The organism is Nocardia sp. NPDC047648 (assembly GCF_040642815.1).
In the GTDB taxonomy this organism is placed as follows: Bacteria; Actinomycetota; Actinomycetes; order Mycobacteriales; family Mycobacteriaceae; genus Nocardia; species Nocardia gamkensis.
Genome location: NZ_JBEYSX010000002.1, coordinates 169,317 through 225,442 on the forward strand (window position 1 = coordinate 169,317; position 56,126 = coordinate 225,442).

Consider the following 56,126-nt stretch of genomic DNA (forward strand, 5'->3'; position numbering starts at 1 on the left):
GCGGCCAGCGCGAAGATCACCCCCACCCAGTCCACGTCCCCGTCCGCCCGGGTCAGCAGCAGCACTCCGGCCCCGGCCAGCACCGCCCACAGCGGGTCGATCCAGCGCCGCGATCCGGCCAGCGCGACGGTGAGCGGTCCGAGGAACTCGATGGTCACCGCCATGCCGAGGGGGATCCGGTCGATCGCCTCGTAGAACGAGAGGTTCATCAGCGCGAGCACCGCCCCGTACCCGAGCACGACCGGCAGCGCACCACGCCCCACCCGTAGCGACGAACGCCAGATCACCAGCAGGACGACCCCGGCGAAGACCAGCCGCAGCATGACCGCTCCGGCCGCGCCGGTCGCCGCGAACAGCTGCGTGGCCACAGCCGCGCCCACCTGCACGCTGACGATGCCCGCCAGCACCAGCGCCGTCGGCGGCACACCACCGAGACCCTGCGCGGCGACCCTGCGTCGCACCGACACCGGCCTCGCGCCGCGCACCATCCGCTCGAAGTCGATCGCTACCACACCAGCACCTCCGTCGCTCCACGGGAAGACCCTCGGACACCCAACCACGAGGGGACGACACGATCGTCAGGCGGCACGGGGGGCCCGGCCGCACTCCGCCGGTGAGGTGAGTGGCGGTGGTGCGGTCGTTGTCGCGCCGCGTCGCACACGACGGAACAGACCCGTCCGGGCGAGCGACCGAGGAGCACACGCGCCGACGGATCTCGGTGCGCCGGTGCGAGCCGAATTCCGCGGTTCGCACCCCGTCGAAGCCCTACGGGAGTGAGGATCTAGTAATCGCGTCGGTGCGCGCGGCCGGCGTCCGTTCGACGAGGAGCGACTCACGACCGATAGGACCACCCGAATGCGAAGACGAATCGGTGCGACAGCGGCGGCGCTCGGAGCCGTCGCGGCGGTCACGATGGCCGACCCGCCCTCGGCCGGGGCCACGGTGACCCAGGTCGGGATGTATCCCGGCCTCAATTTCGGGTTGGTGACCAATTACGGGACGGGCTGCACCTATACCGCGCGAGCCACCGTGACCGACGTCGTCGCACCGGTGGTGTTCTACGACAACGGCATTCCGTTCGGGGTGGTCCGGCCTTCCGGCGGCGTCGCGCTGATCGACTGGGTGCCCGCCACGCCGGGACCGCACACCGTCAGCGCCGTGCAGGAGCCGGACGCGCCGTATGTGGCGAGTATCGACCTCCCGGTCGGCGAAGGCATCCACCTGGGCTACGCGTGCGTCGTCGGCGGCGGTTGACGGCGACGTCCGCCGCGCCGGTGATCGGCGGTCCGAGCTCGATCCCTTCGGCGGGAAGGAAATGAGCATGCGAAGCAACGGGCCGATCGTCGTGGGTGTGGACGGGTCCGCCGGGTCGGCGGTGGCGGTCGCGTGGGGAGCGCAGGCCGCCGCGCAGCATCGGGCGCCGTTGCGTCTGGCGCACGTGGTGGATCCGGTCGCCGACTACGGGCCCGGTGTCACCGAACCGCTCACCAGCACCGACTATGCCCGATTGGAGGGGCACGGTCGCTGGGTGCTGGATACCGCGGCCGAGGAGGCGCGCATCGCGGTCCGGGCGCTGCACGACATCGAGATCAGCACCGAGCTGGTGCACGAGCCGGTCGGTCCGGCGCTGCTCGACCGCACCGGCGGAGCGCGGATGATGGTGGTCGGCACCCGCGGTCGCGGGACCGTACAGCGTGCTCTGCTGGGATCGGTCAGTGCGGCGCTGGCGCGGCGGGCGCGCTGCCCGGTGGTGGTTGTCCGGGAGGGCGCCCCGCTCACCGCGGAAGCCAGGAAGAAGCTGATCGTCGTCGGCGTAGACGGCACCGAGATCAGCGAACCCGCTATCGAAGCGGCGCTGCACGAGGCCTCGGCGCGGGGTGTGCCCCTGCTGGCCCTGCATGTGTGGACGGGCGTCGAACTGCCGTCGGTGAGCGCTGAACTCGCGGTGGATACCGAGAAGCAGATCGTGCTGGCGGAAAGCCTCGCGGGGTGGCAGGAGCATTTTCCCGATGTCGAGATCCGGCGCGAGATCGTGACCGACCGGCCCGAGCGCTGCCTGCTGGAACGTTCGGGGCAGGCCCAGTTGCTGGTGGTGGGCAGCCGCGGGCGAGGCGGGTTCGCCGGCATGCTGTTCGGTTCGACCAGTCAGGCACTGCTGCTGTCGGTGGCGTGCCCCATCATGATCGTTCGCGACGTCTCGATGGCGGTCCGCTACCTGCCCGACTGAGCGTCACACTCCGGTCGTCGAGCCCGGCCGCACGATCATCAGAACGGTGACCGCCGCCCACAGCAGGTTGAACACTCCGGTGTCCATGGCGAGACGGCGGATCAGCGCCGGAGTGGTGCCGGTGAGGTCGGCGAGGACCTTCTGCTGCCCGGGCAGCACGAGCAGGGCGAGCACGCCCGCCGCGGCCGCGGTCAATCCGATCGACACCACCAGCCAGGTGTCGCCGAGCACGCCGAGAGCGAGCGCGGTGAGCACGCCGAAGGCCGGGACCGCCACGCCGAGCAGGGCATAGACGCGGCAGATGCGATGCAGCGTGCCGAGGACGGCCGGGTCGTGCCCGGTCGCGGTTGCGGCGAGGGCGCGGCGGGTGGTGGCGGGAAACATGCTGGCCGCCACCGTCACCGGGCCGACGGCGATGATCACGGCGAGCACGTGGACCGAGAGCAGGAACTTCGTCACGGCGGTCGACACTAGCCAGGATCCGGCGCGGGCGAAATTGGCGAAAGTGCCATATACCGCTCGATTCTCGCCAAGGGCGGTGAAATGCGGATATCCAGCAGAAGCCAGTTCGGCGCATTGGCTGAAATCAATCGGCCGCATAAACTATCGCCATGCACACCGTGGCCGTCCTCGCCCTGGACCAGGTGATCGCGTTCGATCTGGCCACGCCGGTGGAAGTGTTCGGGCGTACCTGTCTCCCCGATGGCAGGCCCGCCTATCGCGTGCTGGTCTGCGCGGGCACCCCGACGGTCGACGCGGGGCTGTTCACGATGCGAGCACCGCGCGGCCTCGACGCGCTGGGCGAAGCCGACACGATCGTGCTGCCCGGCTGCGCCGACCCGGCCCTTACGGTGCCGGACGAGGTGCTCGAGGCGCTGCGCCGCGCCGCGGCCGCGGGCACCCGTCTCGCGTCGATCTGTTCCGGCGCCTTCATCCTGGCGGCGACCGGATTGCTGAACGGGCACCGCGCGACCACGCACTGGCTCGCCGCCGCGGACCTCGCGGCCCGTTACCCGGACATCGATGTGGACCCCGACGTGCTGTACGTGGACAACGGCTCGCTGCTCACCTCGGCGGGCGCCGCGGCCGGAATCGACCTGTGCCTGCACATGATCCGCCGCGACTACGGATCGGCGGTCGCGGCCGACGCGGCCAGGAAGTCGGTCGTCCCGCTGGAGCGGGAAGGGGGGCAGGCGCAGTTCATCGTGCACGACCAGCCGCCGACGCCGCGCGGCTCGGCGCTGGAGCCGGTGCTGCGGTGGATTCAGGACAACTCCGCGCGGGATCTCACCCTCGACGACATCGCCGCCCAGGCCGGGATGAGCACCCGCACGCTCAACCGGCGGTTCCGCGAGCACACGGGTACCACGCCCCTGCAGTGGCTGCTGCGCGCGCGAATCCGGCAGGCCCAGCATCTGCTCGAAGCCACCAGCCACCCGGTCGACCGGATCGCGGGCCAGGTCGGTTTCGGCTCGCCCACCGCGTTCCGCGACCGCTTCAAGCGGGTGGTCGGGACGAGTCCGCACAACTATCGCGCGGCATTTCACGGCTCCGATGCGAATCTGTCCGGCTAGCGCGGGGGCGTGCCGGATGGGGCGCGGCGACGGCGGCCGCGCCGACCGATGAGTTCTCGCGCGTCGTCCCGTCGGATCAAGCGACATCGCAACACCGATCCAGGAGCAACGCACATGAGGAAAATCACCGCCGGCCTGTTCATCGCCCTCGACGGCGTCGTCGAGGACCCGCAGGACTGGCACTTCCCCTACTTCGACGACGCCATGGGCGCGGCGGTCGACGCCCAGCTCGGCGCCGCCGACACCCTGTTGCTCGGCCGCAAGACCTACGACAGCTTCGCGGGCGCGTGGCCGGAGCGCGAAGCGGCGGGCGGCCCGGACGCGGCGTTCGCGAAGAAATTGGGCGACGCGCGCAAGATCGTGGTTACCCGGCAGGATCTCGACTTCACCTGGCGCAACTCCGAAGTGATCGACGGCGATCTGATCGACGCGGTGACGGCGCTGAAGAACGAGCCCGGCGGCGACATCGGCATGAGCGGCTCGGTCTCGGTGGTCCGTCAGCTCCTGGCCGCCGGTCTGCTCGACGAGTTGCACCTGCTGGTGCACCCGATCGCGGTCGGGAAGGGCGATCGCCTGTTCCAGGACGGCGTGGCCACGGTCCCGCTGCGACTGCTGTCCTCGGAGACCTTCCCCACCGGCGTGCTGCATCTGGTCTACACCCGCGACGAGACCGCGTCCAACGCGTCCTACGACGACGCGAAAGCCCATCTGTCGCAGAGCGTTCAGTAGGCGTCGTCGCCGTCCGGGCGGCCCGTCGTGGTGAAGCCGCTAGTGCCCCAGCGCTTTCGCGACGATGCTCCCCGTGACGGCTTTGATGAGATAGCTGGTCGAGTCGTGTGGCGACGCGCCGTTGTCGAAATGCTGTTCGGTGACCGGGATGACGGCGCTGCCGGGGTACGGCGGAAAGAACGAAGTGAGGTCGAGGTGTGCCGCCACGAGGTCGTCCTCGTCGACCAAGTTGTGCCATTCCGTCACCGATTTCGGCACGGTGCTCGGCTGGGGGCGCAGCCGGTCGTACACGACCGAGCGCAACCCGAGTGGCGAGCCCATGGTCAGCAGGGTCACCGGATGGTCGGTGCGGTGCAGCGCCTCGTAGGCCACCACGCTGCCCAGCGAGTGCGCGACGACCAGGCGGGTGTCGGGACCGACCTGGTCGAGCACCTGCTGCTGGGCATATTCCCGCACGTCGTCGTCGGTGAAGTACCGGGCGACCTGGGACAGGGCGCGGATGACGAACTTCTGCGCCAATCCGAAACCGAACGGCGCGAACCAGCGCAACCGCATCAGCGCGTTGAGCGCGGGCCGCAGTCTCGCCTGCGCTCCCTGCGCCACCGCGTCCGGCGGCGGGGGTGTGCCGAGGCGACGGGCCGTCGCCCGGTCACGCTCGTCGCCCGCGTGCGCGGCGGCCGTCGCCAGCCATTCGGCGGCGAGCTGTTCCATCAGGTCGAGCTGGGCGTCGTCGGGTTCGATTCCCGCGCCCTGCGCGCCCTCGACCAGGAAACGATTGCCGTAGAAGGCCATCCTGGTCGACAAGTCACCGGGAGAACCGTTGCGCCACAATCGGTCCGCGAGCTCCGGGGCGCCGTGGTTGCGGACGCCGCCCGCGAGTCCGGGTAACCAGCGCGCCTCCAAGGTGTCGGCCGATTCCTGTTCCTGCGCGATGCCGTGTACAAGGACGATCGTCGCCAATGTCCCCACCCCTTCCGATCCCCGGTGTCGCCGAACAGTGTCCCTCATTCCGGCCTGCTCGTCAGCACGGGTCTTCCTTCGGGGCGGCGCCGCGCGTGAATCGCTTGTCGAGTGGCGCAATCGAATTGGCGAGACCGAACGGCACACGTTCGGCGATCGAGTGTTGTGGGGGATCGGACCCCGGACTGCGGGCGAGTGGGAAGCAGGGAGCAGTTCCACTGCGCACATCGTGGCGCTCCCGGCGACGATTGACACATCGAGTACGACCCGCGACCGCCGTACGACGCGGGTCACGTCGGCAAAGCATCGCGCGCCGTGCGGCTGGCCGCCACCGCCCAGCAGTCCCGGACCGTGGTGCAACCGGGGAACTTCGGGGAATTCGCCAGATTGTCGGCCGCCGTGCCGCAGCTGGCGTGGCGCAGTGCGATCCGTCGGGCGCGCGTACGCGGGAAGGTGCTCAGGCGTCCCGCCACTTGATCGAGCAACCCATGCTCGGCCGGTGCGGTTCGGGGACGGGTCCGCCGGCCAGCACGGCTTCGACGGCCGTGCGCAGGTCGTCCCCGGTCAGCGGCTTCCCGTTTCCGGGCGTCGATTCGTCGAAGGCGCCACGGTAGGCGAGCCGGAGGTTCGCGTCGTAGAGGAAGAAGTCGGGAGTGCACGCGGCGCGAAAGGCCCGGCCCACGTGCTGCTGCTCGTCGACGAGATAGGGGAAGGTCCAGCCCGCGCGGATCGCTTGGTCGCGCAGCCGCAGCGGTGCGTCGTCCGGGTAGGCGGACGCGTCGTTGGTGCAGATCGCCACGGTGGGCATGGACGGCAGGGAATCGACCAATTCGCCGAGCGCCGCCTCGATGTGCTTGACGTAAGGGCAGTGGTTACACGCGAAGACGACCAGCAGTCCGGGGCCGTCCGCGAAATCGTCCCGGGAGTAGATCCGCTGGTCGAGGTCGGGAAGCGAGAAGTCGGGTAGCGCTGTGCCGATGGGGACCATGTGTGAGGTATGCGCCATGGTGTGCCTTCCGTCGGGATCGCAGAGGACAGCGGGAGCCTAACCCCGTGTCGTCCGATTCGTCGGAAATACGCCGCTGAGCCGTCAGTCGGCGTGGCGGCCGTACGAACCGGCCAGATCGGACGGATCGGTGTTCGCTCCGCACAGCACCACGCATACGCGTTGGCCCGGGCGAGGCCGGAACGCGGGCTCGTCGCCGAGGATCGCCGCCACGGCGGTCGCCGCACCGTGCTCGACGGCGATGCGGCGCTGCTCCCACAGCTCACGGCGCGCTGCGACGATGGCGGCGTCCTCCACGAGCACCGACGCCACGTCGTAGTGCCGCGCGGCCGCCAGCGCCAGTTCCGAGGCCCGCCGGGCACCGAGCGAGTCGGCGGCCACCGAGTCGACCTCCACGTCGACGACCTTCCCGGCTGCGATCGCGGCATGCAGCGCGCGGCAACGGGCGGGCTCCACGGCGACGGTCCGGACGCCGTAGTGATCGGCGGCGGTGGCCACACCCGAGAACAGCCCGCCGCCGCCGACGGCGACCACGACGGCCCCGAGGTCCGGGATCCGCTCGTGGATATCCGTCATCAACGTGCCCGCGCCTGCGGCGATGAGCGGGTGGTCGTAGGCATGGGAGAGCAGGGCGCCGGTGGCATCGGCGAATTCGCGACTGGCCGCGAGCGCGTCGGCGTATTGCGTCCCCACCAGACGGACGTCGGCGCCATAGGAGTGGAGCCGGTCCACCTTGACCCGCGGGGCGGTGGTCGGCAGGAACACCGTGGCCGGAATTCCCTGACTGCGGGCCGCCCACGCACAGGCGAGTCCGGCGTTGCCGCCCGAGGCGATCGTCACGCCCACCCGCGGGAGCGTGCCGTTCTCGCGATGCGCGAGCAAGAAGTTGAGCGCGCCGCGGGCCTTGAAGCTCCCGGTGTGCTGGAGGAACTCCAGTGCGAACCACAGTTCGCCCGCCTGGTCGGCCTGCGCTACCGCCACCGGCCTGACCAGTCCGGTCACCCGTTGGGCGGCGGCCTTCACATCGCTATGGGTCAGTTCCACGCGGCTCCTCGGGACACGGTCGGGCGCCGCCGCTCAGTACTCGCGGCGATGCGGGACGAACTCCAGGGTGAGCAGGGCGGCGGCCGCGATCACCACCTCCCGCCAGCGGACCAGGACGTAGCGCTGATGCGACAGCGCATGGAATTTCCGCAGGAAGCGGTAGAGCGATTCCAGCCGGATCAGCGGATCGGCCAGGTGTGCCAGGACATAGAACAGGGTGGCCGTGCGCGATTTGTCCTTTTCGGCGAACAGTTCCGGGAACGGCGCGAAGGCCAGCGAGATCCGCTGGATGTCATGCGCCGCGGCGTAGTCGACCAAGTCGACGATCATGCGTTCATCCAGGCCGTTGGGCGCGTCCTTGCGCCGCCACGGGACGTCCAGGCTCAGTTCCCGCCCGCGCCCGGAAATGCCGTAGCGCTGGAAGCCGACGGGACTGCCGTCCGCGTCGTTGGCGATGACCACCAGCATGTTCGGATTCCGCCCGTCGAGCAGATGATCCAGGATCATCGAGAACCCACGGGTCTGCCTGCCGCGGCGCCATTCGTCGACGATGGCCAGCAATTCCTCGCGCCGGGCGGGGGTGAGGGCGGACTCGTAGACCACCTCGGTGGTGACGCCGAAATTCCTGGTGCGGCTCACGGCTTGGCGCAGGTTGCGGTATTTGCGTCCGACGAGGTTGAACTCCTCCACGTCGATCGCCACGTCGCGGCCGATCGGCACCGCGCGCAGCCCGCGATGCTCCAGTGCCCACACCTGCCACAGCTCGGCCAGTTCCGGGCTCGCGCCGAGCACGGCGACGCGCCAGCCATGGTTGACCGCGAAGTCGGAGAACGCCGCGACCAGTTCGGGGAATGCCGCGCGATCGCCGATCGGGTCGCCCGCGACGACGGCGATGCCGAAGCGGGTGCGGTAGCCGATGGCGGCGGTCGAGGAGGTGTTGAAGAAATAGGCTTTGGACGAGTGCAGGGCGAAGGGAGCCAGCGGGTCGCCCTCGGTGCGGCCGACCAGTTCGGCCACCCGATACACCTCGCCGGGCTGCGGTCTACCGGCGCGCGGCAGCACCACGACGAATCCGGTGGCGGCCAGCAGGACGAAACCGGCGTCGGCGTGCTCGGCGCGGTAGGCGAGATGCGCGACGGCGAGCACCAGCACCGCGACGGTGACATGCGGAAGCGTGATCGGCCTGCGCAGGTGCAGTCCGCGCGCGACGAACACCCCGGACAGCGCGAGCCCGACGAACCAGCCGTGGTCGGCGCCCTCCTGCGAGGTCACGTTCGACTCGTAGGCCAGGATCACCGCGATCAGCAGCGCCATCGTGATCAGTGCGGCGCGCATGCCGGGAGTGGTGGTGAAGGCGGCTGCCCGGTAGCCGCCGAGTGTGGTGGCGCGCAGCGTGCGCGAGCTGGAGGTTCCCTGAGCGTCAGGCACGATCGAACTCCGCCCTACCCTCGCGCTCCGTTACCCACGACAGCTTCGCCATGGTGGTCCTCCACATGATCGCCTACCGAACACACTATGCGGCCCCCCTGGTCCAGGGGAAACACCTTTTCGAAACCAGCCGGTAGGCGGCACGAACCAAGGCATCACAGACCAACGGCGCCCCACGGCAAACATCGGACGAATCTTGTCTATTCCTTCGTCGCCGAAGTGATCGGGTCGAGAGCGCGAACGGGCGTGGAGGAGTCGCGGGTCGGCGTCGTTGGGCGAGACGGTCGATTCGCAAAGGGTGCACCGTGCTGCGTGCCGGGTGGCCCGCGGACATGGAGTGAACCCCCGGCGGTGTCGCCGGCGGCTGCGGGCGGTGCCATCCGCTGCCGCGGCACGGACGCGTCCTGATCGGCGGCGTGGAACGGTTCCGATCGCGGCCAGTGGTGCGAGAGGCGAACTTCGAGCGCGTCCCTCGTATGCGCGACGATTGCCCGAATGGCAGCAGAGGTCCATTGCGCAGAATCGAAAATTCAACCCTATTTCCTTCTCTGGCGGGCGATTTCGGACATTTGCGGTCGAATTGCCGATTTACCGGCGTGTATCCGAGCTTTTCCTCTTTCCCGTTGTCATGCTCAGTGCCTGGCTGCTCCGAACCAACCGCCTGATGAGTGGGCGCGACGAGAGGTCCGACTGTGAAACTGAGCTGGATGGTGATTCCCGCGCTGGTCGCCGCCGCTGTGTCCGGATGTTCCGACGACACTTCGGCGAGTGAGGCGGCGACCGCGACGAGTACCGTCGCCGCCCCGAGCGTTCCGGCGACGACGACCGGGGCGCGCGACGAGGAAGTGGCGGACACCGGTATCCGAATATTGCTGGGCGAATCGAAGAAAGTTCCGGTGCCCCCCGATGTGGTGCTCGATATTCGAGCGCCGGTCGCATGGGGGCAGGCTGCCAACGGGATTCGCTGCACGGTGACCGACAGTTCCGGGCGGAATGAAGATCTGCGCTCGTCGGACGCGAAGAAGTCCGAGACGTTCGGCGGGAAGGAGTGGGTGACGGTGTGGACGTTCTCCTCCGTGCCGAACAGCGACGTCACCGTGGGCTGCCGGGACCCGGAATCGAAGATCGCCGCGGACCATCGTGAGCCGTACCTGCGGGTCGTGCCGCGCGTGATCGTCCCGATCGCTGCGCCGCAGCGCTGATCCCGCGGGCCGTCCGCTCAGGCGGCGCGCACGGCGACCGGCCGGTAGACCCGGGACGCCAGGGTCTGGAGCACCATCAGGCGGGTCAGCTGGTTGCGCAACCAGATGTGGCCGCCCGTGGCCGGAATCAGCATGGAACTGCTCGTCCGTACCGAGCGCTGTGCCCGCAGTACCGTGGGCCGCAGGGCTTGTTCATAGCGGTGGAAGGCGATCCGATGGTCGCCGCCCGCTGCGGCGAGTTCCGTCGCGAGCAGGTGCGCGCCTTCGATGGCCAGTGCCGCGCCCGCGCCGGACAGCAGGGTCGCGCAGTACCCGGCGTCACCGACCAGGGCGACCCGTCCGCTCGACCAGGCAGGCAGGCGGACCTGGCTCACCGCGTCGAAGTAGAAGCCGTCGTCGGCGGTGGCCTGCTCGAGCAACGCGGGCACCTGCCAGGCCCGGTCATCGAAATACGTGCTGAGCAGGGCTTTCTGGGCGTTCTCGTCGCGGTGGTCGACGTCGAGCACGCGAGCCTCGCGGAAGGCGAAGAACGCCGTGGCGCCGTCGTGCGCCCCCGATCGGTAGACGCCCGCCACCTTCCCCGGCGTGTTGTAGAGCGTCACCGCGTGCGGGCGTCCGAGACCGGCGTCGACGCGGGCGGTGGCGAAGTACACGCCGAGGTGATGCAGCGCGTCGGCCTCCGGCGTGACGGCCAGGTTCCTGGTCCGCGAATGCAATCCGTCGGCGCCGATGACCAGGTCGAACTCGGCCTGCTCGCCGCTGTCGAAGGTCACCTCCACGGCGTCCGGGCGCTGGGTGATCGCGGCGATCGAATCGCCGAAGGTGAACTCGACGTCGTCGGCGGTCGCCTCGTACAGCACCTGGGCCAGGTCGCCGCGCATGATCTCGATGTCACCGTCGGCGTTGAAGATGCGCGTGCTCATCCCGGCGACGCGGCGATCGGCCGCGTCGACGAACGTCAGCTCGCGAATGTCGGTGGCCCGTTCGCGCAACGCCGGCAGTACGCCCATCCGCTCCGCGATCCGTACCGAGGACCCCCGGATGTCGACGCCGTTGCCGCCAGGGCGCAGTGCCGGGCTGCGCTCGACCACGGTGGGCCGGAAGCCGTTGCGCACCAGCCAGTACGCGAGCGTCGGTCCGGCGATGCTCGCGCCGGAGATGAGAATGCGGGGATCGTGCGCCATGGGTGCCTCCGTGGTATCGACTGACCGTTGGTCAGTCACGAATGTAAGACACTGACCACCGGTCAGTCAACGGGTAGGATCCGAGGCGTGAGCGACGAGACGACGACCCGCGCCCGCATCCTCGAGGTGGCCATGGACCTGTTCGGGACGCATGGTTATCACCGCACCTCGGTGCGCGCGATCGCCGAGCAACTGGGCATTTCCAAGGCGGGTGTGCTCTATCACTATCCGAGCAAATACGACATCCTCGCGGGCTTGGCGGAGCCGTTCCTCGCGGCGATGGAGCGCACGGTCGCCGAGGCGGGCGATCCCGATCCGTGCGAGGCGCGCCGCCGGGTGGTCGAAGGGTTGCTCGATGTCTTCCTCGCCCATCGCTACCTGCTGCGGCTCAACGTCCGCGATCTGGCGCTGGCCGCGCCCGGTAGCATCTTCGAGCGGTTCAGCAAGGTCATGATGCAGGCGAACATCCTGGTCGCGGGCCCGGACGCCAGCTTCGCCGAGCGCGTTCGCGCCACCCAGGCGGTGGCGGGGCTCAGCGACCCGGTGGTGCTGTACGCCGAGGCTCCCGTCGACCAGTTGCGTTCGGAGGTGCTGGAAGGGGTGCGTCTGTTGTTGGCGCCCGCGGCCCGGACGCCGCCCGCGGCCGCGTCCAGGGGGCGGCCGGTGGCACTGACCCCGCAGCAGGTCGAACTCGCGCGGCGGCGGCACGACGTGGAGGGGCGCGGCGTCGCCGAAATCGCCAGGGAGCTGGGTGTCTCGCGGGCGACGCTCTACCGCTATCTCAAATAGCGGTTTATTTTGAGACGATATTTTTGAGACGCCGCGAGTGTGGTCGGTGGTCCGGAGGGTAGCGTCGGTGTCATGAACGATGCCGCCTACCGCGAGCGGCCGGCGCGGTACGAGGGCGCCGTGCTGTGGATCAAGACCGTCGATGGCGGTGGCGCGGCGCTGCCGGTGCTACCCGACGGTTGCATGGATCTGATCTGGATGGACGGCCGGTTGGTCGTCGCGGGGCCGGACACCCGCGCCCACCACCCCGGTGGGATCCCGGGTGATCGGTACGTCGGCATCCGGTTCTATCCGGGTACCGCACCCGCGTGGCTGGGCGTTCCCGCCCGCGAGTTGCGCAACCGGCGGGTCGAATTGGCTCAGCTGTGGCCATCGGCTGTGGTCCGGCCGCTGGTCGATCGGATCGCGGCCGCCGACGACCAGGCGGCAGAGCTGGAACGCGTCGTGCAGTGGCGCGCGGCCGAGACCGCGCCGGCCGATCCGCTCATCCGGAAGGTGGTCGGCGCGCTCGACGCCGGGTGGCCGGTGGCGGCGGTCGCCGACGCGGCCGGGCTGGGGGAACGGACCTTGCACCGCCGTTGCCTGGACGCCTTCGGCTACGGCCCGAAAACCCTCGCGAGGGTACTGCGTCTGCAACGTGCGCTGGCAGCGGCGCGCAGCGGCGTGCCGCTCGCCGACACCGCGATGCGGGCCGGATTCGCCGACCAAGCGCACCTCTCCCGCGAGGTGCGCGCGCTGGCGGGAATTCCGTTGGGTGGCCTGCTCGTCAAGTCGTGATCACGTCGACGCGCGCGCAGGCTGGTGGCTGTCCCGGGATCGCATCGGACCGGTCGAGACGGTGTATGCGGCGAATTTCGTCGGGAAGCGTGTCCGGCTCCGTCTCGCGCCGTGCGGATGGATGTGGTTCAGCTGCTCGCGGACGGAAGAGCGGCGTACAGGTCGACGCCGTTGCCGTCCGGATCCTGCACCGCCGCGTAGCGCTGCCCCCAGAACGCGTCCCACGGTTTCAGCTCGCCGTGGTATCCGGCATCGACGAGTTCGGCGTACACGGCGTCGACTTCCGTGGGATCGGCGCAGCGAAAAGCGACTGCGAGACGGCCCGCGCCGGTCGGGGGCCGCCAGCCGGTGTGGAACGACTCGATGACGGCTTCGGTGTCCAGTGTGAGCCGCATGCCGTTGGGCAGCGCCGCCTCGGCATGCCCTTCCTGCTCGGAGCCCTCCGGGAAGGCGAGCCCGAGGCGGCGGTAGAAGGCCACCGAGGCGGCCATATCGCTGACGACGATGCCGATGACGTCGAGTTGTGGTGTCATACCGGCAGCGTAGGCAGCGGCGTGCGGGCGCGTCTTGAACGAATCGGACAGCGCCTAGCGTGCGGGGGCGGGGACCAATTCGGCGATCAGGTTCTCCACCAGGATGCGGATGTGGTCGCGGATGGTGCGCACCACGTCGAGGGACTGGTCCGCGGGGTCCGGCAGCATCCAGTCGCGGTAGCTGATACCGGGAAAGAACGGGCAGGCGTCGCCCGCGCCCATGGTGACCACCACGTCGGAGATGCCGATCGCGTCCATCGTGAGCGGCTTGGGGGCGCGGCCGGAGATGTCGATGCCGATCTCGGCCATGGCGTCCACCACCGTGGCGTTCAGGGCCTCGGCCGGCGCGCTGCCCGCCGATCGCACGTCGAACCGGTCACCCGCCAGGGCGGTGAGGAACCCGGCAGCCATCTGCGAGCGGCCCGCGTTGTGCTCGCAGACGAACAGCACACTGGGCTTGTGGGACATGGGAACGCCTTTCGAGGTGCAAGGTGGAGCATAAGTGTGCTGGCCGTCCGGCCGCGGTGAACCGAAACGCTTTCCTAGCGTACGAGATACGTATACCAGCGCGCCGCGAAGCGTTACGGCGCGACGTGCTCTCGCTGGTGCGCGCGTACTTCGACCGCAGGTCACAGGCCCGAATCCGTTATCACGCAGCTTTCGCGGCGCCCCGGGCTGCCGGAGCACGGGAGTGGACCGGACGGTAGGGCGACAAGGACGTACGACAAGGCGATCGGCAAGCGCGCCGCCACGATCCGCATGCCGCAGCGACTGTCGAACGCGGAATTCGCCACGCGCAGGGTCACGCGTCGCATTGATGCGCCGCGCTGGCGCTGTTGAGGAAAAGTGGCGCTGTTGAGGGAAAGTTGCGCTTTTGAGCAAAAGTGGCGCGGTCGGTGCGGCGCGGTTCGACCACTGTGTCGCGTCGCGAACGACCGGCTCCGAGCTCGCGCCGCCGACACGCGTACCCCGGTCGACGAGGGTCGACCGGGGTACGGGCAGTGTCGGCGAATGGGATCGGGTTGCCCCGGCCCACCGACCGTGGTCACCCGGAAGCTTCCGGGAACGGGTCAGATCGGACGCAGGTCGATCATCTTGCGCAGCCGCTGCCGGTCGCGTTCCAGGCGGCGTGCTTCGTAGGCGATCGGGAAGTAGCGCAGGCGCTCCGGCAGCAGCGGGACCAGCCGCGCGATCAGCCAGCCGAGCACGCGCAGCTTGCGTTCGTCGGCCGCGGTCCAGGTCAGCCCGAGCTTGCGCCGCGCGACCTCCGGCGTGGTGCCGACCGTCACGAAGTACTGGAGCCAGCCGATCGGCGCCACCGCCGCCTTCCAGGCGGGACGCAGCGCGCGCGGCAGCTGCTTCGGCGGAGCGACGGAGCGGATCACCCGCAGGTAGTCGCGCGCGGTGTCGGTGGCGACCAGGTGGTTGGCGACGGTGTCTTCGAAGAACTTCTCGAACTCGGTGTAGTTCGCGGGGATCTCCTTGGGCGCCACCGAGAAATTGCGCAGCAGCTGCAACGTCTCCTGGAAGTACGCCTCTTTGTCCGCCGCGGTGAGCGGTCGCTTGGCGAAGTACTTGGCGCTCTCGGTGAAGGCGAAGGTTCCGGTGTGCAGTACCCAGGCCCACGGGGCGCTCGACAGCGCGGTGTGCCGGACGCCGTTGGCGTCGGTCGTGTTCAGCGACGCGTGCAGTTCGCGCAGGCGGTCGGCCTCGGCCAGCGCTTCCTCGCCGCCGTAGACCCACATCATCACCGACGCCAGGCTGCGCATCGCGCGGCCCATGGGATCGGTGCGGAAGGTGGAGTACTCGTCCACCACCGCGGAGATGGTCGGCTCCATGGTTTGCAGCAGGAAGGCCGAGCCCGCCGTGAGGGAGAAGGTGACCAGACCGGTCTGCTCCCACATCTGTGTCCCCGGTTCGATCGGGCGGCGGGGCGGCAGCGTTCGCGCGCCGGTGGATTCGCGTGCGACGGACGCGGTCATCGTGATCTCCCTTGATCGGCCGAACTCAATACAATGAGATGATAACCCTATAAGTCTCTCATCGTCTATCTGTGATCGGCCATCCCGGCGCTGCCCTTAGGCTGTGCGGATATGACGACCGAGTGGCGCAGTCGTGACGGCCGGATCGGGGTGCTCACGGGCGCGGGCATCTCCACCGATTCCGGCATCCCGGACTTCCGCGGCCCGCGCGGGGTGTGGACGAAGGATCCGATCGCCGAATTGCTGTCGACCTATCAGAACTATGTGACCGACCCGGGCTTGCGGGAACGCGCCTGGCTCGCCAGACGGGACAATCCGGCCTGGCAGGCGGTACCCAATGCCGCGCACAACGCCCTCGCCGACCTGGAGCGCGCCGGGCGGGCGGTCACCATCATCACCCAGAACATCGATCGCCTGCACCAGCGGGCGGGGTCTTCGCCGGAGCGGGTGATCGAGATCCACGGCAACATGTTCGAGGTGGTCTGCATCGAGTGCGACTACCAGACCTCGATGTCCGCCACCTTGGAACGGGTAGCCGCGGGTGAGCCCGACCCGCCGTGCCCTGGCTGCGGCGGCATCCTCAAGTCGGCCACCGTGATGTTCGGTCAGCAGATGGACCGACGCACCATGACCAAGGCCGCGCTCACCGCGCAGACGAGCGACGTCTTCCTCGCGATCGGAACGTCGTTGCAGGTCGAGCCCGCCGCGTCGATGTGCTCCGTCGCGGTGGAGAACGGCGCGGATCTGGTCATCGTGAACGCCGAGCCGACGCCCTACGACGACATGGCCACCGAGATCATCCGCGAACCCATCGGCACGGCCGTGCCCCGCCTGGTCGCGGAGATGCTCGCCGCGTGACCGCGGCGGCGTGCGTGCGGTGACCCGGGTTCAGCCGACCGGCCCGAGCACCCGGTCGAGGTAGGGATTGGCGAAACGCCCCTTCGGGTCGAAGCGCCGCCGCACCTCGGCGAACCGATCCCAGTCGGGATAGCGGTCCCGCAGGGTCGCCGCGGTCTGGAAGTGGCGTTTGCCCCAGTGCGGGCGGCCCTGGTAGCGGTCGAACACCGCTTCGCAGGCGCGGAAGTACGGCTCGAAGTCCATGCCCCGGTATTGGTGCACCGCGATGTAGCAGGTGTCGCGGCCGCTCGCCGGGGACAGGAACGCGTCGTCGGGTGCGACCCATCGCACCTCGATGGGCATCGGGGTGTCGAAACGAGTGGTCAGTTCCTTGATCTCGCGGATCGCGTCGACGGAATGCGCGCGCGGGATGGCGTACTCCATCTCGGTGAAGCGGATCAGGCGGGGCGAGGCGAACACCCGGTAGGAGCGGTCCACCTGACGCCGATAGCTACCCGCGTAGGCGGCGCTGCGCTGGATGAAGGGGACCAGGCGCGGTTGCCTGCGGCTCAGTCTGCACAGCGCGTCGAACAGGTGATTGGACATCAGGATGTCGGCGAACCAGTCCACCGCCTTGGGACGCGGCTGCTCGGGCAGGGTCACGCGGTTGTTGCGCTTGGTCATGGCCAGCGGACTGTGCGCGAACATGTAGAACTCGAAATGGTCGTTGCCGTCGACGAACGAATCCAGGTCCGCGAGCACCTCCTCCACCGGGATCGGCCGTTCGACGCCCTCCAGCACGAACGACGGCGCCATCCGCAGGGTCACGGCGGTGACGACACCCAGCGCTCCGATGCCGACCCGCGCCGCCCGCCAGCCGTCGGGATCGGTGTGCTCGTTCAGTTCCACCCGGGTGCCGTCGGCCTGCATCAATTCCAGCGAATGCACCGCGGCGGAGAGGTTCTGCAAGGTGGCGCCCGTGCCGTGGGTGGCGGTGGCGATGGCGCCCGCGACGGTCTGCACATCGATGTCGCCCAGGTTCGGGAAGGCGAGGCCGTGCTCGTGCAGGGCGGTGCTGGCCGCGTTCAGGCTGATGCCCGCCTCCACCCGCACCAGGCCGCGCGCCCGGTCGACATCGAGGACGCGGTTCAGCTTCGCCAGGCTCAGCAGCGTGCCGTCGGTCAGGACGGCGTCGGTGAACGAATGACCGGTGCCGGCGACCCGCACGGTCCGGCCGGCGGCTTCGGCGTCGGCGAGCAGGCCGGCCACTTCCTCGACGGAGCGCGGTGTGGCGATGATCGCGGGCGCACACTGTTGATCGCCTGCCCAGTTCACCCACGAGTTGGTCATGTGACCAACTTTACGGGAGCGAACGTGACGTGCGCTACTTACGGTGCGATTTCGCTACCGCTTGCGCCAGCCGCAGGTCAGATGCTGCTTGGCGTGCTCGACCTCGGCGTCGGTCAGCGGGGGGACGTCGAGATGCCTGCGCGGCGTGCCGTCGCCCCGCAGGCCGTTCAACATGATGGCCATATACCGCTGCCAGACATCGGGATTGACCGGCTTGGCGAACTCGGCGAGCCCGTCGACCATGTGCACGAGCGCGAAGAAGTCCGAGGGCTCGATGCCGTCGGCGAGCACGCCCGCGTCGCGCGCGCGAGCGCAGATGGCGGTCACGGTGGGCTTGATGCGATCGCGCACGACCGCGAACCGGTCGGTCTCGTCGTCCTCGAGTTCGAGCATGACCTCGCTGAAGCCCCGGTTGGTAGCCATGTGTCTGCACGCGTACTCGAAGAATTCGACGAGTCCGAACCAGGGGTCGGGATGTCGGTAGGCGGCCTCGGCCGCGTCGGCGAAATCGTTCAGGTTCTGGTCGAAGACCTCGACGATCAGTTCCTTCTTGTTCGCGAAGCGGCGATAGACCGTACCGACACCCACGCCCGCGCGTTCGGCCACGTCGTCGAGCGTGATCTCGAGTCCGTGGTCGGCGAACAGTTCCCGCGCCGCGGCGATGATGCGCTGCTGATTGCGTGCGGCATCGGCCCGCAGGCGCCGGGGTGGAGAGGCGACCGTGGCGTGATTCACACCGTCATTCTATCAACCTCCGGGATTAACCGGAGGCATTGTCTCCGTTATCGTGATAGCTTCTTCAGGTAAGCGGAGGAGCTTCCTCCGGATCAAGGCTAGAGACAAAGGGGACACATGACTACCGCCATCGACCGTGGGGCCCCCGCCCCTGAGCAGACGGCAAGCGAGCGGCGCGGCTCGCACGCCCTGCGCTGGTGGGTGCTCGCCGTCCTCGGTGTCGCCCAGCTGATGGTCGTGCTCGACGCGACCGTGGTGAACATCGCGCTGCCCGCCGCGCAGGCGGATCTCGGCTTCAGCGACGGCGACCGCTCCTGGGTGGTCACCGGCTACGCGCTGGCGTTCGGCAGCCTGCTGCTGCTCGGCGGACGCCTCAGCGACCTGTTCGGCAGGCGCAACACCTTCATCATCGGCCTGGTCGGCTTCGCGGTCGCCTCCGCCATCGGCGGCGCGGCCACCAGCTTCGAGATGCTGGTCGCCGCCCGGGTCGGACAGGGTGTCTTCGGCGCGCTGCTGGCGCCCGCCGCTCTCTCGCTGCTCACGGTGACCTTCACCGAGCCGTCCGAGCGGGCGAAGGCGTTCGGCATCTTCGGTGCCGTCGCGGGCACCGGCGGCGCGATCGGGCTGCTGCTCGGCGGCGCGCTCACCGAATGGGCCTCGTGGCGCTGGGTGATGTTCGTCAACCTCGCCTTCGCGGCCGTCGCTCTGGTCGGCGCGGTGCTGCTGCTGGCCAAGCACGCGAGCACCGAGCGGCCCAAGCTCGACATCCCCGGCACGCTCGTGGTCACCGCCGGTCTGTTCGGCATCGTCTACGGGTTCTCGCACGCGGAGTCGGACGGATGGACCAACGGCGTCACCCTCGCGTTCCTGCTCGGCGGCGCGGCGCTGATCGCGGTGTTCGCCTGGCTGGAGACCCGGGTCGCGCACCCGCTGCTTCCGATGCGGATCGTGCTCGACCGGATGCGCGGCACCTCCTACCTGACGGTGTTCGTCATGGGCATCGGGATGTTCGCGATCTTCCTGTTCCTCACCTACTACATGCAGCTCACCCTGGGCTACTCGCCGATCATGACCGGCGTCGCGTTCCTGCCGATGGTCGCCGCCATGGTGGCCTCCTCGACCACCGCGCCGTCGCTGCTGCTGCCGAAGCTCGGCCCGAAGGTCGTGGTCAGCGGCGGCTTCCTGATCGCGGCGGCGGGCATGGCCTGGCTGACCCGGATCGGCTTGGACACCGGCTACGCCAGCCACATCCTGCCCGCCCTGATCCTGCTCGGTCTCGGCCTCGGCGGCGCGATGTCGACCGCCTTCCAGGGCGCCACCTCGGGCGTGCAGCACGAGGACGCGGGTGTGGCCTCGGCCATGATCAACACCAGCCAGCAGGTCGGCGGCTCGATCGGCACGGCGTTGCTGAGCACGATCGCGGCGTCCGCGGCCACCGACTACCTGTCCACCCGCACGCCGGATCCGCTGTCCATCGCCCAGTCCGCGATCGAGAGCTACACCACCAGTTTCTGGTGGGCCACGGCGATCTTCGTGGCGGGCGGCATCCTCACCGCGGTGCTGATGCCGAGCACGGTGCCGGTGCCGGCCGAGGGAGAACCGGTACTCGCGCACTGATTCGAGTGCGCCACCGCCTATCCGGTTCGCTATCGCACGGCCGCCGCTCCCGCGACTTCGTCGCTGGGGCGGCGGCCGTCGTCGTCGAATCCGCACGGCGCGCGAACCGCTTCGTCGGTGAGCGCGGCGAGATGCCGGGCCGAATCTATGCTCCGCGATTGCCAATCGGCCGCTCCCGGCGTGCCAGTGCCGCGGCGAGGATGTACCCCTCCGTCCGCTGCCGCCGTCCGAATCAGGGTTGACCGCGGGGCCGCTCGGCGTCGCGCGGACTCGCGCCGCCCGTCCGCCGCGCAAGCAAAGCGCTCCAGAATCACCGTTATCGGTGCAAAAATACAGGTGAGTAGATGCGGCGGGCTGTGCCGTGAGCAGTCCCTTTTCCGACCTACGCGGTAAATATCATGGGATGCTTTGCACATCGGAATCCGCGAGGGTTCCGGCCGCTCACGCGTGGGTAGCCAAGAGACTGCTGCGCACCCTTCTCGGCATCGGCGCACCCGGCGGTCGCACCACCCTCTCCACCCCACCCGCGGGGTTCGTAGACTCCTCGGACCGGGCGCGGCACTCCCCGCGCTCGGCCGCCTCGGGGAGTGGCGGTGGTGCGGCCGGGACGGCGGAGCCCGGCGGGCATGGCACGGTGGTTACCTGGTTCGGCTCGGCGATCGACGGGAACGGCACGACGGAAGGGGGCAGGCAATGAGTGGTTCGCAAACGGGCGCTGCCACGACGGGACGATGGCGGCCCGCCGCACGGCTCACCGTGCTGCTCGACGAGGACGACAAGTGGCGGCACACGCCTCTGTATCACGAGATCGTGCGCCGGGCCAGGGATACCGGCCTGGCGGGAGCCAGCGTGTGGCGTGGCATCGAGGGCTACGGTGCGTCCTCGCACGTGCACACCACCCGGATCCTCGACGTCGCCGACCACCTTCCGTTATTGCTGATGCTGGTCGACGAGCCGGAACGCTTACGCGCCTTCGTCGAGCGGAATGCCGAGCTGTTCGCTTCGGTCAACGTCACCTTGGTTCCGGTGGACCAGTGGCAGGAAGGTGAGCGATGACCGGACGCGGCAGGCCCGCCGGATCCGCCGTAGCCCCTGTGGCCGCAGCGGGTTTCACCTCGCCGCCGCTGCCACACGCGGCGGCCGTTACCATTGTCGGTTCGGCGCGGCTCGGCGATCTGAGCGGCGCGTCGGCGGGCCATCGGCCGTTCGCCGCCGCGGAAGCAGGCTTCCGCACCGTGCCGACCACGTTCGACATGGACGGCTACGAGAAGTTCCGGCGGGCGGCCGACGTGAACGACGTGGCCGTGGGGTCGGCGGTGGTCGGGCGGTCGTGGACATGATCCTCATGACGAGCCGGGCGCAGCCGGTACGGAAGGGAGACCCGAGCATGGCCCACGATCGAGCCGGGCGTTCCGCACGTCCCACCGATCTGGAAGACATCGCGCACCTGGTGACGGCGTACTACAGCCGTGTTCCGGACGCGGCGGATCCGGCTCAGCGGGTGGCGTTCGGAACGTCGGGACATCGCGGCTCCAGCCTGGACGGCGCCTTCAACGAGGCGCACATCCTGGCGATCACGCAGTCGATCGTGGAGTACCGCGCCACCCGGGGCATCACCGGCCCGGTCTATCTCGCCAGGGATACCCACGCCCTGTCCGAGCCCGCCTGGACCACCGCGCTCGAGGTGCTCGCCGCCAACGACGTCACCGCGGTCATCGATGCGCGCGACCGCTACACCCCCACGCCCGCGCTGAGTCACGCTGTGCTGCGCCACAATCGGGGCGGCGCCAAGCATCAGGCCGACGGCATCGTGGTCACCCCGTCGCACAACCCGCCTCGCGACGGCGGCTTCAAATACAACCCGCCGCACGGCGGCCCGGCGGACAACACGGCCACCGACGCCATCGCCGCGCGCGCGAACGAACTGCTGCGCGACGGGCTCACCGGGGTCAAGCGCACCACGTTGCAGCGCGCGCTGGCCGACGGCGTGGAACGCTACGACTACCTCGACAACTACATCGATGACCTGCCCAACGTGCTGAACCTGGACGCGATCCGCGGCGCGGGCATCCGGCTCGGCGCCGATCCGATGGGCGGCGCCAGCGTCGACTACTGGGAGGAGATCGGCCAGCGCTACGATCTCGAGCTCGAGGTGGTCAATCCGTTCGTGGATCCCACCTGGCGGTTCATGACCCTCGACAGCGACGGCAAGATCCGGATGGACCCGTCCTCCCGCTACGCGATGGCCTCGCTGATCGGGATCAAGGACGACTACGACATCTCCACCGGCAACGACGCCGACGCCGACCGGCACGGCATCGTCACGCCCGACGGCGGGTTGATGAATCCGAACCACTTCCTCGCGGTCGCCATCGAATACCTGGTCGCCAACCGGATGGGGTGGGATGCGCTGACCAAGATCGGCAAGACCGCGGTGACCTCGTCGATGATCGACCGGGTCGTTTCCGTGCTCGGGCGCGACGTGCACGAGGTGCCCGTCGGGTTCAAGTTCTTCGTTCCCGGATTGTTCAGCGGCAGCCTGGCATTCGGTGGGGAGGAGAGCGCGGGCGCGTCGTTCCTGCGGATGGACGGCACGGTCTGGACCACCGACAAGGACGGCATCCTGCTCGCGCTGCTGGCCGGCGAGATCGCCGCGGTCACCGGCCAGAGCCCGTCGGCGCGCTACGTCGAACTCGAACGCCGCTACGGCAGCCCCGCCTACGCGCGGATCGACGCACCCGCCACCGTGGAACAGAAGGAGCTGCTCGCGAAGTTAACTCCGGACATGATCACGACGAAGGAGATCGCCGGGGAGCCCGTCACCGCCGTGCTCACCAGGGCGCGGGGCAACGGCGCGCCACTGGGCGGCCTGAAGGTGACCACCGAGAACGCGTGGTTCGCCGCGCGCCCCTCCGGCACCGAGGACAAGTACAAGATCTACGCGGAGTCGTTCCACGGACCCGATCACCTCGCCGAGGTGCAGACGGCCGCGGAGGAATTGGTGGGGCAGGCGCTGTCCGGTGACCGGTAGATCCAAGCCCCTGCCCAGCGAGATCTGGGTGCTGGTCGGGGGCGCGTTCGTCATCGCCATCGGGTTCGGCCTGGTCGCCCCGGTGCTGCCGCAGTTCGCGCGCGGATTCGGCGTCGGCGTGGCGGCCGCCTCGGCCATCGTCTCCGCGTTCGCGCTGATGCGGTTGCTGTTCGCACCCGTGAGCGGGCGGCTGGTGCAGCGGCTGGGGGAGCGCTCGGTCTACCTCGGCGGGCTGCTGATCGTCGCGGCGTCCACCGGCGCGAGCGCCCTGGCCCAGAGCTATTGGCAGCTGATGGTGCTGCGGTCGCTCGGCGGCATCGGCTCGACCATGTTCACCGTGTCGTCGCTGGCGCTGGTCATCCGGATGTCGCCGCCCGAGCAGCGCGGCCGGGTGTCGGGTCTGTGGTCGACCAGCTTCCTGGTCGGCTCGGTGAGCGGGCCGCTGGTGGGCGGCGGGTTGTCCGGGCTCGGGCTGCGCTGGCCGTTCGTCATCTACGCCGTGGCGTTGTTCGTCGTCAGCGTCGTGGTGTACTTCAGCCTGCGCAATTCGGAGTTGGCCGCGCCGGAGCCGGTCGGCGGCGCCCGCATGATGTCCTTCCGCGAGGGCTGGGCGCGACCGGAGTACCGGGCGGTGCTGCTGTCGAACTTCGCCAACGGAGCCGCCGTGTTCGGTGTCCGGATGGCTCTGGTGCCGCTGCTTGTCGTCGAGGTGCTGCACCAAGCGCCGGGTATGGCCGGTGTCGCGTTGACGGTGTTCGCCGCGGGCAACGTCACGGTGCTGTTCGCCGCGGGGCGGCTGTCCGATCGGTGGGGACGGAAACCGTTCGTGATCAGCGGCTCGCTGGTGTGCGCGGTCGGCACGGCGGGACTCGGCCTGGCCACCGACCTTCCCTGGCTGCTCGCCACCTCGTTCTTGGCGGGGGTCGGTTCCGGCATGTTCACCCCCACCCAGCAGGCGGCCGTCGCCGACATCATCGGCCCCAAGGCGCGCGGCGGGCCGGTGCTGGCCGGTTTCCAGATGGCCGCCGACCTCGGCACCGTCATCGGGCCGGTCGCCGTCGGAGCCCTGGCCCAGCAGGTGTCCTACGGTCTCGCGCTCGGCGTGACCGGAGCCCTGCTCGCGGTTGCGGCGCTCGTCTGGACTGTCGTGCCCGAGCCGCTGCGGCGGGGGGTTCCCGCTCACTCGGAGATGCCGGCCGAACGCTCCGCGGAAGCGGACGACGCCGGGCGGCAATCGGCGCGGATCGACCGTGCGCTGAACGAAGTGTCCGGCGCGCCGGTCGCCGACAGTCCGGTGCCCGTGGTGGCCGAGCCCATGGCGGTTCCGGGAGAGGGTTCGGCGGATCCGCGAGTCGTGGTCGATCGGCGGGAGTCGGCGACGAATGGTGTCCGGACGGCGGCGGAGTCCGACGGACCGGCGGGCTGTCCCCCGGCCGGGATCGGCGATCACCGCGGTGCGGCAGCCGACGCCGTGCGGACCGCGCCGGCCACCGCGGTCGTCGACTCCGACGAGGCGGAATTTCCGCCGGGGCGCCCGATGTCTCGCGGCAAACGTCGGCGACCGGAGCGGCGTGCCCGCCGCAAGCGCTGAGCACCTGTAGTCCGGACGGGCGGTGCTACGGGCCGGGCGCCGCTGGGGCGTAGCGCGAGGTAATCGGCGGCGCGGTCCGTCCGCGCGTCGCGGAGCCCGCGGACAGAACCGTTGGGTGGCCCGGGCGGGGGACTTGCCGTGGGCTCCGCTCAGTGTGCGCGCGGCCGTCGGATCGGTGGCCCGGCGGCGGGAATGGTGGTTCGTTGCGGCAAAGTGTCAATGTGAGCGAATCGCGTTCGAACTACACTCCACGGCCGATGTCCAGTGCGACCACCTACGCGCTCGGTGCGGTCGCTCTCGTGCTGATCGTGCTCATCGTCATCGCGGCGATCCGCTGGGGGCGAGACGACACGGCCGTCCGCAACGACGGCTACGGTTCGGTGCGGGACCCCGCGGTGCACTCGATGCTCGAGCAGAACGGTTCGATCCTGCTCGGCCGCCCGGACGCGAAGAAGACCGTCGACATCTTCGAGGACCCGCTGTGCCCCGGCTGCGGCAGCCTGGAGCGCATCTACGGCCAAGAGATCGCGCAACAGATCGATGCGGGCGCGCTGGCCGTGCGCTATCGCCTGGTGAACTTCCTCGACGGCCGCTCCCGCAGCAAGGACTACTCGACGCGCGCCGTCGCCGCGAATCGGTGTGTGGCCGAAGCGGGTTCGGGGCCGGTCTACTCCAAGTTCCACACCGAACTGTTCACCACGAAGCGTCCCAGCGAAGGCGGCGCCGACCTGAGCAACGAGGAACTCGCCGCGATCGCGGGCGAGGCCGGAGCCGCCGACCCCGTGCGGCAATGCATCGCGACCGGTGCCGAGGTCGACTCCGCGCGCAGCACCGCGATGGCGCAGACCGCGGCCCTCGGCGAAGCGCTGGGCGGCTCCGCGGCCACCCCCGCGGTGTTCGACGGCACGAGGAAGGTCGACACCAACGACGAGAACTGGGTGGTTTCGCTCGCCGGTTGAGCAGGGCTGGAGGGCCGGAACGCCGACTCCACCAAATCGACGCCCCGGCCCACTCGGCGGCACGACCCGACATCCCCAGCCCCCGAGATCGCCGCTCGCCGAGTTTTCAGTTGGTCTGGGGCCGGGCAGCGGCTCCACCTGCCGCTGCCCGGCCCGCGCACTCGACAGCGCGATCCGGCCCCCTGTCCCTAGACCGCACCTCGAGGTGTCTCACATCCGCTCCGACCCCGGTTGGGGAGTCGGACACTCGAAACGAACAAACCAGCAACCCCATCTGCTCTGGCCGTCCCGAGCGTCCGACCGGCTATCGCCCTACGCCCTGATCGGAATTCGATTCGAACATGTGTTCGATACTAAGCCCATTGGTCCCCCGCTGTCACCCCCCGAATCGAGGCGATTTGGTCGCCGACATACCGTTGGTGTAACTTCATTCAAGCGCGGCCGGGAAGCCGGAGCGCAACCAACCAGGGGCTATGGCGCAGCTGGTAGCGCACCACACTGGCAGTGTGGGGGTCAGGGGTTCGAGTCCCCTTAGCTCCACCTAAATAGCAGGTCCGGCCCGGTCTTAGACCGGGCCGGACCTGTCTTCAATGTCCAGCCCCCCGTTTTGATGCCGCCCGTCCGGTCGGCTTCGATCTCGCCGGTGCTATGGCTGGGACTGACCGCTGACCGGTGCCGAACCTGTGGTCACATCGGAGCGGGCTGTCAAGTGGGATGGTCTGTGTCGGATTGCTCCAGCGGATTGTTCGACCAGCCATGCCTGTACGTGTGCATAGGCGCGGTAGCGGATTTCAGGGAGGGAGAGGAATACGTCGTGGCGCGCGTCTTCGATCGGCACGACCGTCGTGCGTATGCCGAGACAACTGGCCCATTGCGAGATCTGGTTCACGTCGAGGATGGTGTCTGCCCGATCTGCTTTGTCGTTGTAGGCGCGCGAGTAGTGGGTCTTGTCGGAGTGCAGCACCAGTGCCGGGACACCGATATCCAGGCCGCGGTGCAACCGAGCGTGCCCGCGCCGGATCGCATTGAGCCAGCCCACGGTGACGGGAAACCCTCCAGCGGGCTTCAGCTGTAGATCGTAGGACCACTCGCCCTTGGCCTGTGCATGGAGAGAGTCGCTGTAGGTGGTGCTCGCGGGCAGGTCCATTCGCCGCATCGGACGGACTTTCGCCAGCGCTCGCAGTGCCCAGGTGACGGGTCCGCGCATGACCGCTGATCCGTGGAGGTCGAGCCAAGGGCTGTTGAGGATCAGCCCCGCGACTGTTCCTGGTCGGTTCTCGCGTCGACGGCGATCGAGCCAGAGGGCGGATACGAGGCCGCCGGTGGAGTGCGCCACCACGTAGATGGGGAGGCCGCTGTGCTCCTCGTTGATCAGGCCTATGGTGCGCTCGAGTTCGTCGTCGTAGTACGCCAGGTCGGAGACATAGTGTGCGGTGTGGCCGGATCTGCGTGCTCGCCCGCACTTGCGCAGCTCGAGCGCGTAGAACGCCAGCCCCGATTGGGCGAAGTGATCGGCGAGGTCGGTCTGGAAGAAGTAATCGGAGAATCCGTGCAGGTAGAGGACTGCGCCGGCGACGTCATCGGCAGGCTGGGCATCGCGTCGGACCACCACGGCCTGAATTCGGCCCTCACCGTCAGGGTCCGTTCCGAGGTCGAGGGAAAGCTGAGAGTATCCGGTGCCCAGGATATCCGGGGTCCATCGCGAGGACAGGTCGGTGGCAGGGCTGGTCATTCGTCTCCTTGGAATGGGTAGGCCGCGGGCTGTGCTCGGCGAGGTCTGGGAGGCAACGGGAAGGAGCTGTGGTTATCGGACTGCGGGTCGAAGTGGCTGTCAGGATGGCGGCCGCAGCAGTTCGGGCGCCAGGAAAGACCGAACGCCGCCGCGAGCGTGTGGCCTGCGGTAGCGACGATGTCGTGTGAGAAGCGGGACTGCGACCTATTGCGGCGCTCATTGCAGTGCTGGGTCGGCCGTATCGGACGACACTGCGTCAGGCGAGGTCACCCGGCCAGTATGTGTGGATGGGTAGAGGCCGATTTGACTAAAAGCGGCGACATTTTGCTATTTTGCGACACGACTGTGGTGGGCGTTCACGGACGCTTGGTCACGTCGCCGGTTCCGATGTGGTCGCTGTTCCGGACGTCGCGGGGAGTGGCGTCCCACCAGCGCCGGGTCAACCGGCTCAGCACCGACTGGTTGTTGAGCCCGACCTGGCGGGTGATCTGGCTCATCGGCATGTCGGTGGAAGTGAGGTAGCGGTAAACCTCCTGCCGCCGGACATCATCGAGGATGTCGCCGAATGTGGTGTTCTCTGCGGCGAGGTGGCGCTGCAGTGTGCGCGGATGTACGGCAAGCATGCGGGCGATCACTCCGATCTCGGCCGGTGTGGTGCCGAGGCAGCGCCTCAGCAACACCCGCACCTGCGCGCTGGCCGGCGCGTTTCGATTGGGATCGAGTTCGGCCAGCATCGTCAACGCCAAGGCCATCAGGCTCTCATCGCCGCTGCTGAGGTTCTCTTTCGCAAGGCTGGTCGGTACCCGCAGGAGTGGTGTGGGCCGAGCGATACGGACCGGTGCGCCGAAGAAGTCCTCGTACACGTCGAGGGGTGCTCGTGGGATGTAGGGAAGATCGACGCTGCGCAACCCGTAGCGTTCACCGAGAAGCTGAGCGATCGTGCGATGCACGACGCCGAGGCCGAGATCGATGGCCTGGCTCATCGCCGCAGCGGGGGCGGGCACGCCATAGCGGATCGCGACCACACCGCGGGCGCCATCGGGATCTGCCTGGACCGACAGGGTGAGGCTGCGTGAATGCAGGAAGAGGTACCGCGACGCGCACTCGAGCGCGTCGGCCGCGGTGGGCGCGGCACGGATGGCCAGTGCCAGCGGGCCCAGCGCGCTGAGATCCTGGCGTGTCGCCATTCGCAGGCCCAGGTCGAAGCACTCCAGGCGGCGTGCGGCGAATTCCAGGGTGCGTACCGAGACCAGTTCGGGGATGAGCACATCGTCGCTGTCCAGCGCGGCGAGCGGCAGGCCGGCCTCGACGGCGAGGGCTTCGGGATCGCCGCCGAGCTGTGTCACGACATCACGGAAACCCCGCAATGCTGCCGAGCGAATCACTGACATGTCGCATATCGTCTAATCGTTGTCGCAAAATATCAAACCGTGGCTGACTGTCCGGCAGAAGCGCATCCGCCTCCCTGGTGTCATCGGCCGGGTGCGCTCCGTCGGTCGCCGACGGAGTGCTGCGGCCGCAAAGCTGGCGCGGGTGCAGAGTTGGGCATGGGGTGTCGCGGAATATCAAATTACTGTCGCGATAGGTCAAATTATCATGCCTAGGCCCAGGGAGACTTGGCGGCATGTCACCTTCGCCGAACGCCGATGCTCTTATGGGCATTCGGACTCAACCCGTCGAACATCTCGATGTCGTCATCGTCGGCGCCGGACTGTCCGGGATCGGCGCCGCGTACCGGCTGCAAACCGAACGACCGGGCTCGACCTACGCCGTGCTCGAGGCGCGCGGTGACCTCGGTGGGACCTGGGATCTGTTTCGATACCCCGGAGTGCGGTCGGATTCGGACATGTACACCCTCGGCTACGCCTTCAAGCCGTGGCGAGGGGGAAAGCCGCTGGCCGACGGTGCGGACATTCTGGACTACATCCGGGACACGGCCACCACATTCGGTATCGACGAACGGATCCGGTTCCGGAGCAAAGTGGTGCACGCGGACTTCGATACTGCGGCCGCGCAGTGGACACTGACCATCGCCGACACCGGCACGGGCGAACAGCGGACGATGACGTGCGGCTTCCTGTACTGCTGCGCCGGCTACTACGACTACGACAAGCCCCACGCCCCAGAATTTCCCGGCAGCGAAAACTTCGCAGGGACGGTCGTGCACCCGCAGTTCTGGCCCGAGAATCTGGATTACGCGGGCAAACGAGTCGTGATCATCGGTTCGGGCGCGACCGCAGTGACACTGGTGCCGTCCATGGTGACGGGGGATCGCGCCGCCGCGCACGTCACCATGCTGCAGCGGTCCCCGACCTGGATCGGTCCGGTCCCCAGCGAGGACAAACTCGCCGAGCGGGTAAAGGCAGCTCTACCGCCGAACCTCGCCCATCGCATCATCCGCGCCAAGAATATCGCGTTCAGCGTCGCGTTCTACCAATTCTGCCGCCGACGACCCCGGCAAGCACGCAAGCTGCTCACCAGGGTTGCCACGAAGATGCTCGGCGATCCTCAGCTCGTCGCCGACCACTTCACCCCGTCGTATGACCCCTGGGATCAGCGATTGTGCGCGGCACCCGGCGGCGACCTGTTCCGCGAAGTACGGTCGGGCAAGGCCGAGATCGTCACAGATCACATCGAAACCTTTGTCGGCGACGGCATCCGGCTTCGTTCGGGGCGTGTCCTGGACGCCGACATCGTGGTCACCGCGACCGGACTCAACCTGCTCGCCTTCGGCGGTATCGAGCTGGCGGTCGACGGGCGGACGGTTGCCCTGGGCGAGCAATTCGTGTGGAACGGCGCCATGGTCAGCGGCCTGCCCAACTTCGCGATCTGCATGGGCTACACCAATGCTTCATGGACACTGCGGGCCGACCTGACCCACCGGCTGGTGTGCAGGGTGTTGGGCTGGATGGAGCGGCACGGATACGCCACCGCGGTTCCCCGCCCCGACGGTGAGCTCCAGCCCAACCCGCTGCTCGATCTCGCCTCCGGGTACGTTCAGCGCTCGATCGCGACCTTCCCCCAGCAAGGAGACCGGTCCCCGTGGCGCGTCCGCCAGAACTATCTCCTGGACTCGGTCACCACGCTGAGCACCGACCTGGCGAGATCACTCGCAGTCACCCCACGGCATCGGCAGTCGGAATCGGGTGCGCCGGGTGACGACTCGCGACACCCGGCAAATCGCCGCACAACACACCAGAAGGCCGAGATCTGATGCGTATCCGAGGCGCGGTTCTCGACCGGTCCGAAGCCGCCCGGCCCTACGCGAGCTCGCGGCCGATCAGCGTAGAGGAACTGGAACTCGCGGAACCCGGGCCCTCCGAGGTACTGGTCGCTGTCGAGGCCGCCGGGGTGTGTCATTCCGACCTCAGCGTGGTCGACGGCAACCGGCCACGACCACTGCCGATGCTGCTCGGCCACGAGGCCGCAGGAATAGTGACCTCGGTCGGTGAACGGGTTGGTGACCTGACGGTGGGCCAGCGGGTGGTGATGTCGTTCCTGCCCCGGTGCGGGGACTGCGCCGCGTGTGCTCGCGGCGGGCAACTGCCCTGTACGGAGGGCACCCGCGCCAACACCGCGGGCGAACTGCTGCACCACCGCGGCCGGTTGACCCGCGACGGCTCCCCGGTAAACCATCACCTGGGCGTTTCGGCCTTCGCCACCCATGCGGTGGTCGACCGTGCCTCGGTTGTCGCGGTGGGAAGTGACGTACCCCCCGACGTAGCAGCGTTGTTCGGCTGTGCGGTACTCACCGGCGGCGGCGCCGTGCTCAACGTCGCCGACCCCGCGCCCGACGACGACCTGCTCATCATCGGACTCGGTGGGGTCGGCATGGCAGCCCTGCTCACCGCGAAAGCGATCGGCGTGTCACGGATAGTGGCCGTGGACCCACTCGTGGAGAAGCTGGCACTGGCCCGCGAACTCGGCGCCACCGAGACCTACACCCCCGGTCAGGTGACATCTGCCGGTATCCGGGCCCGCTTCGCGATCGAGTGCGCAGGCCACCCAGCGGCTTTCGAGACCGCCTTCGGTGCCACCGCGCCCGGCGGGACGACGATCACCGTCGGCCTGCCCGCGCCGGCGGCGACGGTGACGCTGTCGCCGTTGACCGTGACATCGCAGGCTCGCACGGTGATCGGCAGCTACCTCGGCTCGGCGGTCCCGGCCCGGGACATACCCCGCTACGAACAGATGTGGCGCGAGGGCAGACTGCCCGTGCAGCGGTTGATCTCCGCACGCATCGGCCTCGAGGACATCAACGAGGCGATGGACCACCTCGCCGCCGGCGCGGCCGTGCGACAGGTGATCACCTTCGACGATCGGGACCACCGATGACATCCTCACTGCCGCAATCAATGATGCACGCTCCGCCCGCCCAGTTCCTCGGTGGGCACTGGGTTGAGGGCGACCGTGACATGCCGGTGTCGAATCCGGCCACGGGAGCGGTGATCGCCGCCGTCGCCGACGCGAGCCCCGACACCGCGCGCTCCGCCCTCGACGCTGCCGTCGCCGCTCAGGACGCCTGGGCGGCGAGCGATCCGCGGCACCGCAGCGAGGTGCTGATGAACGCCTTCGCGCTGCTGTGCGATCGTTCCGAACACATCGCGCGCACCATCACCCTGGAGATGGGCAAACCGTTCGACGAAGCGCTCGGCGAGGTCGGCTACGGTGCCGAATTCCTCCGATGGTTCGCCGAAGAGGCAGTCCGGGGGCGAGGCGAGTACTTCCGGGCACCGGTCGGAAATCAGCGGATCGTGGTGACCAGACAACCCGTCGGTCCGGCCCTGGCGATCACACCATGGAACTTCCCCCTGGCGATGGTCACCCGCAAGATCGCGCCCGCACTCGCCGCCGGCTGCACCGTCGTCCTCAAGCCCGCGCCCCAAACGCCGCTCACCGCACTGGAGTTCATGCGGATCCTGGAGGATGCCGGGCTGCCCGCCGGCGTGGTCAACTGTGTCACCACCTCGGACGCCGCGGGGATGTCGAAGGCTCTGCTCGCCGACCCCCGCCTGCGCAAGCTGACCTTCACCGGCTCGACCGCGGTCGGAAGACATCTGCTCGCCTCGGCGGCCGGCCAGGTGCTGCGGGTATCGATGGAACTGGGCGGCAACGCCCCGTTCGTCGTCCTCGAGTCCGCGGATCTCGACAAAGCGGTCCACGGTGCGGTAACCGCCAAGCTGCGAAACGCGGGCCAAACCTGCGTCGCGGCAAACCGGTTCCTGGTCCATGAGTCCTTGGCCGGTGAGTTCACCGAACGCCTTGCCGGCGAGTTCGCGGCGCTGCCGGTCGGCGACGGCATGATCGAATCGAACCGCATCGGTCCACTGATCGATGCCGCGGCGGTGCGGCGGGTCACCGCTCTGGCCGACGAGGCGCTCGCCCACGGCGCGCAGATATGTTCCCCCGGTCCGGCTTTCGAGGGTCCCGGCTACTTCGTGCGACCCACGGTGCTCACCGGTGTCAGCCCGGGCACACGCCTGTGGCGGGAGGAGATCTTCGGCCCGCTGGCACCGATCCGCACCTTCACCACCACCCGCGAGGCGCTGGAACTCGCCGACGACACCGAGGCGGGGCTGGTCGGCTACGTCTTCGGAGAGAACCTCGGCGACACCATGGACTTCGCCGAGCGACTCCAGACCGGCATGGTCGGGGTCAACACAGGCATGGTGTCGGACCCGGCCGCGCCCTTCGGCGGGATCAAGGCCTCCGGTATCGGTCGTGAGGGCGGTACCACCGGCATCGAAGAGTACCTGGAACAAAAATACCTGGCAGTAGCGCTGTGAGCTGACGCCGGGACACCCTCACCGGGCCTGCGGCGCCACCGAGCGCATGGGGAGCATGCGAGGCGCATGATGATCAGGGCCTCGCCCCCCGTCTGGGGGTGAGGTTGCCGGTCCGGCAGAACGCGCACACCGCCCCGCCCATTTCCCGCACCACACTGCGGCGGTGCCATGACGGCCGAGGTCTCGCGGGGCCGCTCACCGCGGCCGGGGCGGCCGAGACCGTGCGCGTCTCGATCCCTGGCCACAAGGAACTCGCAGTCGACCGGGCGAGCGCTTTCGCCGCGCTGCGTCACGCCGACGACCGCGAGACGGCGAGGACGGCTGGTCGCTGCCCACCGCGCTGATCGACCTCGCACTGGCGGCCGGCTCGCGGCGACTGTGGCCCCGTGGCGCCACGACATCGGTCGCTGCAGCACACCGAGGCGCGCACCGAGATCGGGCTCACCTACGCCGGGATCGAGCACATGGGTCTACATCGCCACCGCGACCCAGTTCGCCGTGCCGGCCGTCACCTTGGAGCTGCTCACCGACGACGACACCCTGGTCACCCGCGTCCGGTTGCACTGCGACCTGGCCTAGGACCACCTGACGGCGCGGTTGTCACCGTGTCCTGGAGATCGTTATTTCGTCGGCAGGGGCGAGGTGCTGCCGACATCGGTGATCTTCCAGCCCGCGTCCTTGTTCACGACGATCTTGTAGACGACGGTCGTCATCGCGCCGTCGGGTGACTGCGCGCTGGTGGAGGCGACGGTGAGGAAGACGTGCACCGTGTACAGGCCGGGGTTCTCGGACTGAACCTTCGCGGCGATGGGGGTGGCGGTCGAGGTCCAGCGCAGGGGGGTGAGCAGGTCGCGGAGTTTCGGGGCGGTGCTGTCGAACTTCGCGGCCAGCTCGGGTGTGGTGTTGGCCTTCAGGCGCCCGGACCAGGACGGGAAGTCCTGATAGTCGATCGTGGAGGCGCCCACGGCGTATTGTGTGCCGACCTGTTCGGCCTGGCGGACATCGGCGGCCGTGGCGTCCCGGTCGGCGAGTTCGCCGCGCGCGCCGGACCACAGCACACCGAAGGTGACCGCGGCGGCCGCCAAGACGGCGACCACCAGTGCGGCCGCGATCGTCCTGACCCGGACGACGGAGTCGGCCGCGGAGTCGGCGGCCTGCGAGGTTTCATCGGAGACGGTCGTTGTCATCGTTCTTCCGTTTTCTCGAGGGGCTGTCGGACGGTGACGCGCAGGTGGAGGGCTCCGTCGTCGCCGGTGGCACGCAGGGCCGAGGCGATGAGCGCGCTGAGGTCGAGCTGCCCGGATGCCCTGGTCGCGGCGTCGACCAGCGGTTGCAGAGCGGGCGCGAGCCCGCGCAGGTCGGGACCGGTGTCGTGCAGCAGGGCCACGACCCGGTTCAGGAACGGGACGAGTCCGTCGCCGCCGGTGTAGTCGTCGGGCAGGACGCCACCCTCGTGGTTGTCGAGGATGCCTTCGACGACCGCGACCACCTCGCGGACGCGCACGCCGTAGCGTCCCCACTGCGGTCCACTCTCGGCGAAAGCGGTTCCCGCCCAGTCACTATCGGCGCCGACTCGCTGGAGTTCCTCCAGCAGCCCACGCAGCTTCGCCGACCGGGACACCAGCGTCGCGGCCAGCAGCCCGGTGGAGCGGCCGAGTTCGGGCACCAGCTGTTCGGTGCCGGCCAGCCCCTGGGAGACCGTGGCGACCAGTTCCCCCAGCGCCTGGGGGTCGAGCTGATCCAGCACGCGGGTCAGGGCGTCGGCCATGTCGGGAATCGAGACCGGAGGGCGGACGCGCTCGGCGGCCAGGCGCTGCCCGTCGGCGAGGTACGGGGCGCCGGTGGCACTGCCCGGCCGGAATTCGACATACGGTTCCCCCAGCGCCGAAAGCCGCTCGATCACCACCGAACTCGCCGCCGATACGCGCCGGTCGCGGCTGATCCGCAGCGCCACGGTCACACCGTCCGGTGCCGGTTCCACTGCGGTGACGTCGCCGATCCGCACCCCGAGGAACAGCACGGGCGACCTCGGCAGCAGCCCGCCGGAATCCGGCAGCGCCATGGTGATCCGGTCGTACTTCTCGAACCAGTCGACCCGGACCACACCGAAGGTCAGATACCCGGTGCCCAGGATCAGTACCGTCACGATCGCGCCGAGCGAGAGGACCGTACTCCGCTTCATCTCACCATCCCGATCATCCGCAGAACGCCGATCATCCGGCCGAGCTGTTCGTCCTCCGGCATCGCCACGCCGTCGATGCCGACGCCGGCGACGTTCACCTTCGGGCCCTTCGCCGCGAACGGGATGACCTTGTCCCGCAACAGCGCGACCAGGGCCGCCAGGTTGGACGGCGCGCTCGTATCGAAGGGGCGCGCGGTGAACAGCAGCGGCATCAGCGCCTCGGCCGCCGCGTCGCCGGAGGCGGCGAGCGGGGCCAGCCATTCGATGCTGTGCGCGATGCCGCCCAGCCCGCCGATGACGCCCAGCAGCTCGACGACCGAGGCCGCCGAGACCGAGACCTGCTGTGCCCCTTCGGGTGTCAGCAGCTCGCCCAGCGCGCGCGAGTTGTCCTCGATGGCACGCAGGTTGTCCTGGAACGCGAGGCCCAGCGCGGTGACCTGGTCGAGATTGGCGCTGATGTCGGCGAGGTCGGCGCCGAGGACCTGCGCGATGCGCGCGGTGTCGGCGGGGTCGGGGGGCATGGCGGCACCGACCTGGCTCACGATGTCGCGGGCGTGGCCCATCGCCCCGGTGCCGACGAAGGAGGCGATGCCGGACATGATGTCCTCGACCTGGGTGGCGGGCTGCGACCGCGCCAGGGGTATCACCGCGCCGGGCGCGAGTTCGCGCGAGGTGTCCGCCGCGGGCACGGTGAGTTCGATGTGGATGTCGCCGAGCACGGTGTTCTGGCGCAGTTGCGCGGTGGTCGCGGCCGACAGCCGCACCGTCCGCAGGATCTCGACTTCGGCCACCGCCATGCCGGGCTCGCGCGGCGTCGGGTCGACGACTCGCACCGAGTCGAGGGTGCCGATCCGCACGCCCGAGGACATGACCCGCGCGCCGGCGGGCAGGTTCAGGGCGTTGGCGAATTCGATACGCACGGAGTAGGTCTCGCCGGAGAGCCGCGCGCCGGGGAGGGGAACGGTCGCCGGATCGAAGGCGCAGCTCGCGCTCACCGTCGCGGCGAACGCGAGCACGCCGATCCGGCCTGCCCGCCGGCGGTTGCCGCCGTTCATCGTCCTCCGATCGCCGAGAAGATCAGCTCGCTCAGACGCACCGCCGACAGGTTCGTTCCCGCCGGACAGGAATGCGGTGTCAGGGCGTTCATCGCCGCGCACAGCCGCTCGGCCTCGGCCTGCGGCAGGGCGACCGCAGGCGCGCCGTAGACCAGCGCGCCGTCGCCGGGCGCGGCGGCAGCCGCCGTGCCGAGGGCCGCCGCGATCGGCGGCACGGCGGTCACGATCTGCTGCAGTTCGCCGCTGTGCCCCGCGAGCAGGCGCAGCACCGGTGCCGCGGCGGCCGCTCCGTCGAGGAGATGACCGCCGTAGGGACGGAGGAGACTGTTCACCCAGACCAGCAGCCGGCCCACGCGCTCGATGATGGGGATGGCAGTCCCGAAGATCGTGTCGTTGATGAATTCGAAGGCGGGCGCGAGCCTGCCGATCGCGGCCTTCACCTCGTCCCAGTTGATCCGCAGCGTCTCCGACAGCGCGGACAGAGCGTCGATGAGCGCGCCCAGGTGCCCGGTCGCCGCGTCGGGGGCGCGCAGCGCCGCCGCGAGATCACCGATCAGTCGGTTCAGCGCGGGCCCGGTGCCCGAGGTCGCGGTCCGCAGCGCGGCCACCCCGTCGCGCAGCTGGTGGGACGCCCCGGGCTCGCCCCCGCCGTCGAGCGCGGCGGCCAGCTTCGACACCGCGTCCAAGCTCTCGGTGACGCTCTTGGGAGTGAGGGTGTGGGTGATGCAGCGGCCCGGGTCCCAGTCGGCGGTGGCGGTGCCGTCGAACAGCACCGCCAGGTGCCGGTCGGCGACCAGGGTGTCCGATACGGTCGTCGCCGAGACCTCCCCGCGCGGCGGATGCGCGGTGGTCAGGTCGAAATCCACCCGCACGTCGCGGGCGCCGGGGGTGATGGCGGTGACCTCGCCGACGGCGATCCCACGCACCGTGACATGGCTGCCGACGTAGAGCCCGACGGTGTCGGGCATGATCGCACAGTAGGACCGGGCCGCGGACGCCGAGGGCACCACGACGAGGCACCCGGCCACCGCCGCGGCGCACAGCGCGCTCCCCGCCACGCCCGTCACCACGTGCGTTCGCTTCACCATTCCCACGATCAGCACCCCGCTCCCGGCAGCGGGACGCAGACCGCGTCCACGGTGGCGACCCGCGCGGAGTGGTCCACGGCCACGGTGCCCTGCGGGGTCACCAGCTGCCGCAGGCGGGTGAGCGTGTCGGTGACGTCGGCCAGCGCCGTCCCGAATGTGTCACCCAGGCCGCGCAGCTGCGGCAGCAGCGCGGTGAGCTCGTCGACCAGGGGAGCGAGCGATTCGTCCCAGACCGGGCGCAGCGCGGTCAGCCGGGCGAGCAGCCGCTCGGTGATCGACAGGCCGGCGACGATCTCCTGGCGGTAGGCGAAGACCGCGTCCTCCATCCGGCGCAGCGAGCCGATCAGATGGAACAATCGCGGCGCGTCGTCCTGGGTGGCGGCGAGGTACTCGTCGGCGACCGCGAGGACGCGCGAGATGTCCGCGCGCTGGGTGATCATGATGTCCACCAGGGAACTCGCGGCCTGGCCCATCCGGCGCAGGCTGTCGGGATCCGCCGTGAGCGAGGAGCCGAGCACGGCGAAATTCCGGCGCAACGTGTCGCCGTCGATCTCGCCGACCGGCCGGGCGGCGTCCTCGAAGACCCGGGCCAGGCTGTAGGGCAGGCGCACCCGATCGGCGGGGATGATCTTCCCGCCCAACCGGTCGCGGCCCGCAGGCAGCACGGCGAGGTAGTGACCGCCGACGGCGGTGAGCATCCGCACGTCCAGCGTGGTCGCCTCGCCGAGGACGATGCCGGAATCCACGGTGAAACTCATCCGGACCCGGTCGGCGAGCAGCTCGAGCGCGCGGACGTGCCCGACCGGGACGCCGGCCACCCGCACGCTGTCACCCACCTTCATCGCCCCGGCTTCGACCAGGTCGGCACGGTAGGTACGTTCGCCGAGGGGCACCGTGTAGGTGATCGCCGCCGCGGCGATCAGTACCGTGGCCACCGCGAGGCCGAGCAGACCGAGCGTCAGCTCACGTCGGCGTTCGTCGCGGGGCATGAGGGCGCGGGTCGCTCGGGCGAGCCGCGACCGGCGTCGAGTCATCTCTTGCACAGTGTGATCCGCTGTCCGTTCATCAGAATTGCCAAAGCGTCGGGAACATCGGCGTTCCCACGGGAGCATGTCCGGTTCACCTCCTGACCGGTGCGAGGGACGATCGCTGGCAGGGTCTGCAGCAGACCGGGCAGTCCGGCCAGGACGTCCGCGGCGGCCCGCGGATCCGGGATGGCGGCCCGTACCGCCTGGGCCAGATCGGGATTCGCCTCCGGGGTCAGCCCCAGCGTCGCGGCGAGGCTGTCGATCGGTGTCAGCACCGAGGGGGCGGTGACGACGAAGTCGATCAGCCCGGCCATGCGCTGTTCGAGGGCGTCGAAGACGTGGTCGAGGCCGGCCAGCAGTGTCATGGCGTTGGCGGAACGGGCGTCGAGCCGGTCGGCGACCCGGCGCAGGTTCGCCACCAGCACCGACAGGACCGCCTGTCGGTCACGCACGTAGGCCGACAGCCGCTCGATCGCGTCCAGCGCCGGTCCGATCCCGGTGCCGTTACCGTCGAGCACCGCCAGGATCGTCTCGGTGAAGTGGTTCAGCGCCGCCGGCGAGAGATCCGCCAGCACCGGCTGCAACCCGTTGAACAGGGCGGTGATGTCGAAGGATCCCAGGGTGCGGCCGATGCCGATGACCTGATCCGGACGCTGCGGGCGGCTCGCCTTCGGCGGTTGCTGCACATCGACATAGCGCTGCCCGACCAGGGTCTGGAACCGGATCGCGACGGTGCCGGCCTCGTCTACGGGGTGATCGGTCTGCACCGTGAAGCGGACCCGCGCGCGGAACTCGCCGTCGAGCAGGATTTCGCCGACCTTGCCGACCTGCACGCCGTACATGCGCACGTCGTCGCCCACCTTCAGCCCGTTGACGTCGGTGAACACCGCGGTGAACATGGTGTCGGCGCCGGTGACGGGTCGCTCGATGGACTGCAGGATCAGCGCCAGCAGGATCACCATCGCCGCGGTGAATCCGGCCATGCGCACCGCGATCGCACGCACACTGCTCATCGGCCCGCCCCCACGGTGCCGCCGAGCAGCGCCTCCGACAGCACCGGGACACCGCTGAGGGTGAGTTTCAGGTTCAGCACCGGCCCTCCGGGCCCGTCCGGCATCGCCGCGCCGAGGCGGGCGAGCAGCGCGCTCAGCTCGGCGGAAGTCTGCTGCGGTGTGTCCACGGTGTGGCCCAGGGCGGTGAACAGCGGCGCCAGCATCTCGGCGTAGACACCCAGATACTGCCGCGCGGTCGTCATCGTGGTCGCGGCGGCCGGGAAGATTTCGTGGGCGATGGCGGCCACGGCCCGGTCGAAGGCGACGCGGTCGGTGCGTAGCACCTCGATGTGGTCGAAGTTGTCCAGGAGCTGGATGCTGCCCGCGATGAACGGCGGCGTCCCGGCCAGCAGCGCGGCGTACTGCCCGACCAGAAACGACGGCGCGTAGCGTTGGCCGTCGGCGACGGTGCGGCCCAGCACGACCACGGCTTCGAGCAGCGGGGTGAACACCTTCAGGTCGGCGGCCGCCTGCCGCAGTGTCTCGGCCAGCTGCGGGGTCAGGACCTGGCCGGTGGTCTCACCGAGCTGGCGCAGCAGGGTGCCCATGGTGGCGTCGGTCATCCGGTCGGCCGCCGCGCCGGTCAGCTCGATCACCGAACCGCCGCGCAACGGAGCGCCGCCGGGCCGCCTGCCGAGCTGGAGTTCGCCGATGCCGAACAGGTTTCCGGGCGCCGCGGTGACCGCCACCGCGTCGGTCAGTCCGTCCAAGCGCGCGGGATCCAGGGCCAGGGTCAGGCCCACCCTCGCGCCGTCGACGCTGTCGATCGTCTCGACGCTGCCGACCTGCACGCCGGTCAGCCGCACGGCCGAGCCGGTCACGATGCCGTCGCCGAGCCGCTCGGCCACGATCCGCACGCGCAAGGTGTCGTCGGTGCGCACGCTGCGGAATCCGCACCACGCCACCACGGTCACCCCGGCCAGTACCGTCGCGAGCACGCCGGTGAGCCGGGACTTCCACGGATCCATTGCCACGCCGGGCATTCCATACAGTGCCATGTCGCTATCCCGTGAATTCGATCGAGGAGTGGAAGCCCCACAGTGCGAGGGAGAGCACCATGTCCAGGGCGATGACGGCAACGAACGACGCACGCACCGCGCGCCCGGAGGCGATACCGACCCCCTCCGGCCCGCCGGTGGCGAAGAAGCCGTAATAGCAGTGGATCAGGATGACCGCCACGGTGAAGACCACCACCTTGAGCACGGCGGCGAATACGTCCGCGCCGGAGATGAACTGGAAGAAGTAGTGCTCGTAGACCCCCGGCGACTGTCCGTGCGCGGTGACGATGACCAGCCGGCACGACACATAGGCCAGGATCAGGGCGACCAGGAAGGTCGGCACGATCGCCACCACGCCCGCGATGACCCGGGTGGTCACCACCAGCGGCACCGAACGCAGGCCGAGGGATTCGATGGCGTCGATCTCCTCGGAGATGCGCATGGACCCGATCTCGGCGGTCATCCGGCAGCCTGCCTGGGCCGCGAAGCCGATGCCGGTGGCGATCGGCGCGAGTTCCCTGGTGCTGGCGAACGCGGAGATGATGCCGGTCAGCGGACCCATGCCCAGCATGTCGAGCGTGGCGAAGGACTCGATGCCCACACTGACCCCCATGGCGACGCCCAGCACCGCGAGCGTCGGTACCGTGCCCCCGCCGACGATCAGGGCACCGCCACGGCCCCAGGTCATCTCGGTGGTCACCCGCATGGTCTGCGGGCGGTAGTGCCGCACGGTCAGCGGGATCGAGGACAGCACCTGGCCGACGAAGCCGAGCACGAAGCCCAGGTTCTCCACCGGGCGCCACGCCCGCCGCCGCGACCGGACCGCGCGGTAGAGCCAGCGCAATCCCCGCGGTGAGTAGTCGGTGGCCACCATCAGGCCACCCGCACCGGCAGGAACATCGCCGACAGCTGCGTGAGCGCGACGTTGACCACCATGATCGCCACCACCGACAGCACCACCGCGGCGTTGACACCGTCGGCGACGCCGCGGGGTCCGCCGCCGGCCTCGAGGCCACGCTGACAGGCCACGACCACCACGATCATTCCGAACAGGATCGACTTGCCCAGCGAAACCACGACATCGGCGACCACGGTGAACGATCCGAACGTCAGCCAGTAGCTGCCGGAGGTGACCCCCTGCGCGGAGACCGCCACGAGGTATCCGGCCAGGATGCCGACGAACATGATCAGGATGTTCACCAGCGGGGCCACCAGGATCATCGCCACCAGGCGCGGGATCACCAGCCGCCGGACGGGATCGATGCCCATCACCCGCAGCGCGTCGATCTCGTCGCGGATGGTGCGCGCGCCGAGATCGGCGGCGATGGCCGAGGCTGCGGCACCACCGAGTAGCAGCCCGGTGGCCGTCGGCGCGCCCTGTTTGATCACTCCGAGGCCGCCCGCAGCGCCCACCAGCGAGTCCGCCCCGATCTGGTGGATCAGGTTGCCCACCTGGACCGAGACGATCACGCCGAACGGCACCGCCATCAGCACGGCGGGCACCGCGGTCGCGGTGACGAAGAACCAGCTCTGGCGCAGGACCTCCGACCAGCGCAGCCGCAGCCGCGCGATGTCGGCGACCGCGCCGGTCGACACATCGCCGAGCAGCCCGACCGCGCGGCCCAAGGTGCGCAGCGAGGACACCGCGGTCGCGGTGAGGGGTGCGGTGCGTCCGCTCACGATCACGCCCCCTGCGCGGCACAGGTGTGCCGGTCGGCGAGCGCGCGCAGTTCGGCGGTGACGGCCCCGGGATGCTCCAGCGGGCCGGAGTGTCCGTCGGGCAGCACGACGAGTCCGAGCGAGTTCGGCAGCGACCGTTCGAGCCGCCGCGAGGCCGCGAGGCCGAGCAGCCGGTCCTCCGCGCTGCCGATCACCAGAGTCGGGGCGCTGAGCCGTGCGGGATCGAGCAGACCGTCCTCGAGGGTGAGCAGGGCGCGAATCAGGCCGCGGCGGGTGGCGCGTGGGGTGGTCATGACCAGCTCACGGGTCAGGGCCCGCGCGGCGGGCGCGGCGGTGTGGCCGAGGACGATCGGCGACATCATCCGGCCGGCCCGGGGCAGCCGCACAGGGATCGGAATCCCGCTGATCGTCCGGAACAGCCGGGGTGCGATCCGGCTCGTCCGCGACGGCGTCGACCGGGGTTCCCGGCCGGCCATGGCCGCCGCGATCGTGGCGCCGATCCCACCCGGTGCGGAGTTGATCAGCACGATCGCGTCGGCGAGGCCGACCTCGTCCGGATGGTGGTGCGCCCAGGACTGCACGGCGACGCCGCCCATCGAATGCCCGGCCAGCAGGGCGCGCTCGCCGGGACGCAGCGCCGCTGCCAGCACCGCGGACAGGTCCTCGCCGAGCCGGGGGACGGTCAGGCCGTCCGCCGCGGGCCGACCGCTGCGGCCGTGGCCGCGATGGTCGAACGCGATCACCCGGTGGGTGGCCGACAGCGCCGTGATCTGGTGGGCCCAGAACCGGATCGAGCAGCAGAAGCCGTGCGCCAGCACCACCGGATAGCCGTCCTCGGGGCCGAATGCCTCGGCGTGGATCCTCGTCCCGTCGGCCGAGCGCACGTCGAGCGGCCGGCCGGGGGCGAAGCGGTCGAGGAACCGGAATTCCTCGTCCGCCCACATCCGGACCTGCCCGCCGCCGCTCAGGGTTCGCCATCCCGCCATCGGTCAGCGACCACCGCGGAGGGACGGCGGCCGGAGGAAGGATCCGGCCGCGGGCAGCTGCGCCTCGCCGCCCTCGCCCGGGAATCCGGACAGGGTGGAGAACACCAGCGCGCCGTTGACGAAGGCGTACCCGCTCGTGTCGCCCCGGCTGCTGTACCGGTACGCGGCCGGCTCGGGGCCGGCGCCGCCGGTCGCGGTGTGCCAGGTGGCCGTATCCGGGCGCAGCGGCAGGTGCCACGGCACGACCGCGTCGCCGGGGGCGTCGGTGGCCACGACGTCGATGTGCAGGTTCTCGCCGATCGTGGTCCAGAAGTACGGGTAGTCGATGAAGGACACGGTGTCGCCGAGCATGGCCCGTGCGGCGTGTCTGCCCTGTGCCGAGGCGACGCGATCGTGCTCGATGCGCACAGTGCGCCCGTGCCTGGCACTGTCGAACTCGCACATGTCACCTGCCGCCCAGATGTGGGGGTCGGAGGTGCGCAGGGTGGAGTCGCACAGCACGCCGCCGCCTTCGCCGAGACCGAGACCGCAGCGCTTGGCCAGGGTCGTCTCGGGGCGCGCGCCGATGCCGACGACGACGGTGTCGGCGGGCAGGGTCGTGCCGCCCGCCAGCACCACGCCCTCGACCCGCTCGTCCCCGCAAAGGGATTCGACGACGGAGCCGCTGTGCACGACGACGCCGAGGCGGCTCAGCTCGCCCTCGACGATGCGGCCGATCGGCGCGCCCAGCGAGCGCGCGAGCGGCACCGGTTCGGGAAACACCATGGTCGTGTGGATGCCGAGGGCGGCCGCGGAGGCGGCGGTCTCGGCGGCGACGAAGGATCCACCGACGACGACCAGCGACTCGGTGCCGATCAGATCATTGAGCAGTTCGTCGGCGTTGCCGGTGGTACGCAGGTAGTGCACGCCGGTCAGACCGGAGCCGGGGCAGTCGAGCAACCGGACGTTGGCGCCGGTGGCCAGCAGGGCCTTGCCCCAGCGCACCGTACGGCGCCCGACGCGGGCGGTCCGGGCCGCCGGGTCCAGCGACAGCACGGGGGAGCGCAGCCACAGCGCGATCTCGTTGTCCTGCCACCATTCCGGCGAGTGGACTGCGAGATCGTCGGCGGCCACCGCGCCACGCAGGTACTCCTTGGTGAGGTAGAAGCGGTGGTAGGGGGCATCGCTCTCGCGGGTCGCGAGCGCGACCGTGCCCGCGAAACCCTTGCGGCGCAGTTCCTCCGCGGCTCCCGCGGCCGCGACGCCGCCACCGATCAGCAGGATGTCGACCTCGTCGGCCTCGTGTGCTCCGGTCATCTGCTCACTCCTCCCAGGGGACGAAGTCGGACTTGCGGGCGCCGCACACCGGACAGACCCAGTCGTCGGGAATGTCCTCGAACGCGGTGCCCGGGGCGATGCCGCCGTCGGGGTCGCCGTCCGCGGGGTCGTAGATCATGCCGCAGCGCACGCAGACCCACAGGGCGGCGGTCGTCGTGGCGCTCACGCGCGCACCGACCCGAAGCGGTTGGCGCGGCGGAAGGTACCGAAGTCGTTGAAGCGGACGCCGTGCTCGGCGAGCACCTTCTGGCAGTCGTGCTTGATCAGCTCGCGCAGGTAGAACGGGTCACGCACCAGGAAGTGATGGATCGCGTGGGTCTCACCGAAGTTGAAGCACAGCGCGTGGAAGGGCTTGAGCCACCACGCCGTCCAGACCTGGGTCTGCTGCAGCACGTTGTGGGCCTCGATGTCGCCGTAGTAGTGCATGTTCGAGCTGACGAAGTGCAGACAGAAGGTGCGCACGGCGTTCGGGGCGAGGATGGTGACCGCCAGGAAGGTCAGCACGCCCATGCCGGGGACCGACGCGCCGGTGATCAGCTCGTAGACACTGATCCCGAGGAACAGATGCCACAGCGTGTAGTGGAAGATCCCCAGCGGGAAGTAGCCCATCACATTGATCGCCCGCAGGTAGGCGGCGTCCTTGGGCGTCTCCGCTTCGTGTTTCACGTAGGCCGACACCATGCGGTGGACCCGGAACGGCTTGGTGTACATGCCGAGGAAACTGTCGAGGAGGCTGATCGTCCTGCGAGGTCCCCAGCCCTCACCATTGGTGATGGCACGTTCCTCGAGGTCGGAATCGGTGCCCGAGACCTTGTGGTGGTGCAGGTGCAGCCGGCGGCGCACCCACGGGTTGATGGTCGAGGGCCGGAAGAACCAGACCCCGAACATCATGGTGTTGTGGACCGGCCTGTTGGTCCGGAAGTACATCGAGTGGATCAGGTCGTGCTCGAGCTCGTGCAGGATCGACAGCCAGAAGGCGGTCAGCGCGATGGTGGCCCACCATGGCAGGACGCCGAGGCCGTAGAGCACGGCGTCGGCGAGGACGCCGGCGACGGATACCACGAAGAAGGCGAGGCCGATCTGGTCCTGGTGCGCGTCGGCCCACGGGTGGCGTGCGCGCCACCGCGAGCCGATCTCGATGAGCGCCCCGCGGATGGTCGCGATCTTGTCCGCGTCGGCTGCCGTCAGGGCGCGCTCGCCGGGAAGTCTGGTTGCGATTCTCAAAGTTCCTCCTCCGGGAAACAGCAGAAGCTCAGTGTTGCTGCACCCGGAGGCCTATCGCTTGGCCAGGAAGTGTAGATTTCGCCGGTTCTTCATACCCTGGGTATGAAGAACCGGGGCGCGGCGCACCGGTCAGGCCAGTGCGATGATCAGGTCGAGGACCCGCTCCGGATCCGTCAGGCGGTCGCCGAGGATCTCGCGTATCCGGTCCATCCGGTACCGGACCGTCTGCGGATGCAGCACCAGATACCGGGCGACGTCCTCACGGCGGCCCTGATGCAGCAGCCAGGCCCGCAGGGTCTCCTCATAACGTGCCCGGGTGTCGGCGCGCAGATGATCGAACGGGGCGAGGGTGTCGGCCCGGTGCCGCGCGCGGGTGAGCGGGTCGGCGTGCACGACCAGCGCGGCCAGCTCGGATTCGGTGTCGGCGGGCCAGCTTTCGCGCCCATGGTGTTCCCAGGCCCGCGCGGCCAGCGCCGCCGAGTAGCGGACGTCGAGCCACGGCTGCTCGGGACCGACGGCCGCCCGCAGCCCGCCGACTCGTTCGAGCAGCGCGTCGCGGGCCGCGCCCGCCCCGATCGGGACGAGCAGCACCGCCATGTCGGGTCGCGCGGGGCCGGGCAGCGATTCGGCACCGGCCTGCAGGGTCCGCGCGTCCAGGGCGGGCACGGCGATATGCGTCTCGGCCCGAGGCAGGGCGATCGCGACCATCGATTCCGGCGGTCGCCAGTCGGCGAGGCGGGCGGCGGCGAGCAGCTCGGTCATGTCGTCGCCGCCGAGGAGCTTCTCGGCCAGGTACTCGCGCGCCCGCTGCCGCTGCCGACCCGCCGAGGCCAGCTCGTCGGCATGCCCACTCACCGCCGCGTCGGCCAGGGTGTCGATGTAGTAGAAGTTCAGTTCGGCGAAGGCCGCGATGTCGACGGTGCTCATGCCGTGCGCCTGCGCGGTGGCGCTCCAGTGCCGCCAGGCGATGCGGGCGCCCAGCCGGAACGAGGCGTTCAACGAGTCGATCGGACGGCCGACCTGGGCCTCGTACTGACCGAGCCGGAACGCCGCCTCCTCCACGTCCACCGGATCCACCGCGCGCCGAGTGTCGGGCTTTCCGCAGGCCACCAGCAGGAAGCCGGCGAGCATGGTTTTGATGGCCGCCTTGACCAGCCCGCCGAGTTCGGTGGCGAGCACCTCGGCGTAGACCGGGAGTTCGCGCGGGACGGACTCGAAGATCTCGTCGGCCGCCGCGTTGAGCGCGGCGTGGAGCGCGGTCGCGATGTCCGGCGGGACGAGCGGTGGCCCGGGCTCCGATGTCATGGGAACAGTATGGGCGGACCGCCCCCGACGGTACCGCCACGCGAGTTCGCCATCTCGCCACATCGTCGCGTCCGGAGTCAGGCCGCGGTGTGGTCGAGGACGAATTCGACCACCGCGTCCTCCATCTGGCGCAATCCCGGATCCTCCATCGGCAGGTGCCCGGCGTTGTCGAGCAGCACGGTGCGCACCGGCACGCGGGTGATCCGCGACAGCACCGCTTCGCTGAGGTGCAGCGGTGTCCAGCGGTCGGCGGCGGGCTGGGTCAGCAGGATCGGGCAGGCCTGGAAGTCCTCGTATTCGACCGCCGGGGTATATCGCGCGTAGCTGTCGAGGAACCGCGCCGACACCCAGTTGGCCGCCGCGGTGCGGTCTTTGAGCAACACCGAGCGCATGGCCTCGCGATCGTTGGCCAGGGTGCGCATCTTCGAGGCCAGCCGCATCGGGACGCGCAGGCCGCCCGCCGCCGTCCCGGCCACCGCGGAGATCAGTGGCATGCCGACGCGCGCGGTCAGCACGTCGTGCGCGGTCTCGTCGCGGACCCGGCGGATCCGCTGGTCCAGGAAGGTCATTCCCGCGATGCCGCTGACGTCGCCCTTGGGCGCCTCGGCCGCGACGTGATAGGTGAGCATCCCGCCCGCGCTCAGCCCGTACAGCACGACCGGCCGGTCGTCGTGGGCGCGTTCGGCGGCGACGAGGTCGACGACCAGGGCGACCCAGTCGTCGTAGGTGGGGATCGTTCCGGGAGCCACCGCGGTCATGCCGTAGCCGAGGTTGTCCGGCGCGATGACTTCGAAGCCACGCCGGGCCAGCCGGGAGCCGAGGATCAGGGTCATCTGACGGCCGTTGGTGCCGACGCCGTGGTGCAGGATCACCTTCGCTGTCGCGCGAGGGTTGCGGTAGGTGTCCAGGTGGATCCGGTGTGCGCCCCACTCCCAGAACTCCTCGGCGGGTTCCCGGGCCGCGTCGAGCCGGAGCCGCTCGGGCAGGAACGCCTGCAGGGCTCGCCAGTCCGGCTGGTCGCGGTAGTAGCGCGGGGCGGATGTCATGGCCGGTTCCTTCCGGACGGTTCAGGGGAGGGCGCTCTTCGCGGGAGCCGTCGCGAGACGTTACTGGTTGTACCAGTAGCTCGACAAGGTTGGGCTGACCACAGAGTGGTCTAACCTATCGATTTGTGAATCTCGAACCGGTCCGGCGGCAGAACGTCTCCGACGGCGTCTTCCAGCAGCTGCTGACGAACATTCTCGAAGGCGAGACCACCACGCTGCCGTCCGAGCGCGAGCTCGCCGCCACGCTATCGGTGAACCGGCACGCTGTGCGGGAAGCGCTCAAGCGGCTGGAGCAGATCGGCCTGGTTCGCATTGTGCACGGCGGCGCCACCGAGGTCCTCGACCTGCGCACCCACGCCGGGCTCGACATCCTCGCCTACCTGGCGGCGAGCCCGCCCCGGCGGTACGGCCCCAACCTCGCCCGCTCGGTCCTCGAGTTCCGCCGGTCCGCTGGCACGGACGCCGCCCGCCTCGCCGCGCTGCGGGCGACGCCGGAGACCGTCGCCGACCTCGAGCGCGCCGCCGCTCGCTACCACCGCGAGGCGACCCGGCCCGAGCAGTTGACGGTCGACCGTGAGTTCTGGTCGCTGATCATCGACGCCTCGGACAATCTCGCCTACCGGCTGGCCTTCAACACGCTGATGAACGCCTTCGACCACCTCCCCGACATGCTCGCCCTGCTGCTCGCCCCCGAACTCGACGACCCCGCGAGCCACGACGCCCTGGTCCGCGCCATCGCCGAGGGTGACGCCGACGGCGCCGCCGCTCATGCGCACCACCTGCTCTCGGCGAGCAGCGCGGTCGCCGATCAGTGGCTCGCCACGCTCGGCGGCACGGGCACCGACGCTCAGAACTGATCCGTCAACGGGTTGCTGCTGGCCATCCTGGTGCTGAGCGCCGACCCGCCGACCAGGGCCAGGCAGCGCGCCGCCGCGCTGGCCGTCTTCGACCGGCTGCGCCCCGACACCAGACCGCTACGAGCAGACGCTGCGTGCCTGGCTGCTGCACCAGGGCAGACGCGAGGATGTTGCCCGCCACCTGGTGATCCACCCGCAGACGGTGCGTTACCGGATGGACGGGATCCGCGAGCTGCTCGACGACGAGCTCACCGACCCCGGCCGGGTGCTCGAGCTGATCATCGCCCTGGCCTGAGCTACCCGGCCGTCAGCGTAGGGCCGAGCTCAGGGAGGCGGCGAGGGGTTCGAGGAGTTTCGCGGTGCGGGCGGCGATCTCCTCGGCGGTGGCGTCGAAGTCGCCGCGGCAGAAGGCGAATGTGAGATCGAGGCCGCCGCCGACCATGATCCGGATCATCAGCTCCGCGTCGAGCGGGTCGATGTCGATGTCGCGGAACAGCACGGCCCGGTTGCTCAGGTACAGGTCGATGACCTTGCGGGCGATGTGCGCACGGGCGCGGGCCGCTTCGCTCTCACCGCCGTCGCGGCCGAGGATGTGCCGCATGCCGGGGTAGGTCGCGGCCAGTTCGGGCGCGACCGTCACCGAGGCGTGAATCCGATCGGTGAGGTCGCCGGCGGCGGCGATCCTGGCGGTGACCATGCGGATGAATTCGTCGGCGAAGTCGTCGTACACGCCGCCGAGCAGGGCGTCGCGGTCGGTGAAGCTCTCGTAGAAGTAGCGCTCGGTCAGCTTCGCCCGGCGGCAGACCGCGGTCACCGTCACCTGCGCGGTGTCGCCGGACTCGAGCAGCTCACGGGCGGCCCGGACGAGGCGGGCGTGGCGTTCGGCCCGCCGCTCGTCGGCGCTCACCCCGCCATAGGTGCGTCCCGCAGTCACCGTGCGATGGTACCCGGCCACCGGCCGGTATCTGACAGGACTATTGTCAGATGACCGCCGCTCGGGCACCATGGCCACACGGACACGAACAAGGGAGTCGCCGAAGTGACCGAAACGATTGCCGCCCCAGCCGTTGTCGAGCGGGAGCCCTCGATGGTGCTCGACGCGCGATTCGTGCCGCTGGCCGAGAAGTTCTTCCAGGTCTGCCGCGCCCGCCGGACCGGCGGTGCGGCGCTGGCGGTGTTCCGGCACGGGCAGCCGGTGCTCGACATCTGGGCAGGCGACGCCGCACCCGGCCGGCCCTGGCAGCGGGACACCATGGCGATGTCGTATTCCACCGGCAAGGGCGTGGCGGCAACCGTCCTGCACCGGCTCGCCGATCGGGGGCTGCTCGACTACGACCGTCCGGTGGCCGACTACTGGCCCGAATTCGCCGCCGCGGGTAAGGAATCCATCACCGTCCGGGAGCTGTTGAACCACCGGGCCGGGCTGCATCGGGTTCGCGGCCTGGTCACCGGCGACGCCTACCTCGACCACGACACCATCGCCGCGGCGCTCGCCGCCGCCGCGCCGGACCCGCGCAGGCACCGGGCACCGGGCTACCACACCGTGACCTTCGGGCCACTGGTCGTCGAGCTCGCCCAGCGGATCACCGGGAGACCGTTCCCCGACCTCGTCCGGTCGGAGCTCGCCGAGCCCCTCGGCATCTCGGACTTCTGGTTCCGGGTCCCGCCCGAGCACCGGCATCGCATCGCGCCGCTGAGCCCGGCGGTCCGGGTCGCAGGCTTCGACTTCGAGACCTTCGCGACGCGGGCGCGCCGCACCAGGTACCTGAGCGCGCTGGCCGACAGCATCCCCGAAGGGCTGGTGCGCCGGCAGAACGACCCGATGGTGCACGATGGCGTGCACCCGGGCTGGAACGGCGTCTTCACCGCCCGTGCACTCGCGACAATGTATGCGGCACTGGCCAACAACGGCGTCATCGACAGCACCGCGTTCCTCACGCCGGAGACCGTCGCGCAGATCGCCCGGATGCCGCGCGCCACCGGCCGCGACTACATCCTCAACGTGACCCCGCACCACTGGCTCGGCTACCACCGGCCGATGACCGCTTCGAACGCCCCCGGCCTCGGGCACCTCGGCACCGGCGGCTCGGGTGGCTTCGCGTTCCCTGACGTCGGCCTGTCGATCGCATTCGTCACCAACCGCCTCGGCAGCCGGATCTCCGCCGCGGGCGATCTGCGCATGGCCGCCTTCACCGCCATGGCGTATCGCCTGGCCAGCCGTCGATGACACGGCCGGTCTCGGCGCCGACGGCTCCGTCACGCGCGAGCGAGGGTGAACGCGCAGCAGGACAACTCGCCGTCGCGCTGCTGGGAACCAACCGGGATCCGGCGCGGGTCGCGCACCAGCACGGGCTCACGAACCGGAGCCCGGCCGGGCGAATGCCTCGCGTTCCGTCGCTGCGATGTCGACACCTCCGCGACCCCATGGGAGATGACCATCAGCGGCACCATCGTCCGTGTGACCGGAGTCGGGCTGTACCGGCAGGAGTGGACTAGGAACCCGCGACAATCTGTCGACGCCCTGCCGCCGGGCACACAGCGCGGCAGGCACCCCGCACCGCTACGGGGCCGCAGGACATCCGCCGCCGGGAACCGTGCAAACTTGACCGCCCCCGCGCTAACCCCCCGGTTTGAACGGGAAACCACGGGAACCAATGGGACGCGACGGGAACAACCACCGTACCGTTCCCGCAGTTCACAGGCTGTTTCGGGAAGCGATGGGAACCATGAGACATCTAGAACCCCTGCGTGGGGGTCAGGGGTTCGAGTCCCCTTAGCTCCACTTTTCTTCTCGAAGGCTCGTGCTCACCAAGAGCATGAGCCTTTCTCGTTTTCGCGGTCTTCGCGGGTGCGATTCCGCCGTGTGCTTTCCCGGCGGATCTGGGTAACCGGTCGATGTTCTGTGACCGGCCCCCGTGCCGCAGCACCCGTTGGAGAAGCATCATGACTGACACGAATCTCTCGCACGCCTCGTCCACCGCGGGTCGGATCGCCCAGAACGGCGTATTCGCGCGGTTCGCCCGCGCGGGGTACGTCATGTCGGGCCTTGTTCATCTGCTGATCGGCTACATCGCCATCCGGCTCGCGCTCGGGGGCGGGGGCAGTGCCGATCAGTCGGGGGCGATGGCCGAACTGGCCGATAAACCGGGTGGGGTGGTGACCCTGTGGATCGGCGTGGTCGCGTTCGTGCTGATGGCGCTGTGGCGGCTGGCGGAGGCGGTCTTCGGCAAAGCGTCCGAGCCGGGCTCCGGCAGCCTGAAGTCCGAGGCGTTCGACCGGGTCAAGGCGCTCTCGCTGTCGGTGGTCTACATCGCGTTCGCGATCACCGCTTTCCGCTTCGCGCAGGGCAGCGGACAGTCCAGCAGCAGTCAGAGCGTCGGGCTCACCGCGCGTCTGATGCAGCACACGGCGGGCACGGTCGCTCTGGTCGTGGGCGGGCTGATCATCATCGGCGTAGGCGGCTACCACGTGTACAAGGGAGCGAGCCAAAACTTCCTCGACGACCTCCGAGGGACCCAGGGCGCCTTCGTGCGGCGGCTCGGCACCGTGGGTTACATCGCGAAGGGACTCGCCGTCGCTGCGGTCGGGTTGCTGGTCATCCTCGCCGCGACGAAAGACGATCCGAACAAGTCCGCCGGGCTGGACGGAGCCTTGAAGACGCTCGGTGCGCAACCCTTCGGCGTGGCCCTGCTCCTCATCGCCGGGTTGGGCATCATCACCTACGGGCTCTACAGCTTCGTCATGGCTCGCAGCGCCAAGATGTAGGGCCGGTCAACGCACCGCGGTCAGCAGCCGGGGCTGCCGCCACAGGTCGTCGAGTTCCTCGGGGAGGTCCGGCACCGATCGCCCGTAGGACGCGGCCAGCTCGCTCGGACTGAAGCAGCGCACCGACCAGCCGTGGCCGGACAGCCACTGCGCGGGATCGGCCCGTTCGTCGTCGTAGAACAGTTCGGCCGGGTCGATGTCCCCGAACGGGTTGTAGCGGTCGAAATACTTCGTCTCGATGCTCGCGAAGCGTTTGACGTCGACGCCCGTCACGAAGCTCTCCACGGCGAGGTGGCTGCCGGGTGCGGACAGCTCGTCGATGTGCTCGAACAATCTGTCCTGCGCCGCGCCGGGCAGATAGGGCAGCAGCCCCTCGGCCGACCATGCGGTGGGCTCATCGGGGTGGAAGCCCGCGCCGCGCAGGGCGGCCGGCCAGTCCTCGCGCAGGTCAACCGGCACCGTGCGCCGCCGGGCCTTCGGTCGTGCGCCGTTCTCGGTGAGAACCTTCTCCTTGAACTCCAGGACTTTGGGCTGATCGATCTCGAACACCGTGGTCGCCGGGGGCCAGTCGAGACGATGCGCTCGCGCGTCCAATCCCGCCGCGACGATCACGGCTTGCCGGACGCCGTCCGCGACGGCCGAGAGGAAGAACTCGTCGAAGAACTTGGTGCGGAAGCCCATGAACCCGGGGACCAGCGGCGTGTCCGCGAGCGGGGAGGGATCGGCCAGCAGTCCGGTGAAATGCGGATGACCCGCGGCCGCCACGAACAGCGGCGCGTAATCGTCCTGGATCAAGGGATCGGGTGAGGCGGCCTCCAGCGCACGGAACGTCGCCACACCCAGTGCGGTGAGCCCGACGCTGCTGACGATGTCCCAGACGTCTCCATCGGTTCGCATACCGCACCCACTTCCCGTCAGCCCACCACGGCGGTCTCGTGTTCCATGACTTCGCTGGCCGCGCGTTCGCCGGAGCGGATGGCCCCGTCGATCCAGCCGCACATCACCGCGGAGCTCTCCGTGCCCGCCCAGTGGATGCGTCCGCACGGCTCGCGCAGCGCATGGCCGAATTGCGTGAGCACGCCGGTCGGCGCGTGGCTGAGCATCCCGCCGCCGGAGTACCGCTCGGCGCTCCAGTTCTGCTCGATGTAGTCGACGGGGGAACCCGCTTTGCGGCCGAACCGCTCGACGAGTGCGCCGAGTACCGCGCTTCTCCGTTCGGTTTCGTCGAGTCGGCCCACCTGTCGTGCGATGGGCCCCTCGATGATCACGCACAGCACCCCGGGGCGTCCGGTGTCCGTGCACGCGTCGATGGTGACGGTGGCGGGCGAGCCAGGGGCGACCGACTGCCCCGACAGGCCGTCGTCGCGCCAGAACGGTTCGTCGTACACGGCGGAGACCTTGATGATCGAGCCGCTCGGCATGCGTTGATGCAGGAACGATCGGTCTACCGGCAACATCGGCCGGTAGGAGATCTGGCTTGCGATCGCGAGGGGTACGGCCACGATCGCCCGGCGCGCGCGCACCGTCAGATCGGTCGCGCGGACCATGACTCCCTCGTCGTCCTGATGGATGCAGCGCACCGGCTGCGACAGGTGGATCGAATCGCCGAGTTCGGCCGCCATCGGCCGGTAGATCGCGCCCATGCCACCGACCGGCCGCGCGTCCTGCGCCGCGTCTTTGACGCCGAGGACGAAGCTGGGGCCGCCGCCGGATGCCATCTGATACAGCACGAAAAGCAACGACACCTCCGAGGCCGCCGACGTGTAGCAACCGGCTATGGCCGTCTCGAGCAGATCGTGCGCGGGCTTGGACAGCACATTGCCTTCCAGCCAGTGCGCCAAGCTGACCTGATCCCACTTGTCGGCCTTCTTCGCCGACCACGGCGCTTCCAGGGGAACCGACTTGCACATATGCCCCAGTTCGAGGAATACCGCCCCGAGGTTCATCGCCGCCCACGGACTCATGGTCCACGGGATGGTGCCGGTGTACCGGTGCTGCTTGCCGTCGACGACCATCATCGCCTCGCCGTCGGTGTACTGCTTGTAGCTCGGTACCCCGTACTCGGTCATCAGCGCCCGGACGCGGTCTTGACCCGGCCCGATCCAGGCGCCGCCGAGATCGATCCACGACCCGTCGTCGCGCACTCGGGTGCATGTGCGCCCCCCGAGCCGGTCGCGCGCTTCCAGCAGCGCCACCGATCGGCCCATTTGTTTCAGCCGCAGCGCGGCTGTCAGTCCCGCGAATCCCCCGCCGATTACGCAAAAGTCGACGTCTGTCATGGCGTGCCGTCCTCGTGTCGCAGTAGCGCGCACGGCCGCCGTGTCATCTGCGCTCGACCGGAGCTCTCCGCACAGCGGGTGCATTCGCCTTCGATCAGGTCTACGCGTCGAATCTCGGGCAATTCTATAGCAAATTGCACGGCCCGGTCATCTCTCGCCATTTGCCGTACGGACGCTCGGCAAGCTGCCTACGCTTCGGATCTTGTTGTCCGACCGCCTGGAGTCCTTTCGATGACGATGTCCCCGTCCTCCGCGCACAGCCACGCGCCGCATGGTTCGCCGATCGATACCGATGGCCCGCGGATCCCTTTGTACTCCGCCGAATTCGCCGCGGACCCGCACGCTGCCTATCGCGAGATGCGGGCACGTTACGGCTCGCTCGCGCCGGTGGAACTGGCGCCGGATATACCGGCGACCTTGGTGATCGGCTATCACGCCGCCGTGCGGATCGTGAACGACCCGGAGCACTTTCCGGCCGACCCCCGCACGTGGCAGCAGGACATCGCCGCCGACTGCCCGGTGCTGCCGATGATGCAGTGGCGGCCCAACGCGTTGCGGAACGCCGGGGCCGAGCATGCCCGCTACCGGCAAGCCAACGTCGCGGGCCTGGAGAAGATCGACCTGTACGGCTTGCGCGACACGGTCGCGCAGCTGGCGACGCCGCTGATCAACTCGTTCTGCGCGGACGGGTCCGCGGATGTGGTGCGCCAGTACGCGTTTCCGCTTTCCTTCGCGGTGCTGAACGCCATGCTGGGTTGCCCGGCCGAGATCGCCCAGCGCGCCGCCACCGGCATGGCCGCGATCTTCGAGGGTGTCGACGCCGAGCGCGGCAACAAGATGCTCATCGATTCGCTGGGGGAGCTGACCCTGCTGAAACGGGCCGAACCCGGCGACGACATCACCACGCGCATGCTCCGGCACCCGGCCGGGCTCAGCGACACCGAAATGGTGCACCAGCTGGGCACGCTGTACGGCGCGGGCATCGAGCCCCAGCAGAATCTGATCGTCAACACGCTGCTGCTGATCCTCACCGACGAGCGGTTCGGCGGCAGCGTGCTCGGCGGCAGCCTGTCCACCCGGGACGCCTTGGACGAGGTGCTGTTCAACGATCCGCCGATGGCGAACTTCTGCTTCAGCTTCCCGAAGCAGCCGATCCTCATCGACGACGTCTGGTTGCCCGCTCATCAACCG

The 56,126-nt window shown here is 69.5% G+C and carries 54 protein-coding genes, 1 tRNA gene and 1 pseudogene (2 of these 56 cut by a window edge); 23 read left to right on the forward strand and 33 right to left on the reverse strand.

All coding sequences use genetic code 11. The annotated features are described in order from the left end of the window. Nucleotides 1-512, reverse strand: the 5' portion of a protein-coding gene (locus ABZ803_RS05165) for an EamA family transporter (protein ID WP_357033124.1). 397 nt of this gene lie to the left of the window's left edge; 512 of the gene's 909 nt are visible here — the first part of the coding sequence; its start codon is at nt 510-512; its stop codon lies off the left edge, out of view. Nucleotides 513-855: 343 nt separating this feature from the next. On the opposite strand from ABZ803_RS05165, the gene ABZ803_RS05170 reads away from it, so the two are divergent. Next, on the forward strand, nt 856-1,254 hold the full coding sequence (locus ABZ803_RS05170; protein ID WP_357033127.1) for a hypothetical protein: 399 nt from the start codon (nt 856-858) through the stop codon (nt 1,252-1,254). 67 nt (nt 1,255-1,321) lie between these two features. Continuing rightward, nucleotides 1,322-2,227, forward strand: a complete 906-nt coding sequence (locus ABZ803_RS05175; protein WP_357033130.1) for a universal stress protein — start codon at nt 1,322-1,324, stop codon at nt 2,225-2,227. A 3-nt stretch (nt 2,228-2,230) separates the two neighbouring features. Here ABZ803_RS05175 and ABZ803_RS05180 read toward each other — a convergent pair whose 3' ends face one another. Continuing rightward, on the reverse strand, nt 2,231-2,686 hold the full coding sequence (locus ABZ803_RS05180; protein ID WP_357033133.1) for a hypothetical protein: 456 nt from the start codon (nt 2,684-2,686) through the stop codon (nt 2,231-2,233). A gap of 152 nt (nt 2,687-2,838) precedes the next feature. Here ABZ803_RS05180 and ABZ803_RS05185 point away from each other — a divergent pair, with 152 nt between their 5' ends. Beyond that, the gene (locus ABZ803_RS05185; protein ID WP_357033136.1) at nt 2,839-3,801 is read left to right on the forward strand and encodes a helix-turn-helix domain-containing protein; all 963 of its coding nucleotides are present in this window, start codon (nt 2,839-2,841) and stop codon (nt 3,799-3,801) included. 114 nt (nt 3,802-3,915) lie between these two features. Further along, nucleotides 3,916-4,530, forward strand: coding sequence for a dihydrofolate reductase family protein (locus ABZ803_RS05190; RefSeq protein ID WP_357033139.1), 615 nt, complete (start codon nt 3,916-3,918; stop codon nt 4,528-4,530). A 39-nt stretch (nt 4,531-4,569) separates the two neighbouring features. Here ABZ803_RS05190 and ABZ803_RS05195 read toward each other — a convergent pair whose 3' ends face one another. From ABZ803_RS05195 to ABZ803_RS05210, 4 genes are all read right to left on the reverse strand, one after another. Beyond that, nucleotides 4,570-5,499 (reverse strand): hypothetical protein, encoded by a 930-nt coding sequence (locus ABZ803_RS05195; protein WP_357033142.1) that lies wholly within the window; start codon nt 5,497-5,499, stop codon nt 4,570-4,572. A gap of 448 nt (nt 5,500-5,947) precedes the next feature. Then, nucleotides 5,948-6,496 carry a thioredoxin family protein gene (locus ABZ803_RS05200; protein ID WP_357033146.1) on the reverse strand — a complete coding sequence of 183 codons (549 nt, stop codon included), beginning with the start codon at nt 6,494-6,496 and terminating at the stop codon, nt 5,948-5,950. Between the two features lie 84 nt (nt 6,497-6,580). Further along, complete coding sequence (locus tag ABZ803_RS05205; protein ID WP_357033148.1) at nt 6,581-7,540, reverse strand: threonine/serine dehydratase; 960 nt, start codon at nt 7,538-7,540, stop codon at nt 6,581-6,583. 33 nt (nt 7,541-7,573) lie between these two features. Beyond that, a complete protein-coding gene (locus ABZ803_RS05210; RefSeq protein WP_357033151.1) occupies nt 7,574-8,968 on the reverse strand; it encodes a phosphatidylglycerol lysyltransferase domain-containing protein in 1,395 nt (464 codons plus the stop codon). Nucleotides 8,969-9,660: 692 nt separating this feature from the next. Between ABZ803_RS05210 and ABZ803_RS05215 the strand changes: the two genes are divergently transcribed. Continuing rightward, complete coding sequence (locus ABZ803_RS05215) at nt 9,661-10,170, forward strand: hypothetical protein (protein WP_357033154.1); 510 nt, start codon at nt 9,661-9,663, stop codon at nt 10,168-10,170. Nucleotides 10,171-10,187: 17 nt separating this feature from the next. Here ABZ803_RS05215 and ABZ803_RS05220 read toward each other — a convergent pair whose 3' ends face one another. Then, nucleotides 10,188-11,354 (reverse strand): FAD-dependent monooxygenase, encoded by a 1,167-nt coding sequence (locus ABZ803_RS05220; protein WP_357033157.1) that lies wholly within the window; start codon nt 11,352-11,354, stop codon nt 10,188-10,190. An 87-nt stretch (nt 11,355-11,441) separates the two neighbouring features. Between ABZ803_RS05220 and ABZ803_RS05225 the strand changes: the two genes are divergently transcribed. Beyond that, entirely contained in the window at nt 11,442-12,143 is a 702-nt protein-coding gene (locus tag ABZ803_RS05225) for a TetR family transcriptional regulator (protein WP_357033160.1), read from the forward strand. A 72-nt stretch (nt 12,144-12,215) separates the two neighbouring features. After that, nucleotides 12,216-12,920, forward strand: a complete 705-nt coding sequence (locus ABZ803_RS05230; protein WP_357033163.1) for a helix-turn-helix transcriptional regulator — start codon at nt 12,216-12,218, stop codon at nt 12,918-12,920. 128 nt (nt 12,921-13,048) lie between these two features. Here ABZ803_RS05230 and ABZ803_RS05235 read toward each other — a convergent pair whose 3' ends face one another. The 3 genes from ABZ803_RS05235 to ABZ803_RS05245 all read right to left on the reverse strand — a co-directional run bounded on the left by ABZ803_RS05235 (nt 13,049) and on the right by ABZ803_RS05245 (nt 15,435). After that, nucleotides 13,049-13,453 carry a VOC family protein gene (locus ABZ803_RS05235; RefSeq protein ID WP_357033166.1) on the reverse strand — a complete coding sequence of 135 codons (405 nt, stop codon included), beginning with the start codon at nt 13,451-13,453 and terminating at the stop codon, nt 13,049-13,051. Between the two features lie 54 nt (nt 13,454-13,507). Then, nucleotides 13,508-13,921: an arsenate reductase ArsC gene (locus ABZ803_RS05240; protein ID WP_357033169.1), complete on the reverse strand. Its 414-nt coding sequence runs from the start codon at nt 13,919-13,921 to the stop codon at nt 13,508-13,510. 602 nt (nt 13,922-14,523) lie between these two features. Next, nucleotides 14,524-15,435 (reverse strand): oxygenase MpaB family protein, encoded by a 912-nt coding sequence (locus ABZ803_RS05245; protein ID WP_062969478.1) that lies wholly within the window; start codon nt 15,433-15,435, stop codon nt 14,524-14,526. Nucleotides 15,436-15,546: 111 nt separating this feature from the next. Between ABZ803_RS05245 and ABZ803_RS05250 the strand changes: the two genes are divergently transcribed. Beyond that, entirely contained in the window at nt 15,547-16,293 is a 747-nt protein-coding gene (locus ABZ803_RS05250) for a Sir2 family NAD-dependent protein deacetylase (protein ID WP_357033173.1), read from the forward strand. A 30-nt stretch (nt 16,294-16,323) separates the two neighbouring features. Here the strand turns inward: ABZ803_RS05250 and ABZ803_RS05255 are convergent, their stop codons facing one another. Both ABZ803_RS05255 and ABZ803_RS05260 read right to left on the reverse strand, forming a co-directional pair. Then, on the reverse strand, nt 16,324-17,622 hold the full coding sequence (locus ABZ803_RS05255; RefSeq protein WP_357033176.1) for a D-arabinono-1,4-lactone oxidase: 1,299 nt from the start codon (nt 17,620-17,622) through the stop codon (nt 16,324-16,326). Between the two features lie 54 nt (nt 17,623-17,676). Continuing rightward, entirely contained in the window at nt 17,677-18,357 is a 681-nt protein-coding gene (locus ABZ803_RS05260; RefSeq protein WP_357033179.1) for a TetR/AcrR family transcriptional regulator, read from the reverse strand. 117 nt (nt 18,358-18,474) lie between these two features. Between ABZ803_RS05260 and ABZ803_RS05265 the strand changes: the two genes are divergently transcribed. The 7 genes and pseudogenes from ABZ803_RS05265 (at nt 18,475) to ABZ803_RS05295 (ending at nt 26,095) form a co-directional block, all read left to right on the forward strand. Continuing rightward, nucleotides 18,475-19,974: an MFS transporter gene (locus ABZ803_RS05265; RefSeq protein WP_357033181.1), complete on the forward strand. Its 1,500-nt coding sequence runs from the start codon at nt 18,475-18,477 to the stop codon at nt 19,972-19,974. A gap of 693 nt (nt 19,975-20,667) precedes the next feature. Beyond that, a complete protein-coding gene (locus ABZ803_RS05270) occupies nt 20,668-21,030 on the forward strand; it encodes a DUF190 domain-containing protein (RefSeq protein ID WP_357033184.1) in 363 nt (120 codons plus the stop codon). Next, the gene (locus ABZ803_RS05275) at nt 21,027-21,314 is read left to right on the forward strand and encodes a hypothetical protein (RefSeq protein ID WP_357033187.1); all 288 of its coding nucleotides are present in this window, start codon (nt 21,027-21,029) and stop codon (nt 21,312-21,314) included. Before ABZ803_RS05270 ends, ABZ803_RS05275 begins: the two co-directional genes overlap by 4 nt. Before the next feature lie 47 nt (nt 21,315-21,361). After that, entirely contained in the window at nt 21,362-23,005 is a 1,644-nt protein-coding gene (gene pgm / locus ABZ803_RS05280) for a phosphoglucomutase (alpha-D-glucose-1,6-bisphosphate-dependent) (protein WP_357033190.1), read from the forward strand. Continuing rightward, a pseudogene (locus ABZ803_RS05285) lies at nt 22,995-24,194 on the forward strand (MFS transporter); the annotation flags it as partial. The gene pgm and the pseudogene ABZ803_RS05285, both read left to right, overlap by 11 nt. A 659-nt stretch (nt 24,195-24,853) precedes the next feature. Continuing rightward, nucleotides 24,854-25,555: a thioredoxin domain-containing protein gene (locus ABZ803_RS05290; protein ID WP_357033193.1), complete on the forward strand. Its 702-nt coding sequence runs from the start codon at nt 24,854-24,856 to the stop codon at nt 25,553-25,555. Between the two features lie 467 nt (nt 25,556-26,022). Next, nucleotides 26,023-26,095, forward strand: a tRNA-Ala gene (locus tag ABZ803_RS05295). 106 nt (nt 26,096-26,201) lie between these two features. Here ABZ803_RS05295 and ABZ803_RS05300 read toward each other — a convergent pair. Together ABZ803_RS05300 and ABZ803_RS05305 are read right to left on the reverse strand one after the other, a co-directional pair. Then, nucleotides 26,202-27,287, reverse strand: coding sequence for an alpha/beta hydrolase (locus tag ABZ803_RS05300; protein WP_357033195.1), 1,086 nt, complete (start codon nt 27,285-27,287; stop codon nt 26,202-26,204). A gap of 356 nt (nt 27,288-27,643) precedes the next feature. Next, entirely contained in the window at nt 27,644-28,678 is a 1,035-nt protein-coding gene (locus ABZ803_RS05305; RefSeq protein ID WP_357033198.1) for an AraC family transcriptional regulator, read from the reverse strand. A 263-nt stretch (nt 28,679-28,941) separates the two neighbouring features. Between ABZ803_RS05305 and ABZ803_RS05310 the strand changes: the two genes are divergently transcribed. The 3 genes from ABZ803_RS05310 to ABZ803_RS05320 are packed head-to-tail and all read left to right on the forward strand — an operon-like array spanning nt 28,942 to nt 33,073. Beyond that, entirely contained in the window at nt 28,942-30,501 is a 1,560-nt protein-coding gene (locus ABZ803_RS05310; RefSeq protein ID WP_357033201.1) for an NAD(P)/FAD-dependent oxidoreductase, read from the forward strand. Then, on the forward strand, nt 30,501-31,622 hold the full coding sequence (locus ABZ803_RS05315) for an alcohol dehydrogenase catalytic domain-containing protein (RefSeq protein ID WP_357033204.1): 1,122 nt from the start codon (nt 30,501-30,503) through the stop codon (nt 31,620-31,622). The genes ABZ803_RS05310 and ABZ803_RS05315 overlap by 1 nt, the downstream gene beginning before the upstream one ends. Next, nucleotides 31,619-33,073, forward strand: coding sequence for an NAD-dependent succinate-semialdehyde dehydrogenase (locus ABZ803_RS05320; protein WP_357033207.1), 1,455 nt, complete (start codon nt 31,619-31,621; stop codon nt 33,071-33,073). The genes ABZ803_RS05315 and ABZ803_RS05320 overlap by 4 nt, the downstream gene beginning before the upstream one ends. A 620-nt stretch (nt 33,074-33,693) precedes the next feature. Here the strand turns inward: ABZ803_RS05320 and ABZ803_RS05325 are convergent. From ABZ803_RS05325 to ABZ803_RS05395, 15 genes are all read right to left on the reverse strand, one after another. Then, nucleotides 33,694-34,260, reverse strand: coding sequence for a hypothetical protein (locus tag ABZ803_RS05325; protein WP_357033211.1), 567 nt, complete (start codon nt 34,258-34,260; stop codon nt 33,694-33,696). Then, nucleotides 34,257-35,255 (reverse strand): MlaD family protein, encoded by a 999-nt coding sequence (locus ABZ803_RS05330; RefSeq protein WP_357033214.1) that lies wholly within the window; start codon nt 35,253-35,255, stop codon nt 34,257-34,259. Before ABZ803_RS05330 ends, ABZ803_RS05325 begins: the two co-directional genes overlap by 4 nt. Next, complete coding sequence (locus tag ABZ803_RS05335; RefSeq protein WP_357033217.1) at nt 35,252-36,310, reverse strand: MlaD family protein; 1,059 nt, start codon at nt 36,308-36,310, stop codon at nt 35,252-35,254. Before ABZ803_RS05335 ends, ABZ803_RS05330 begins: the two co-directional genes overlap by 4 nt. Next, nucleotides 36,307-37,395: an MlaD family protein gene (locus tag ABZ803_RS05340; RefSeq protein ID WP_357033220.1), complete on the reverse strand. Its 1,089-nt coding sequence runs from the start codon at nt 37,393-37,395 to the stop codon at nt 36,307-36,309. The genes ABZ803_RS05335 and ABZ803_RS05340 overlap by 4 nt, the downstream gene beginning before the upstream one ends. Before the next feature lie 11 nt (nt 37,396-37,406). After that, nucleotides 37,407-38,432: an MlaD family protein gene (locus ABZ803_RS05345; protein ID WP_357033223.1), complete on the reverse strand. Its 1,026-nt coding sequence runs from the start codon at nt 38,430-38,432 to the stop codon at nt 37,407-37,409. Further along, nucleotides 38,429-39,439: an MlaD family protein gene (locus ABZ803_RS05350; RefSeq protein ID WP_357033226.1), complete on the reverse strand. Its 1,011-nt coding sequence runs from the start codon at nt 39,437-39,439 to the stop codon at nt 38,429-38,431. Before ABZ803_RS05350 ends, ABZ803_RS05345 begins: the two co-directional genes overlap by 4 nt. Next, entirely contained in the window at nt 39,436-40,476 is a 1,041-nt protein-coding gene (locus ABZ803_RS05355) for an MlaD family protein (RefSeq protein ID WP_357033229.1), read from the reverse strand. The genes ABZ803_RS05350 and ABZ803_RS05355 overlap by 4 nt, the downstream gene beginning before the upstream one ends. Nucleotides 40,477-40,480: 4 nt before the next feature. Next, nucleotides 40,481-41,350, reverse strand: coding sequence for an ABC transporter permease (locus ABZ803_RS05360; RefSeq protein WP_357033232.1), 870 nt, complete (start codon nt 41,348-41,350; stop codon nt 40,481-40,483). After that, entirely contained in the window at nt 41,350-42,156 is an 807-nt protein-coding gene (locus ABZ803_RS05365; RefSeq protein WP_357033235.1) for an ABC transporter permease, read from the reverse strand. Before ABZ803_RS05365 ends, ABZ803_RS05360 begins: the two co-directional genes overlap by 1 nt. A gap of 2 nt (nt 42,157-42,158) precedes the next feature. Next, nucleotides 42,159-43,142 (reverse strand): alpha/beta hydrolase, encoded by a 984-nt coding sequence (locus tag ABZ803_RS05370; protein ID WP_357033238.1) that lies wholly within the window; start codon nt 43,140-43,142, stop codon nt 42,159-42,161. Nucleotides 43,143-43,145: 3 nt separating this feature from the next. Then, a complete protein-coding gene (locus ABZ803_RS05375) occupies nt 43,146-44,438 on the reverse strand; it encodes an FAD-dependent oxidoreductase (protein ID WP_357033241.1) in 1,293 nt (430 codons plus the stop codon). A 4-nt stretch (nt 44,439-44,442) separates the two neighbouring features. Beyond that, nucleotides 44,443-44,625 carry a rubredoxin gene (gene rd / locus ABZ803_RS05380; RefSeq protein WP_357033243.1) on the reverse strand — a complete coding sequence of 61 codons (183 nt, stop codon included), beginning with the start codon at nt 44,623-44,625 and terminating at the stop codon, nt 44,443-44,445. After that, the gene (locus ABZ803_RS05385) at nt 44,622-45,683 is read right to left on the reverse strand and encodes a fatty acid desaturase (protein ID WP_357033246.1); all 1,062 of its coding nucleotides are present in this window, start codon (nt 45,681-45,683) and stop codon (nt 44,622-44,624) included. The genes rd and ABZ803_RS05385 overlap by 4 nt, the downstream gene beginning before the upstream one ends. 129 nt (nt 45,684-45,812) lie before the next feature. Next, nucleotides 45,813-46,988: a helix-turn-helix domain-containing protein gene (locus ABZ803_RS05390; RefSeq protein WP_357033249.1), complete on the reverse strand. Its 1,176-nt coding sequence runs from the start codon at nt 46,986-46,988 to the stop codon at nt 45,813-45,815. 77 nt (nt 46,989-47,065) lie between these two features. Beyond that, the gene (locus tag ABZ803_RS05395; RefSeq protein ID WP_357033252.1) at nt 47,066-48,034 is read right to left on the reverse strand and encodes an alpha/beta fold hydrolase; all 969 of its coding nucleotides are present in this window, start codon (nt 48,032-48,034) and stop codon (nt 47,066-47,068) included. Between the two features lie 125 nt (nt 48,035-48,159). Between ABZ803_RS05395 and ABZ803_RS05400 the strand changes: the two genes are divergently transcribed. Further along, the gene (locus ABZ803_RS05400; protein WP_357033255.1) at nt 48,160-48,891 is read left to right on the forward strand and encodes a GntR family transcriptional regulator; all 732 of its coding nucleotides are present in this window, start codon (nt 48,160-48,162) and stop codon (nt 48,889-48,891) included. A 130-nt stretch (nt 48,892-49,021) separates the two neighbouring features. After that, nucleotides 49,022-49,186 carry a helix-turn-helix domain-containing protein gene (locus tag ABZ803_RS05405; RefSeq protein ID WP_357034292.1) on the forward strand — a complete coding sequence of 55 codons (165 nt, stop codon included), beginning with the start codon at nt 49,022-49,024 and terminating at the stop codon, nt 49,184-49,186. A 12-nt stretch (nt 49,187-49,198) separates the two neighbouring features. On the opposite strand, the gene ABZ803_RS05410 is transcribed toward ABZ803_RS05405, so the two are convergent. Continuing rightward, nucleotides 49,199-49,825 (reverse strand): TetR family transcriptional regulator, encoded by a 627-nt coding sequence (locus tag ABZ803_RS05410; RefSeq protein ID WP_357033258.1) that lies wholly within the window; start codon nt 49,823-49,825, stop codon nt 49,199-49,201. 105 nt (nt 49,826-49,930) lie between these two features. Between ABZ803_RS05410 and ABZ803_RS05415 the strand changes: the two genes are divergently transcribed. After that, entirely contained in the window at nt 49,931-51,118 is a 1,188-nt protein-coding gene (locus ABZ803_RS05415) for a serine hydrolase domain-containing protein (RefSeq protein ID WP_357033261.1), read from the forward strand. A 29-nt stretch (nt 51,119-51,147) separates the two neighbouring features. Here the strand turns inward: ABZ803_RS05415 and ABZ803_RS05420 are convergent, their stop codons facing one another. Further along, nucleotides 51,148-51,330, reverse strand: coding sequence for a hypothetical protein (locus ABZ803_RS05420; RefSeq protein ID WP_357033264.1), 183 nt, complete (start codon nt 51,328-51,330; stop codon nt 51,148-51,150). 504 nt (nt 51,331-51,834) lie between these two features. Between ABZ803_RS05420 and ABZ803_RS05425 the strand changes: the two genes are divergently transcribed. After that, a complete protein-coding gene (locus ABZ803_RS05425) occupies nt 51,835-52,656 on the forward strand; it encodes a DUF1206 domain-containing protein (RefSeq protein WP_357033267.1) in 822 nt (273 codons plus the stop codon). A 6-nt stretch (nt 52,657-52,662) separates the two neighbouring features. Here the strand turns inward: ABZ803_RS05425 and ABZ803_RS05430 are convergent, their stop codons facing one another. Together ABZ803_RS05430 and ABZ803_RS05435 are read right to left on the reverse strand one after the other, a co-directional pair. After that, nucleotides 52,663-53,553: a class I SAM-dependent methyltransferase gene (locus ABZ803_RS05430; protein ID WP_357033270.1), complete on the reverse strand. Its 891-nt coding sequence runs from the start codon at nt 53,551-53,553 to the stop codon at nt 52,663-52,665. Between the two features lie 17 nt (nt 53,554-53,570). Further along, entirely contained in the window at nt 53,571-54,935 is a 1,365-nt protein-coding gene (locus ABZ803_RS05435; RefSeq protein ID WP_357033273.1) for an FAD-dependent oxidoreductase, read from the reverse strand. Nucleotides 54,936-55,166: 231 nt separating this feature from the next. On the opposite strand from ABZ803_RS05435, the gene ABZ803_RS05440 reads away from it, so the two are divergent. Further along, nucleotides 55,167-56,126: the 5' portion of a cytochrome P450 gene (locus ABZ803_RS05440; protein ID WP_357033276.1), read on the forward strand. It continues 288 nt past the right edge of the window; 960 of the gene's 1,248 nt are visible here — the first part of the coding sequence; its start codon is at nt 55,167-55,169; its stop codon lies beyond the right edge, outside the window.

Excerpts from the sequence above, each read along its gene's own strand:
- ABZ803_RS05170 (WP_357033127.1), top strand. The coding sequence starts at position 856 with ATGCGAAGACGAATCGGTGCGACAGCGGCGGCGCTCGGAGCCGTCGCG.
- ABZ803_RS05175 (WP_357033130.1), top strand. The coding sequence starts at position 1,322 with ATGCGAAGCAACGGGCCGATCGTCGTGGGTGTGGACGGGTCCGCCGGG.
- ABZ803_RS05185 (WP_357033136.1), top strand. The coding sequence starts at position 2,839 with ATGCACACCGTGGCCGTCCTCGCCCTGGACCAGGTGATCGCGTTCGAT.
- ABZ803_RS05190 (WP_357033139.1), top strand. The coding sequence starts at position 3,916 with ATGAGGAAAATCACCGCCGGCCTGTTCATCGCCCTCGACGGCGTCGTC.
- ABZ803_RS05200 (WP_357033146.1), bottom strand. The coding sequence starts at position 6,496 with ATGGCGCATACCTCACACATGGTCCCCATCGGCACAGCGCTACCCGAC.
- ABZ803_RS05220 (WP_357033157.1), bottom strand. The coding sequence starts at position 11,354 with ATGGCGCACGATCCCCGCATTCTCATCTCCGGCGCGAGCATCGCCGGA.
- ABZ803_RS05230 (WP_357033163.1), top strand. The coding sequence starts at position 12,216 with ATGAACGATGCCGCCTACCGCGAGCGGCCGGCGCGGTACGAGGGCGCC.
- ABZ803_RS05235 (WP_357033166.1), bottom strand. The coding sequence starts at position 13,453 with ATGACACCACAACTCGACGTCATCGGCATCGTCGTCAGCGATATGGCC.
- ABZ803_RS05240 (WP_357033169.1), bottom strand. The coding sequence starts at position 13,921 with ATGTCCCACAAGCCCAGTGTGCTGTTCGTCTGCGAGCACAACGCGGGC.
- ABZ803_RS05245 (WP_062969478.1), bottom strand. The coding sequence starts at position 15,435 with ATGACCGCGTCCGTCGCACGCGAATCCACCGGCGCGCGAACGCTGCCG.
- ABZ803_RS05250 (WP_357033173.1), top strand. The coding sequence starts at position 15,547 with ATGACGACCGAGTGGCGCAGTCGTGACGGCCGGATCGGGGTGCTCACG.
- ABZ803_RS05255 (WP_357033176.1), bottom strand. The coding sequence starts at position 17,622 with ATGACCAACTCGTGGGTGAACTGGGCAGGCGATCAACAGTGTGCGCCC.
- ABZ803_RS05265 (WP_357033181.1), top strand. The coding sequence starts at position 18,475 with ATGACTACCGCCATCGACCGTGGGGCCCCCGCCCCTGAGCAGACGGCA.
- ABZ803_RS05270 (WP_357033184.1), top strand. The coding sequence starts at position 20,668 with ATGAGTGGTTCGCAAACGGGCGCTGCCACGACGGGACGATGGCGGCCC.
- ABZ803_RS05275 (WP_357033187.1), top strand. The coding sequence starts at position 21,027 with ATGACCGGACGCGGCAGGCCCGCCGGATCCGCCGTAGCCCCTGTGGCC.
- pgm (WP_357033190.1), top strand. The coding sequence starts at position 21,362 with ATGGCCCACGATCGAGCCGGGCGTTCCGCACGTCCCACCGATCTGGAA.
- ABZ803_RS05290 (WP_357033193.1), top strand. The coding sequence starts at position 24,854 with ATGTCCAGTGCGACCACCTACGCGCTCGGTGCGGTCGCTCTCGTGCTG.
- ABZ803_RS05300 (WP_357033195.1), bottom strand. The coding sequence starts at position 27,287 with ATGACCAGCCCTGCCACCGACCTGTCCTCGCGATGGACCCCGGATATC.
- ABZ803_RS05305 (WP_357033198.1), bottom strand. The coding sequence starts at position 28,678 with ATGTCAGTGATTCGCTCGGCAGCATTGCGGGGTTTCCGTGATGTCGTG.
- ABZ803_RS05310 (WP_357033201.1), top strand. The coding sequence starts at position 28,942 with ATGGGCATTCGGACTCAACCCGTCGAACATCTCGATGTCGTCATCGTC.
- ABZ803_RS05315 (WP_357033204.1), top strand. The coding sequence starts at position 30,501 with ATGCGTATCCGAGGCGCGGTTCTCGACCGGTCCGAAGCCGCCCGGCCC.
- ABZ803_RS05320 (WP_357033207.1), top strand. The coding sequence starts at position 31,619 with ATGACATCCTCACTGCCGCAATCAATGATGCACGCTCCGCCCGCCCAG.
- ABZ803_RS05325 (WP_357033211.1), bottom strand. The coding sequence starts at position 34,260 with ATGACAACGACCGTCTCCGATGAAACCTCGCAGGCCGCCGACTCCGCG.
- ABZ803_RS05330 (WP_357033214.1), bottom strand. The coding sequence starts at position 35,255 with ATGAAGCGGAGTACGGTCCTCTCGCTCGGCGCGATCGTGACGGTACTG.
- ABZ803_RS05335 (WP_357033217.1), bottom strand. The coding sequence starts at position 36,310 with ATGAACGGCGGCAACCGCCGGCGGGCAGGCCGGATCGGCGTGCTCGCG.
- ABZ803_RS05345 (WP_357033223.1), bottom strand. The coding sequence starts at position 38,432 with ATGACTCGACGCCGGTCGCGGCTCGCCCGAGCGACCCGCGCCCTCATG.
- ABZ803_RS05350 (WP_357033226.1), bottom strand. The coding sequence starts at position 39,439 with ATGAGCAGTGTGCGTGCGATCGCGGTGCGCATGGCCGGATTCACCGCG.
- ABZ803_RS05355 (WP_357033229.1), bottom strand. The coding sequence starts at position 40,476 with ATGGCACTGTATGGAATGCCCGGCGTGGCAATGGATCCGTGGAAGTCC.
- ABZ803_RS05360 (WP_357033232.1), bottom strand. The coding sequence starts at position 41,350 with ATGGTGGCCACCGACTACTCACCGCGGGGATTGCGCTGGCTCTACCGC.
- ABZ803_RS05370 (WP_357033238.1), bottom strand. The coding sequence starts at position 43,142 with ATGGCGGGATGGCGAACCCTGAGCGGCGGCGGGCAGGTCCGGATGTGG.
- ABZ803_RS05375 (WP_357033241.1), bottom strand. The coding sequence starts at position 44,438 with ATGACCGGAGCACACGAGGCCGACGAGGTCGACATCCTGCTGATCGGT.
- ABZ803_RS05390 (WP_357033249.1), bottom strand. The coding sequence starts at position 46,988 with ATGACATCGGAGCCCGGGCCACCGCTCGTCCCGCCGGACATCGCGACC.
- ABZ803_RS05395 (WP_357033252.1), bottom strand. The coding sequence starts at position 48,034 with ATGACATCCGCCCCGCGCTACTACCGCGACCAGCCGGACTGGCGAGCC.
- ABZ803_RS05420 (WP_357033264.1), bottom strand. The coding sequence starts at position 51,330 with ATGGTCATCTCCCATGGGGTCGCGGAGGTGTCGACATCGCAGCGACGG.
- ABZ803_RS05425 (WP_357033267.1), top strand. The coding sequence starts at position 51,835 with ATGACTGACACGAATCTCTCGCACGCCTCGTCCACCGCGGGTCGGATC.
- ABZ803_RS05430 (WP_357033270.1), bottom strand. The coding sequence starts at position 53,553 with ATGCGAACCGATGGAGACGTCTGGGACATCGTCAGCAGCGTCGGGCTC.
- ABZ803_RS05435 (WP_357033273.1), bottom strand. The coding sequence starts at position 54,935 with ATGACAGACGTCGACTTTTGCGTAATCGGCGGGGGATTCGCGGGACTG.